Origin of the sequence: Streptomyces sp. 378 (assembly GCF_030124145.1) — a bacterium.
In the GTDB taxonomy this organism is placed as follows: Bacteria; Actinomycetota; Actinomycetes; order Streptomycetales; family Streptomycetaceae; genus Streptomyces.
Window position 1 is genome coordinate 1 of sequence record NZ_JASKMS010000008.1, and the last position, 57,671, is coordinate 57,671.

At 72.3% G+C, this 57,671-nt stretch carries 49 protein-coding genes and 1 pseudogene (1 of these 50 running past the window's edge); 21 read left to right on the plus strand and 29 right to left on the minus strand.

Going from position 1 to position 57,671, the window contains the following annotated elements:
* Positions 1-206: 206 nt before the first annotated feature.
* From QNO09_RS13395 to QNO09_RS13405, 3 genes are all read right to left on the minus strand, one after another.
* Positions 207-1,034 carry a GvpL/GvpF family gas vesicle protein gene (locus QNO09_RS13395; protein WP_283970369.1) on the minus strand — a complete coding sequence of 276 codons (828 nt, stop codon included), beginning with the start codon at positions 1,032-1,034 and terminating at the stop codon, positions 207-209.
* 272 nt (positions 1,035-1,306) lie between these two features.
* Positions 1,307-1,681: a nuclear transport factor 2 family protein gene (locus tag QNO09_RS13400; RefSeq protein WP_283970370.1), complete on the minus strand. Its 375-nt coding sequence runs from the start codon at positions 1,679-1,681 to the stop codon at positions 1,307-1,309.
* Positions 1,674-2,222, minus strand: a complete 549-nt coding sequence (locus QNO09_RS13405; RefSeq protein ID WP_283970371.1) for a DUF1697 domain-containing protein — start codon at positions 2,220-2,222, stop codon at positions 1,674-1,676. Before QNO09_RS13405 ends, QNO09_RS13400 begins: the two co-directional genes overlap by 8 nt.
* Positions 2,223-2,562: 340 nt before the next feature.
* Between QNO09_RS13405 and QNO09_RS13410 the strand changes: the two genes are divergently transcribed.
* A complete protein-coding gene (locus QNO09_RS13410) occupies positions 2,563-4,815 on the plus strand; it encodes an MMPL family transporter (RefSeq protein WP_283970372.1) in 2,253 nt (750 codons plus the stop codon).
* 225 nt (positions 4,816-5,040) lie between these two features.
* On the opposite strand, the gene mgt is transcribed toward QNO09_RS13410, so the two are convergent.
* Positions 5,041-6,252 carry a macrolide-inactivating glycosyltransferase gene (gene mgt / locus QNO09_RS13415; RefSeq protein WP_283970373.1) on the minus strand — a complete coding sequence of 404 codons (1,212 nt, stop codon included), beginning with the start codon at positions 6,250-6,252 and terminating at the stop codon, positions 5,041-5,043.
* A gap of 223 nt (positions 6,253-6,475) precedes the next feature.
* On the opposite strand from mgt, the gene QNO09_RS13420 reads away from it, so the two are divergent.
* Complete coding sequence (locus QNO09_RS13420) at positions 6,476-7,339, plus strand: phosphotransferase enzyme family protein (RefSeq protein ID WP_283970374.1); 864 nt, start codon at positions 6,476-6,478, stop codon at positions 7,337-7,339.
* Between the two features lie 16 nt (positions 7,340-7,355).
* Here the strand turns inward: QNO09_RS13420 and QNO09_RS13425 are convergent, their stop codons facing one another.
* The 4 genes from QNO09_RS13425 to QNO09_RS13440 form a co-directional block, all read right to left on the minus strand.
* Complete coding sequence (locus tag QNO09_RS13425; protein WP_283970375.1) at positions 7,356-8,078, minus strand: 3'-5' exonuclease; 723 nt, start codon at positions 8,076-8,078, stop codon at positions 7,356-7,358.
* 131 nt (positions 8,079-8,209) lie between these two features.
* Positions 8,210-9,481 (minus strand): DUF5919 domain-containing protein, encoded by a 1,272-nt coding sequence (locus QNO09_RS13430; RefSeq protein WP_283970376.1) that lies wholly within the window; start codon positions 9,479-9,481, stop codon positions 8,210-8,212.
* Between the two features lie 72 nt (positions 9,482-9,553).
* On the minus strand, positions 9,554-10,876 hold the full coding sequence (locus QNO09_RS13435; RefSeq protein ID WP_283970377.1) for a copper amine oxidase: 1,323 nt from the start codon (positions 10,874-10,876) through the stop codon (positions 9,554-9,556).
* 58 nt (positions 10,877-10,934) lie between these two features.
* On the minus strand, positions 10,935-11,762 hold the full coding sequence (locus QNO09_RS13440) for a Tat pathway signal sequence domain protein (RefSeq protein ID WP_283970378.1): 828 nt from the start codon (positions 11,760-11,762) through the stop codon (positions 10,935-10,937).
* A 179-nt stretch (positions 11,763-11,941) separates the two neighbouring features.
* Between QNO09_RS13440 and glgX the strand changes: the two genes are divergently transcribed.
* The 3 genes from glgX (at position 11,942) to QNO09_RS13455 (ending at position 18,017) form a co-directional block, all read left to right on the plus strand.
* On the plus strand, positions 11,942-14,074 hold the full coding sequence (gene glgX, locus QNO09_RS13445) for a glycogen debranching protein GlgX (protein WP_283970379.1): 2,133 nt from the start codon (positions 11,942-11,944) through the stop codon (positions 14,072-14,074).
* A 129-nt stretch (positions 14,075-14,203) separates the two neighbouring features.
* Positions 14,204-16,573, plus strand: a complete 2,370-nt coding sequence (gene treY / locus QNO09_RS13450) for a malto-oligosyltrehalose synthase (protein ID WP_283970380.1) — start codon at positions 14,204-14,206, stop codon at positions 16,571-16,573.
* 193 nt (positions 16,574-16,766) lie between these two features.
* Positions 16,767-18,017 (plus strand): M14 family zinc carboxypeptidase, encoded by a 1,251-nt coding sequence (locus QNO09_RS13455; protein ID WP_283970381.1) that lies wholly within the window; start codon positions 16,767-16,769, stop codon positions 18,015-18,017.
* A gap of 63 nt (positions 18,018-18,080) precedes the next feature.
* On the opposite strand, the gene QNO09_RS13460 is transcribed toward QNO09_RS13455, so the two are convergent.
* Together QNO09_RS13460 and QNO09_RS13465 are read right to left on the minus strand one after the other, a co-directional pair.
* Positions 18,081-19,436: a M14 family zinc carboxypeptidase gene (locus QNO09_RS13460; protein WP_283970584.1), complete on the minus strand. Its 1,356-nt coding sequence runs from the start codon at positions 19,434-19,436 to the stop codon at positions 18,081-18,083.
* Between the two features lie 176 nt (positions 19,437-19,612).
* Positions 19,613-20,164, minus strand: a complete 552-nt coding sequence (locus QNO09_RS13465; protein WP_283970382.1) for an FHA domain-containing protein — start codon at positions 20,162-20,164, stop codon at positions 19,613-19,615.
* Between the two features lie 173 nt (positions 20,165-20,337).
* On the opposite strand from QNO09_RS13465, the gene treZ reads away from it, so the two are divergent.
* Positions 20,338-22,083 (plus strand): malto-oligosyltrehalose trehalohydrolase, encoded by a 1,746-nt coding sequence (treZ, locus tag QNO09_RS13470; RefSeq protein ID WP_283970383.1) that lies wholly within the window; start codon positions 20,338-20,340, stop codon positions 22,081-22,083.
* 73 nt (positions 22,084-22,156) lie between these two features.
* Here the strand turns inward: treZ and QNO09_RS13475 are convergent, their stop codons facing one another.
* Positions 22,157-23,155: an aminoglycoside phosphotransferase family protein gene (locus tag QNO09_RS13475; protein WP_283970585.1), complete on the minus strand. Its 999-nt coding sequence runs from the start codon at positions 23,153-23,155 to the stop codon at positions 22,157-22,159.
* 46 nt (positions 23,156-23,201) lie between these two features.
* Complete coding sequence (locus QNO09_RS13480; protein ID WP_283970384.1) at positions 23,202-24,329, minus strand: M24 family metallopeptidase; 1,128 nt, start codon at positions 24,327-24,329, stop codon at positions 23,202-23,204.
* 184 nt (positions 24,330-24,513) lie between these two features.
* On the opposite strand from QNO09_RS13480, the pseudogene QNO09_RS13485 reads away from it, so the two are divergent.
* Positions 24,514-25,268 (plus strand): annotated as a pseudogene (locus tag QNO09_RS13485) (phosphodiesterase).
* A 9-nt stretch (positions 25,269-25,277) separates the two neighbouring features.
* On the opposite strand, the gene QNO09_RS13490 reads toward QNO09_RS13485, so the two are convergent.
* From QNO09_RS13490 to QNO09_RS13510, 5 genes are all read right to left on the minus strand, one after another.
* Complete coding sequence (locus tag QNO09_RS13490) at positions 25,278-25,844, minus strand: PDZ domain-containing protein (protein WP_283970385.1); 567 nt, start codon at positions 25,842-25,844, stop codon at positions 25,278-25,280.
* Positions 25,845-26,384: 540 nt separating this feature from the next.
* Positions 26,385-28,550 (minus strand): germacradienol/geosmin synthase Cyc2, encoded by a 2,166-nt coding sequence (gene cyc2, locus QNO09_RS13495; protein ID WP_283970386.1) that lies wholly within the window; start codon positions 28,548-28,550, stop codon positions 26,385-26,387.
* Positions 28,551-28,727: 177 nt separating this feature from the next.
* Complete coding sequence (locus QNO09_RS13500) at positions 28,728-29,918, minus strand: damage-control phosphatase ARMT1 family protein (RefSeq protein WP_283970387.1); 1,191 nt, start codon at positions 29,916-29,918, stop codon at positions 28,728-28,730.
* Positions 29,919-29,973: 55 nt separating this feature from the next.
* Positions 29,974-30,621, minus strand: coding sequence for a ScbR family autoregulator-binding transcription factor (locus QNO09_RS13505; protein WP_283970388.1), 648 nt, complete (start codon positions 30,619-30,621; stop codon positions 29,974-29,976).
* A 288-nt stretch (positions 30,622-30,909) separates the two neighbouring features.
* Positions 30,910-32,709, minus strand: a complete 1,800-nt coding sequence (locus QNO09_RS13510) for a S8 family peptidase (RefSeq protein ID WP_283970389.1) — start codon at positions 32,707-32,709, stop codon at positions 30,910-30,912.
* Positions 32,710-33,069: 360 nt separating this feature from the next.
* On the opposite strand from QNO09_RS13510, the gene QNO09_RS13515 reads away from it, so the two are divergent.
* Positions 33,070-33,999: a lytic polysaccharide monooxygenase gene (locus QNO09_RS13515; RefSeq protein ID WP_283970390.1), complete on the plus strand. Its 930-nt coding sequence runs from the start codon at positions 33,070-33,072 to the stop codon at positions 33,997-33,999.
* An 18-nt stretch (positions 34,000-34,017) separates the two neighbouring features.
* Here the strand turns inward: QNO09_RS13515 and QNO09_RS13520 are convergent, their stop codons facing one another.
* The gene (locus QNO09_RS13520; RefSeq protein ID WP_283970391.1) at positions 34,018-34,659 is read right to left on the minus strand and encodes a Tat pathway signal sequence domain protein; all 642 of its coding nucleotides are present in this window, start codon (positions 34,657-34,659) and stop codon (positions 34,018-34,020) included.
* Positions 34,660-35,338: 679 nt separating this feature from the next.
* Here QNO09_RS13520 and QNO09_RS13525 point away from each other — a divergent pair.
* The 7 genes from QNO09_RS13525 to QNO09_RS13555 all read left to right on the plus strand — a co-directional run bounded on the left by QNO09_RS13525 (position 35,339) and on the right by QNO09_RS13555 (position 42,033).
* Positions 35,339-36,013: a DUF6230 family protein gene (locus QNO09_RS13525; RefSeq protein ID WP_283970392.1), complete on the plus strand. Its 675-nt coding sequence runs from the start codon at positions 35,339-35,341 to the stop codon at positions 36,011-36,013.
* Complete coding sequence (locus tag QNO09_RS13530) at positions 36,013-36,459, plus strand: DUF6114 domain-containing protein (protein ID WP_283970393.1); 447 nt, start codon at positions 36,013-36,015, stop codon at positions 36,457-36,459. Before QNO09_RS13525 ends, QNO09_RS13530 begins: the two co-directional genes overlap by 1 nt.
* Before the next feature lie 540 nt (positions 36,460-36,999).
* Positions 37,000-38,004 (plus strand): substrate-binding domain-containing protein, encoded by a 1,005-nt coding sequence (locus QNO09_RS13535; protein WP_283970394.1) that lies wholly within the window; start codon positions 37,000-37,002, stop codon positions 38,002-38,004.
* Between the two features lie 185 nt (positions 38,005-38,189).
* Positions 38,190-40,655 carry a sensor histidine kinase gene (locus QNO09_RS13540; protein WP_283970395.1) on the plus strand — a complete coding sequence of 822 codons (2,466 nt, stop codon included), beginning with the start codon at positions 38,190-38,192 and terminating at the stop codon, positions 40,653-40,655.
* A 14-nt stretch (positions 40,656-40,669) separates the two neighbouring features.
* Positions 40,670-41,101, plus strand: a complete 432-nt coding sequence (locus QNO09_RS13545; protein ID WP_283970396.1) for a roadblock/LC7 domain-containing protein — start codon at positions 40,670-40,672, stop codon at positions 41,099-41,101.
* A 1-nt stretch (position 41,102) separates the two neighbouring features.
* Positions 41,103-41,462, plus strand: coding sequence for a DUF742 domain-containing protein (locus QNO09_RS13550; protein ID WP_283970397.1), 360 nt, complete (start codon positions 41,103-41,105; stop codon positions 41,460-41,462).
* On the plus strand, positions 41,449-42,033 hold the full coding sequence (locus QNO09_RS13555) for a GTP-binding protein (protein ID WP_283970398.1): 585 nt from the start codon (positions 41,449-41,451) through the stop codon (positions 42,031-42,033). The genes QNO09_RS13550 and QNO09_RS13555 overlap by 14 nt, the downstream gene beginning before the upstream one ends.
* Before the next feature lie 11 nt (positions 42,034-42,044).
* Here QNO09_RS13555 and QNO09_RS13560 read toward each other — a convergent pair whose 3' ends face one another.
* From QNO09_RS13560 to QNO09_RS13590, 7 genes are all read right to left on the minus strand, one after another.
* Positions 42,045-42,956 (minus strand): hypothetical protein, encoded by a 912-nt coding sequence (locus QNO09_RS13560; protein ID WP_283970399.1) that lies wholly within the window; start codon positions 42,954-42,956, stop codon positions 42,045-42,047.
* Positions 42,957-43,078: 122 nt separating this feature from the next.
* On the minus strand, positions 43,079-44,035 hold the full coding sequence (locus QNO09_RS13565) for an ABC transporter substrate-binding protein (RefSeq protein ID WP_283970400.1): 957 nt from the start codon (positions 44,033-44,035) through the stop codon (positions 43,079-43,081).
* A gap of 75 nt (positions 44,036-44,110) precedes the next feature.
* Positions 44,111-44,776 (minus strand): ABC transporter permease, encoded by a 666-nt coding sequence (locus tag QNO09_RS13570; protein ID WP_283970401.1) that lies wholly within the window; start codon positions 44,774-44,776, stop codon positions 44,111-44,113.
* Positions 44,773-45,474, minus strand: coding sequence for an ABC transporter permease (locus tag QNO09_RS13575; protein ID WP_283970402.1), 702 nt, complete (start codon positions 45,472-45,474; stop codon positions 44,773-44,775). The genes QNO09_RS13570 and QNO09_RS13575 overlap by 4 nt, the downstream gene beginning before the upstream one ends.
* The gene (locus tag QNO09_RS13580; RefSeq protein WP_283970586.1) at positions 45,471-46,595 is read right to left on the minus strand and encodes an ABC transporter ATP-binding protein; all 1,125 of its coding nucleotides are present in this window, start codon (positions 46,593-46,595) and stop codon (positions 45,471-45,473) included. Before QNO09_RS13580 ends, QNO09_RS13575 begins: the two co-directional genes overlap by 4 nt.
* 309 nt (positions 46,596-46,904) lie before the next feature.
* Positions 46,905-48,362 carry a sensor histidine kinase gene (locus QNO09_RS13585; protein ID WP_283970403.1) on the minus strand — a complete coding sequence of 486 codons (1,458 nt, stop codon included), beginning with the start codon at positions 48,360-48,362 and terminating at the stop codon, positions 46,905-46,907.
* The gene (locus tag QNO09_RS13590; protein ID WP_283970404.1) at positions 48,359-49,057 is read right to left on the minus strand and encodes a response regulator transcription factor; all 699 of its coding nucleotides are present in this window, start codon (positions 49,055-49,057) and stop codon (positions 48,359-48,361) included. The genes QNO09_RS13585 and QNO09_RS13590 overlap by 4 nt, the downstream gene beginning before the upstream one ends.
* Before the next feature lie 151 nt (positions 49,058-49,208).
* On the opposite strand from QNO09_RS13590, the gene QNO09_RS13595 reads away from it, so the two are divergent.
* Genes QNO09_RS13595 through QNO09_RS13605 form a run of 3 tightly spaced genes read left to right on the plus strand, consistent with a single transcriptional unit; the run spans position 49,209 to position 51,725 of the window.
* Positions 49,209-50,549 carry a ferredoxin reductase family protein gene (locus QNO09_RS13595; RefSeq protein ID WP_283970405.1) on the plus strand — a complete coding sequence of 447 codons (1,341 nt, stop codon included), beginning with the start codon at positions 49,209-49,211 and terminating at the stop codon, positions 50,547-50,549.
* Positions 50,550-50,562: 13 nt separating this feature from the next.
* Complete coding sequence (locus QNO09_RS13600; RefSeq protein WP_283970406.1) at positions 50,563-50,985, plus strand: FMN-binding protein; 423 nt, start codon at positions 50,563-50,565, stop codon at positions 50,983-50,985.
* Positions 50,986-50,990: 5 nt separating this feature from the next.
* Positions 50,991-51,725: an FAD:protein FMN transferase gene (locus QNO09_RS13605; protein WP_283970407.1), complete on the plus strand. Its 735-nt coding sequence runs from the start codon at positions 50,991-50,993 to the stop codon at positions 51,723-51,725.
* Positions 51,726-51,851: 126 nt separating this feature from the next.
* Here the strand turns inward: QNO09_RS13605 and msrB are convergent, their stop codons facing one another.
* From msrB to QNO09_RS13625, 4 genes are all read right to left on the minus strand, one after another.
* Positions 51,852-52,259, minus strand: coding sequence for a peptide-methionine (R)-S-oxide reductase MsrB (gene msrB, locus QNO09_RS13610; RefSeq protein ID WP_283970408.1), 408 nt, complete (start codon positions 52,257-52,259; stop codon positions 51,852-51,854).
* Positions 52,260-52,273: 14 nt separating this feature from the next.
* Positions 52,274-53,665, minus strand: coding sequence for a UDP-N-acetylmuramate--L-alanine ligase (murC, locus tag QNO09_RS13615; RefSeq protein WP_283970409.1), 1,392 nt, complete (start codon positions 53,663-53,665; stop codon positions 52,274-52,276).
* A gap of 142 nt (positions 53,666-53,807) precedes the next feature.
* A complete protein-coding gene (locus QNO09_RS13620) occupies positions 53,808-54,281 on the minus strand; it encodes a beta/alpha barrel domain-containing protein (protein ID WP_283970410.1) in 474 nt (157 codons plus the stop codon).
* A gap of 252 nt (positions 54,282-54,533) precedes the next feature.
* Positions 54,534-55,337 (minus strand): pyrimidine reductase family protein, encoded by an 804-nt coding sequence (locus QNO09_RS13625; RefSeq protein WP_283970411.1) that lies wholly within the window; start codon positions 55,335-55,337, stop codon positions 54,534-54,536.
* 37 nt (positions 55,338-55,374) lie between these two features.
* Here QNO09_RS13625 and zapE point away from each other — a divergent pair, with 37 nt between their 5' ends.
* From zapE to QNO09_RS13640, 3 genes are all read left to right on the plus strand, one after another.
* On the plus strand, positions 55,375-56,478 hold the full coding sequence (gene zapE, locus QNO09_RS13630) for a cell division protein ZapE (protein ID WP_283970412.1): 1,104 nt from the start codon (positions 55,375-55,377) through the stop codon (positions 56,476-56,478).
* A 197-nt stretch (positions 56,479-56,675) separates the two neighbouring features.
* The gene (locus tag QNO09_RS13635) at positions 56,676-57,104 is read left to right on the plus strand and encodes a hypothetical protein (protein WP_283970413.1); all 429 of its coding nucleotides are present in this window, start codon (positions 56,676-56,678) and stop codon (positions 57,102-57,104) included.
* A gap of 80 nt (positions 57,105-57,184) precedes the next feature.
* Positions 57,185-57,671, plus strand: partial view of a carbonic anhydrase gene (locus QNO09_RS13640; RefSeq protein ID WP_283970414.1) — the 5' portion only. 95 nt of this gene lie beyond the right edge of the window; only the first 487 of its 582 coding nucleotides appear in the window; it begins with the start codon at positions 57,185-57,187; the stop codon falls past the right edge of the window.

Below are 57,671 nucleotides of genomic sequence, written 5' to 3' on the forward strand. Positions count from 1 at the left end.
CTCCCGTTCGAGCGAAGCCGAGAACGGGGGAGCGTGCCGGGCGTCGCGACGCCGCGGAGATCCGTCAGAAGGGGCCTAGGGCGACGGCCCCGTGCCGGGTCTGCGGTCGTGCCCTCGCGCCGGTGTGGCCGCTCGGTGTGCTCGACCGTCTCCGGCACCCCACGGTGTCCGAGGCCGTCACGGCAGGGCCGCGGACGAGGTGAGCGTCACGCCGCCGTCTCCTCGTGCGGCTGAGGCTGGAGGGCGAAGGAGTAGGGGGCCCACGGACCGCTGATCTCCACGCGGAGGCCGGGGACGCCCCGGGCGGCCGCCAGGATGCCCGTGCGGAAGGCGGCGACCCGGCCCTTCGGAACGAGGTAGGCGTCGTTGCCGATGTTGGTGCCCGGGGCCGAGCCCGCCAGGCTACCGCGTTCGGGGGTGTGGGCGACGCGGTCGACGGCGAGGGCGCCGGCCGTTTCGGTGAGGCGGGCGGCGGCCAGGGCGACCGTGCGCCAGGCGTCGTCGTTCCGGCGTTGTCTGCGACGGCGGATCACCTGGTAGGCGCGGCCGACTCCGAGGCCGGTGACCGGGTCCTGCTCGGGCTCGGTGCCGGCTTCGGGCGGGGTGATGTCCGGGGCGGCGTAGATCTTGACGCCGAGTTCGACATGGCCCGTGAGGCGGTCGAGCAGGGAGAGGAAGTAGCCGCGGCGGGTGTCGAGGGCCTGCCGGGCGGTGTCCTCGTCGCGGTAGACGGTGGCCAGGCGCAGGGGAAGCACGGCGGTGCCGGAGGCGACCAGGGCGGCCACCACGGCGTGGTGGGAGCGGACCGTGGATTCCAGCCAGTCCAGGTCGTCGAGGTGGGCCTGGAGGGGGGCTTCGGCGTAGTCGGCCGACGGGACGTGGCCGACGGCGAAGGCGAGTTGGGCGCCGGTGACCGCCGGGGCGACCAGGTGGATCGGCTCTCCGGCGACACCGCTCAGGTGGGCCGTCGCCGCTGCGGCCTCGGGGGTGCGGCGCAGGACCGCGTAGGCGTAGACGAGGTTCGTGTCGCTCATGACTGCGGGCTCCTGTCGGTGGCCGTGCGATTCCTCTCGCGAGACTCCGTTCTCGTGCCGTCCCTGCGTCCGTAGGTACGGAGGTGGCGGCGGAGGTGTTCACCGGAATAGCGACCGGGATGACCTTGCCCCTGGGGCAGGGCCGAGGGGCACGGCAGGAACGAGGACTTCCCTGTGCGCCGGACGCCGTACAGCGATCCGGGGAACTCGACACGGGGCACTGTCCCGCGAGCCGCGTCGGGCCTGCCGGCAGGGGCGCGCGGGGAGCGCCGTCAGGTGGCCCGTTCGCTGAACGGGGTCGCCTGGTGGAACCAGAGCAGCCAGCGGCCCTCCGTGCGCCGCCACAGCGAACTGCGGTGGGCGCGGCTGCCGTCGTACTCCGTGTCGTAGGTGAGATGGACCAGGTCCGGGGCGAGCTGGACGCCTCTCAGCGCGGAGACGGTGACGGGCCGGGCTCCCGGCTCACTGGTCGCGGCCAGGGAGGCGATGATCGCGGCCCGGCTCCAGTGCCGGCCGGAGGCGCCGAACTCGTGGAAGTCGGGGTGCAGCAGCGCCCCGACCCGCTCGGGCGAACGGCGGATCTCCGGGGTGAGCAGGGCCAGTTCGCCCTCCATCGCCGACTCGACGGCCGCGTTGTGCTCAGGCACCGGTCATCTCCACCAGCTTGACGACGGTGTTCCAGTTGCGGGTCGTGGCGATCACGCCCTTGTTGATGCGCGGTTTCGACAGCTGTTCGGCCAGCTTGGAGCGGCCCAGGCCGTTCGGGGCGTACAGGTACAGGGCCCGGTCCGCGAGGCGGAACTCCTCGGGGAGGCAGGCTTCTCGGTCGATCTCCGCGAAGCGGTCGGGGGTGACGGGCGCGGAGAAGTAGGTGACGTGGAGCTGCTTGGCTGCCAGGTCCGCGGCCGGGAACGGGCAGGCGTCGGCGATCGCCCGCAGATAGGCGTGGTCGCGCACGATCAGGTCGACGGCGAAGCCGAAGTGCTTCTCGACGGCCCGCGCGATCTCCGCGGCCAGGGACTCCTCGTCCCCGTGGCCGGAGGAGAACACGGCCTGGCCGCTCTGCAGGTACGTACGGACGTCGTCGAGGCCGAGGTCGGCCAGGAGCGTGCGCAGGTCGGCCATGGGGACCTTCCTGCTGCCGCCCACGTTGATTCCGCGCAGCAGAGCCGCGTATGTCGTCGTCATCCGCTCACGATAGAGCGGCCGTCGTGCCCCGTGGGGGTGGGCACGACGGCCGCGGCGGGCAGCTGCCCGGCCCCGTAAATTACTCACCGGTCTTCGCGGGGCACAACCGTCTGCTCAGGATCCACACACCCGGGGAGCCCGGTATGTCTCCCGATAGGTGTAAGGGACCACCGTCCGTGGGGGTCCTCCCCAGAGGGGAGGGGGTTCGCTCCGTGGGGATGAGGTGCGGCTCCGCCCTTTCACCGGGCAGCACGACGAGACGGCTTGATCCGTCCCATACCTTCGGAACGGAAGGGGGCGGCAGGGGGTCGCCACCGCATCACGAGGGGGCAGGCCCGTCATGGGGAACGGAGACATACGGGTGCGGGGGCTCGCCGCCCGGGCCGGTGGCTGGAGCGCCCGGCACCGATGGGCCGCCGTCGGCATCTGGGTGCTGTTCGTCGTCCTGGCGATGGGGCTCGGTTCGGCGGCGGGCCGGGTCGACGTCAAGGACAGCGACCAGCTGAAGGGCGAGACGCACACCGCCGCGCGGATCATCGAGGACGCCGGGATCGACGAGCCGGCCAGTGAGACGGTCCTGATCCAGGCGAAGCGCAGCGGCCTGAAGGCGACGGACGCCGAGTTCCGGGACGCCGTCGGCGCTGTCGTGCGGGCGGTCGAGGGGACGGGCCGGGTCACCGACGTGACCTCGCCGTACGACACGAAGACGATCTCGAAGGACGGCCGCAGCGCGCTCGTGCAGTTCGACGTGCGGGGCGAGCCGGACACCGCGGGCGAGCGGATCGAGCCGGTGCTGAAGGCCGTCGAGGGCGTCCAGCAGGACCACGCGGCGCTGCGGATCGAGGAGATCGGCGGCGCCAGCATCATGAAGACGTTCGACGACGCGTTCGGCGACGACTTCAAGAAGGCCGAGTACTCCGCGGTGCCGGTTGCCCTCGGCATTCTGCTCATCGCGTTCGGAGCACTGGTCGCGGCGCTGCTGCCGGTGGCGCTCGCGGTCACCGCGATCATGGCGACGATGGGCCTCATGGGCGTCGTGAGCCACGTCATGCCGATGAGCGACACGGCCAACTCCGTGATGCTGCTGGTCGGTCTGGCGGTCGGCGTCGACTACTGCCTGTTCTACCTGCGCCGCGAACGCGAGGAGCGCGAGGCCGGCCGGGACGCGCAGACGGCCCTCAGGATCGCCGCCGCGACCAGTGGCCGGGCGATCGTCGTCTCGGGTGTCACGGTGTGCGTGGCGATGGCGGGCATGCTGTTCACCGGGCTGGCCGAGTTCGAGGCGATGGGGCTGGCCTCGCTGATGGTGGTGGCCGTGGCGATGGTGGGCTCCGTGACGGTGCTGCCCGCGCTGCTGTCGCTGCTGGGCGAGCGCGTCGAGAAGGGCCGCATCCCGTTCCTGCGGCGGCGCAAGCGGGGCGGCGACAGCCAGGACAGCCGGTTCTGGACGGCCGTACTGCGGCGCGTCCTCGCCAAGCCGGTGATCGCCGTCGTCGTGGCGGCCGGTGCGCTGCTGGCCATCACGGCTCCCGCGCTCGGTATGAAGACGCAACAGTTCACCCTGGACCAGGAGTTCGGCGACTCGCTGCCCATCGTGCAGACGTACAACCGGCTCAACGACGCCTTCCCGGGCGGCTCCGAGCCGGCCGAGGTGATCGTCAAGGCGGACGACATCAACGCGCCCGAGGTGAAGTCCGCACTCGCCGACTTTCGCGAGCGGGCGATCAGTTCGGGCGCCTCGCGCGGCCCGGTGGAGATCAAGCTGCACGACGCGCAGAACGTCGCGTTCGTCTACGTCCCGCTGGTCGGCGGCTCGGACCAGGACAAGGCGGGCGCGAGCCTGGACAAGCTGCGCGACGAGGTGCGTCCGGCCACGCTCGGCAAGGTCGACGGCCTCGAGGCGCCCATCACCGGGCAGGTGGCCGGTTCCAAGGACTTCAACGACCAGCTGGCGGGCGCCGTCGTCCCGGTGTTCGCGTTCGTGGTGCTCTTCGCCTTCGCGCTGATGCTGCTGTCGTTCCGCTCGCTGACCATCGCGGTCACGTCGATCGTGCTGAACCTGCTGTCGGTGGGCGCCGCGTACGGCATCCTCGTCGCCGTCTTCCAGCACGGCTGGGGCGCGTCCCTGGTGGGCGCGGAGGGTGTCGGCGCCATCATCACCTGGTTGCCGCTGTTCCTCTTCGTGATCCTGTTCGGGCTGTCGATGGACTATCACGTGTTCGTGGTCTCCCGGATCCGTGAGGCGCGGCTGCGGGGCCTGCCGACGACGGACGCGATCCGGCACGGTGTGGTCACCACGGCCGGGGTGGTCACCAGTGCCGCGGTCATCATGGTCGCCGTGTTCGCGATCTTCGGGACGCTGTCCATGCAGTCCATGAAGCAGATGGGCGTCGGCCTCGCCGCCGCGGTGCTCATCGACGCGACGATCATCCGGGGCGTGCTGCTGCCGGCGGTGATGGCGCTGCTCGGCGAGCGCAACTGGTACCTGCCGAAGTGGCTGCACCGGCTGCCGGACCTCACGCACGACGAGGCACCGCAGGCGATCGCCCGACCGGCGGCGCGGGACGACGAGGGCGAGCCCGTCAAGGTCTGACCGAAACCGCCGCACGAAGGGCCCGTCGGTCTCCGGGGGAACCGACGGGCCCTTCCGCATCTGCCGCCGAGCAGCTGTTCGGGAGCCCCGAACCGGCTTCGGTCCCGCGGTGGACGGTCACCACCGGCAGACTCCTGAGCCTGAACTCCGAGTAGGGCCGAGACCCCGGGCCCTGATCGGTGACACCGCCTTCGCCTACGAGACGATGGAGCACGTCACCGGACGTCAATGCCTGGTCTGCCATGAGGCGTCCAGTGCGGCCTCGATGAGGTCGGCCGCGCGCCCGGTGCCGCCCTCCCGGGCCGTCTGCGCCTGGAGTTCCTTCAGCCGGCGTGCCACCTCGGGATCACCGGCCAGGGCGAGGGCCGCCTCGCGCAGGGTCTCGCCGGTCGCCTCCTCCGTAGGGAGGTACCGGGCCACGCCGAGACCCCGGAGCATCTCCGCGTTGGCGAACTGGTCCACTGCCTGGGGGACGGCGATCATCGGCGTGGCGGTGGCCAGGCCCTCCTGGCTGCCGCCGGCGCCGGCGTGCGTGACGAACAGGTCGGCCTGCTTCAGGATCGCCAACTGCGGCACCCAGGAGTGCACCTCGACGTTGGCCGGGACGTCCGCGAACCCGGCCGGGTCCACGTGCTTGCCGACGGAGAGCACCAGATGCCAGCCGGGCAGGTCGCCGAACGCCTTGACGCACTCCCGGTAGAAGCCGGGCTGTTTGGTGAAGGCGGAACCCAGGGACACGAGCACGACCTTCTCGGCGCCGGCGGGCCGCTGCCAGTCGCCGTCGGCCGCGCGGTCGCCCTGGCAGGCGCCGACGAAGGAGTACACGCGCTCGTCGACCCGGTCCGCGTTCGGCTGGAGCGCCTTCGGCAGCAGGACGATCGAGCGGTCGGGCCGGCCCGCGAAGTCGTCCGGGTGCAGGGTGATCCCGTTCTCCTCCAGCCAGGCGTGGAACCGGGCGTAGTAGGCGCGGCCCCGTTCCGTCTTCTTCGGCTCCTCCCACAAGGGCCGGGCGACCTCCTCCTCGTACCCCTCCCAGGCGACCATCGCCGGCGAGAGGGAGATCGCGGGGAGGCCCCAGCGGTGGGCGAGGACCCGGGCCGGGTAGGAGGCGATGTCGTGCAGGACGAGGTCGGGCTCGTCACCCGCGTAGGCCTCGGTCAGCTGCGGGAGGGCCTGGATCGCGTCGGTGAGGAACGGCTCCACGTTGTCCAGCAGCGTGCTCCCCCACGCCTCCGGGTCGTCGTCGGGCGAGGGCAGGGTCGTGTTCCAGGGCTTCACCTCCGCACCGGTGGCCGCGACCTTGCCGGCGAAGACCGGTGGGATGGCGTAGGTCACCCGGTGGCCGCGCGCCACGAGCTCGCGGATCACCTCCAGGCTCGGATTCACGTGGCCGTGGGCGGCGATGGAGAACATGGCGATGTGGACGCGAGGGGTCATGCCCAGACCGTACGCGAGACGATACGTCTCGTGCAATCAATATGCGCCGCAGCACCGGTAGCGCGCCGGCACCAGGTGCCGTCCTCCTCCAGTCGTCTCCGCAGCACACCGTCGCGGGTGCCGCCCCAGAAGCAGCCGGCCGCCGCCCGACCTGTGCCGATGCGACACTGACCGGTGAACGGCCGGGACCCGACGGCCGAAGCGCGGACGACGGAGGCGGACGATGGACGAGGCTCGGGCGCGGGACGTACTGGCGGCGGCAGGGGTGCTGCCCGGTGCGACCCGGAAGGCACGGCTGCTCGCCCTGGGCGAGAACGCGGTGTTCGCCGCCGGTGACCTGGTCGTCAAGGTGGGCCGGGACGCCGAACTCCTGGACCGGGCGCGCCGTGAACTCGACATCGCGGTGTGGCTCGCCGGGGCGGGTGTGCCGGCGGTGCGGGCGGCCGAGCCCGAGGCGCTGCTGGTGGACGGGCATCCGGTGACCCTGTGGCACCGGCTGCCGGATGCCGTGCGGCCCGCCGAGCCGCGGGACCTGGCCGCACTCCTTCGGGTCGTGCACGCCACCGCGCTGCCTCCGTTCGAGCTGCCGGGCCGCGATCTGCTGGGCGGTGTGGAGCGCTGGCTGCGGCTCGCGGGGGACGCGATCGACCCCGCGGACGCGGCGTATCTGCGCGAGCGGCGGGACGGGTTCGCCGCGCGGGCGGCCGCGCTCACCCCGCGTCTGCCGCCGGGGCCGATTCACGGGGACGCGCTGCCGCGCAATGTGCATGTCGGCCCCGACGGGCCCGTGCTGGTGGACCTGGAGACGGTGTCCGCGGATCTGCGCGAGCACGATCTCGTGGTGATGGTGCTGTCCCACGACCGGTACGGGCTCGGGGACGAGGCCTACGCGTCGTTCGCGCAGACCTACGGCTGGGACGTACGCGTATGGGAGGGCTGCGGTGTGCTGCGCGGGGCCCGGGAGACGGCCAGTTGTGCGTGGGTCGCCCAGCACGCGCCGAGCAACCCGAAGGCGCTGGCCGAGTTCGAGCGGCGAGTGAGGTCCTTGCGGGAGGAGGACGAGACGGTGCGGTGGTATCCGTTCTGACGGCCGGCGAACTCTGTCAGACCGGTTCGTCCGCCAACTCCCGCACGGGCCATGTCCCGTCGACCAGCGCCGTCGCGTCGCCCTTGCCACGCAGGAAGCTCTGGAAGTCCGCCGCCCACCGCGCGTACCACTCGATCTGGCGGTGGTGCAGGGCCGCCGGGCCGAGGGTGGCGATCTTGGGGTGGCGGTCGGCTATCGCGCCGGCCAGGCGGGCGGCCGCCAGAGCGTCGGCCGTGGCGTCGTGGGCGGCGTCGAGGACGACTCCGTATTCGGCGCAGACGGCTTCGAGGTTGCGCTTGCCGCGGCGGTAGCGGTCGACCCAGCGGTCGATGGCGTACGGGTCGATGACCGGGGCCGGGTCCATCCCGCCCAGGCGGTCGCGCAGGGACAGCAGGCCGTGGCGCCGCAACTCCGCGGAGAGCAGGGTGAGGTCGAAGGTCGCGTTGTAGGCGACGACCGGCACACCCGTCTTCCAGTAGGAGGTGAGGACGTCGGCCAGGGCGTCCGCCACCTGGTCGGCCGGTCTGCCCTCGGCCGCCGCGCGTTCGTTGCTGATGCCGTGCACCGCCACCGCGTCCTCGGGGATCGGAACTCCCGGGTCCGCGAGCCACTCCCGGCGCCCCATCGGCTCTCCGCCCCTGACCTCGATCACGGCCCCCGTGACGATGCGCGCCTCGCGCGGATCCGTGCCCGTCGTCTCCAGGTCGAAGCCGACCAGCAGCTCCCGGTGCCAGCTCATGGGCGGTCCCCCTTCTTGTGGTGCGTTCCCCCAGTGGCCTCCACCTTCGCACGCACCACTGACAATCAGAGGGCCGCGTTCCGCTCACGCCCGCCGACGGACCGGGCACCACCGCGCAAGGGGGGCACAGTTCACGACACCGGCCGCGAATCCGCCCACATCACCTCGAACTCCTCGCGATAGGTGGGGAAGAGGCCGCTTTCGTAGATCTCGCCCGACTTGACCACCTTGCCGCTGTTGCGCAGCACGAACACCGGTGCCTCCATGCCCCGCGTCCGGCGCAGGTAGTTCTGCACGACCGCGATGCCGTCCGCGCCGTCGCCGTCGACCAGGTACGCGGTGAAGCGGGGCGTCTCGTCGAAGACCTGGATCTCGAAGGCGCCCGGGTCGCGCAGCCGGGCGCGCACCCGGCGCATGTGCAGGATGTTCATCTCGACGGCCCGGCTGAGCTCACCGCGTTTGATGCCGAGTTCGCGCTCGCGCCGCTTCACCGCGCTGGAGGCCGGGTTGAGGAACAGCAGCCTGACCCGGCAGCCGGACTCGGCCAGCCGCACCAGGCGCCGGCCGGAGAAGTTCTGCACGAGCAGGTTGAGGCCGATGCCGATGGCGTCGAGACGGCGAGCGCCGCCGAAGATGTCCTCGGCCGGGAACTGCCGCATCAGCCGCACCCGGTCCGAGTGCACGGCGACCACGTCGGCGTACCGGTCGCCGACCAGGTCCTCGACCGCGTCGATGGGCAGCCGGCGCGCGGACGGCACGTCCCCACCGGCGACGAGCATCTCCAGCAGCCGGGCAGAGGCCCGCTCCGCCTGGCTCAGCACGGCCTCGGACAGGGCCCGGTTGCGGGAGACGACGTTGCGGGTGACCTCCAACTCGTCCAGAGCGAGCTCGACGTCCCTGCGGTCGTCGAAGTACGGCTCGAAGCAGGGCCAGTGCTGCACCATCAGCTCGCGAAGCTGCGGCAGGGTGAGGAAGGACAGCACGTTGTCGTCGGCCGGGTCGAGCAGGTAGCCCTTGCGGCGGCTGACCTCGCGCACGGCCACCGCGCGCTGCACCCACTCCTGGCCGGCCGGTCCGGCGGCGGCCACCACCCAGTCCTCGCCGTGCACCGGTTCGTAGACCGGCCGCAGGACGGCGGCGACCACCGCGCGCAGCCGCTGTTCGACGAGGTTCAGCCAGATGTAGGCCCGGCCGGCCCGCTGGGCGCGGGTGCGCACCTCGCGCCAGGCGTCGGCGTCCCAGTCCAGTTCCGGGCCGATCGAGCCCGTCGCGTCCATCGGCCGCGCCAGAGACACGGCACCGGTCGGGACGTCTGCGGAGTGCCCCTCGTGACCCTCGTCACCAGGGGGCAGCTCCAGCCCTCCCGAGCCCACCCGCGCACCGCCTTCCGCTCCCCCGGGCACCGCCCTTGTCAACGATCAAGGAAGGGTACTCCGGGAGCGGTCGGCGGTGCAGCCGGATGGGCAGGGTGGTTCTCAACCGCGCGGCCGCCATTGGCCGTTCTGCCAGGCGAGCTCGGCCGGAGTGAGCGGATTCATGGCGGTGACGTCGCGCGGGGCGATGGAGAAGCCCTGCCAGTGGACGGGCATGGGCTGCTGGTCCTCGTCCCGGGCTATGTGGTGGAAGCCGATGTTCATCCAGACCACCGGGTGGGTCAGGGTCTGTCCGTTCACCCACTTGTCGACGGACTTTCCGGCTCCGGCCCCGCAGTTGCCGGGGTTGTGGCTGGCGAACAGTTCGCACTTGTTGTACTGCGTGATGTACAGGTCACGCTTGGTGTAGCTGCGGCCCGGGTACTTGGTCGTGGCCCCGGGGACGATCTCGTAGGAGCGCGCGTGTCCGTCCTTGTTCTTGCCGGTCGCGCTGACCATGCGCCACCAGCGGTAGTTCTTGCTGTCTCCGGCCAGTTCCTTGGTCACCTTGGTGCGGGTCGTCCTGGTGGTGGGGGCACCCTGGCCCCGGGTCGGCGCGGCGACGGCGGAGTCGTACTGCTCGACGCGGTTCTTGGTGGAACCGTCCAGGGCGAAGTCGAGCCGCCAGAAGACGTTGTGGCTGTGGCTGGTGGCCTTGGCTCTCGCGCCCTTGCCGATGGGCCAGCCGCGGCCGTCACCGGCGTCGTAGTCGTCCCAGGACAGGCTGCCGGTGGCGCCGACGTTCATGGTGATCGTGCCGTCGTCCTGGAAGCGCCACTCGGTCATGTACTCGTACCAGCCGACCTGGTTCACCGTGTAGACGAGGAGGTCCTTGCCCTGGGCCTGGTAGACCTTGTTCGCGGTGTCGCCCTGCATGCGGTAGGCGTGGCCGCGGGAGCGGGTGGTGGTGCACAGGCCCTTGACGTTCGGGTCGTCGGTCCAGGAGTCGGGGACCTTGACGGTCTTGATGGCCCCGCCGGGGCACTCGCCCGGTGCCAGGTTCATCAGGCCCTGGGCGAAGCCGAAGCCGGTGAGGTCGTCGTACTCGACCGAGCCGTCGTCGTAGGGGACGTGGATCTGGCCCAGGCGGGCGCTGTTGAGGACTCTGATCGGTTTGGGCTCGCCCTTGGGCTGGTACGAGATCTTCTCCAGGACGAGGCCGGCCTTGCCGTCGTAGCGCCAGCACATCCGCCAGGTCGTGCCGGAGGACAGCTTCTGCTCGATGCGGTAGGCGGCGCTGCAGTCGGCGGCCGGTGCCGCCGCGGGGGCGGCCTTCGGCTGGGCGGTGGCCGGTCCGGCGCCGGCCGTGGCGCCGGCAGCCAGCACGGCCACGGTCAGGCCCACGGCCGCCCGGGTGCGGACCTTGGTGTTGCTGTTCACACGCATGACGAGATGACTCCCTGACGAGGAGGAGCGAGGTGGACGGGTGAGCGAAGAGGGTGCGTCAGCCGAGCCGGGCGACCTTGCGGGCGCTCAGGTCGATCACCAGCGACCTGGCGTCGACCCACGGCCCGTTCTTGATCTTCGGGAACAGCCGGACACAGCGGTGCTCCCCGCACCGGTCGAGCGCGGCGGGCTGGGCGCCCGGCGCGGCCCGGTAGACGGCGCCGCTGAGCTGGAGCTGGTCCGGGGAGGTGAGCGCCTTGCCGGTGGCGTCCTGGTAGTCGGCCCTGAGGTCCGCCCCCAGCGGGTCGGCGATCAGGAGTGCGGCCGCCTCGGCCTTCTCGGCGCGACTGAACGGCGGCTGGACGCCGTGCTGGGTGCCTGTGCTCACCACCTTGCCGGTGCCGAGGTCGACGGTCCGGGTGACGAGGGTGTCGTCCCGGTAGTCGTAGAACGTCACGTCGGCACGCCGGGGCGCGTCCGGCTTGCCCACCTCGTCGGCCTCGGGTTCGGCGAGGTCGACGCCGAGGCGCTGCGGGCCGCGGTCGCCGTCGACGCTCTCACTGCTCTGGAACAGTTGCCGGCTGAGAGCGATCTTCTCGACCCGCTTCAGCTCGTCGTCGGTCAGCGGATCACGGCCCTCGCCCCGCTGCCCTTCGTCCGGCGCCTCCTCCACGACCCCCGGCGCCACGGCCCGGCTCCCGCCCGCCGGACCGCCGTCCGCCGGACCGCCGGTCTCCCGCGGGACGGACTGCCCCGCACGGGTCCCCGTGTCGTCCGCCCCCGCCGTGCCCGGCAGGGTGATCCCGATCATCACGGCGGTCCCGGCCACCGCGATGGCCGTACCCGCCACCACCTTGCCCAGGTGGCGGTGCACTATGTTGCGCACGTCTTCCCCCTACTCCCCCAAGCCCCGGGAGTATGTGATTGCCCCAATGGTTTGGCATACCGCGTATGCACTGGTCACTCGGTAAGAGGGAGATAAGTCATAGGAGGTTCCCTCACTTTCGGGGAGACTCGGGACCAAGGCGTCCCCACCGGCGCCGCACACCTGAAAGAGTCGTATTCATGCAGGTCTGGCCTGGCGAGGCGTATCCACTCGGTGCCACGTACGACGGCGCCGGTACCAATTTCGCGGTCTTCACGGAGGCCGCGGACCGAGTAGAGCTGTGTCTGCTGCACGACGACGGCTCGGAGACGGCGATCGAGCTCCGGGAGAGCGACGCGTTCGTGCGGCACGCGTATGTGCCGGGCATCATGCCGGGACAGCGGTACGGGTTCCGGGTGCACGGCCCGTACGCACCGGAGCGCGGACTGCGCTGCAACTCCGCGAAACTGCTGCTCGACCCGTACGCGCGTGCGATCAGCGGTTCGATCCAATGGGGCGAGGAGGTCTACGGCTACCACTTCGACGATCCCGACCGGCGCAACGATCTCGACTCGGCGCCGCACACGATGACGTCGGTCGTGGTCAACCCCTACTTCGACTGGGGCGACGACCGGCGCCCGCGCACCGAGTACCACCACACGGTGATCTACGAGGCCCACGTCAAGGGCCTCACCATGCGCCACCCCGGCCTCCCGGAGGAGCTGCGCGGCACCTACGCGGCCCTCGCGCACCCGGCGATCATCGAGCACCTCACCGAGCTCGGGGTCACCGCCCTGGAGCTGATGCCCGTACACCAGTTCGTGAACGACCACCGGCTGGTCGACATGGGCCTGAACAACTACTGGGGCTACAACACCATCGGCTTCTTCGCGCCGCACAACGCCTACGCGTCCTGGGGCGACCGGGGGCAGCAGGTGCTGGAGTTCAAGTCGGCGGTCAAGGCGCTGCACGAGGCCGGGATCGAGGTGATCCTCGACGTGGTCTACAACCACACCGCCGAGGGCAACCACCTGGGCCCGACCCTGTCCTTCAAGGGCCTGGACAACTCGCGCTACTACCGGCTGACGGAGGACCCGCGCTACTACATGGACACGACCGGGACGGGGAACTCCCTGCTCATGCGGTCCCCGCACGTGCTCCAGCTGATCATGGACTCGCTGCGGTACTGGGTGACGGACATGCACGTGGACGGGTTCCGCTTCGACCTGGCGGCGACGCTGGCCCGGCAGTTCCACGAGGTGGACCGGCTGTCGTCGTTCTTCGACCTGGTGCAGCAGGACCCGGTGGTCTCCCAGGTGAAGCTGATCGCCGAGCCGTGGGACGTGGGCGAGGGCGGCTACCAGGTGGGGAACTTCCCGCCGCTGTGGACCGAGTGGAACGGCAAGTACCGGGACACCGTGCGCGACCTGTGGCGGGGCGAGCAGCGCACGCTCGCGGAGTTCGCCTCCCGGCTGACCGGCTCGTCCGACCTGTACCAGGACGACGGGCGCCGCCCACTGGCCTCGATCAACTTCGTGACCTGCCACGACGGCTTCCCGCTGCACGACCTGGTGGCCTACAACGACAAGCACAACGACGCCAACGGCGAGGGCAACCGGGACGGCGAGAGCCACAACCGGTCCTGGAACTGCGGAGTCGAGGGCGAGACCGACGATCCGGACGTGCTGCGGCTGCGCGCCCGGCAGATGCGCAACTTCATCGCGACGCTGATGCTGTCCCAGGGCGTGCCCATGATCAGCCACGGCGACGAGTTCGCCCGCACCCAGCACGGCAACAACAACGCCTACTGCCAGGACAACGAGCTGTCCTGGGTCGAGTGGCCGGAAGAGGGGGAGGACGCCGAGGGCGGGCTGAGCCGGGAGCTGCTGGCCTTCACGCGGGCGATGGTGTGGCTGCGCCGGGACCACCCGGTCTTCCGCCGCAGGCGCTTCTTCCACGGACGGCCCGTGGAGGGCACGCACGACGACCTGTCCGACATCGCCTGGTTCACTCCCGACGGCCGGGAGATGACCCAGCGCGACTGGGACTCGGCGCAGGCCTCGGCGCTGACGGTGTTCCTCAACGGCAACGCGATCTCCGAGCCGGGCGCGCGCGGGGAGCGCATCACCGACGACTCCTTCCTGCTGATGTTCAACGCCTCGCCGAAGCCGTTGGAGTTCGTGGTTCCGGTCAATCACGGGCGGCAGTGGGAGGTCGTGGTCGACACGGCCCGCGCGAGCGGGCTCCCCTCCGACACCGGCCCGAAGGTGCAGGCCGGGGACCGGCTGACCCTGACGGACCGGAGCATGACGGTGCTCCAGCGGCCCGTGTGACCGCCCGGCGGCCCCCCGGGGCCGTGCCGCCGCCGCGTCGTCCGGAAAGAGCCACTCGTCCGGGCGACGCGCGGCGCACCTGGCGCGAGCGATGACACGAACGGCGGCGTGGCGGGTACGTACGTTTCCATGACACCTGAGCGACCTGACCCCTTGGTGCCCACGGCCACGTACCGGCTGCAGCTGCAGCCCGACTTCCCGTTCGGAGCAGCCGCGGCCGCCGTGCCGTACCTGGCCTCGCTCGGCGTCTCGCACCTGCACCTGTCCCCCGTCCTGGAGGCGGTGCCGGGCTCGACGCACGGCTACGACGTCGTCGACCACGCGCGCGTGCGTGAGGAGCTGGGCGGCGAGGAGGGGCTGCGGGCACTGGCACGCACCGCACGCGAGCACGGCCTCGGCCTGGTGGTGGACATCGTCCCCAACCACATGGCCATGTCCCCGCGTCACAACCGCGCCCTGTGGGAGGTGCTGCGCGAGGGCCCGAAGTCGCCGTACGCGCGCTGGTTCGACATCGACTGGGAGGCGCAGGACGGCCAGGTGCTGCTGCCGGTCCTCGGCGGGCCGCTGGGCGAGGTGCTCGACGAGCTGCGCGTCGACGGTGACGTCCTGCGCTACTACGACCACGTCCTGCCGCTGCGCGAGGGCACCGAGGACCTGCCGCTGCCGCAGCTGCTGGACGCCCAGTGGTACCGCCCGGTGTGGTGGCGGCTGGCCCGGACCGAACTCAACTACCGGCGCTTCTTCAGCATCTCGGAGCTCATCGGGGTCCGGGTGGAGGACCCCGAGGTGTTCGAGGCCACCCACGGCACGATCCTCCGGCTGCTCCACGACGGTGTGATCGACGGGCTGCGCGTCGACCACCCCGACGGGCTCGCCGACCCCGACGACTACCTCACGCGGCTGCACGAGGCGACCGGGGGCCGCTGGACGGTCGTGGAGAAGATCCTGGCCGACGGCGAGCACCTGCCGGCGTCCTGGCCCGTCGCCGGGACCACCGGCTACGACGCCCTGCGGCACGTGGACGGGGTCTTCACGGACCCGGCCGGGTTCGGGGACCTCCTGGGGCGGTACCGGCGCTACGCGGCCCCGCAGACGGACCGGGGCGGGCAGTGGGAGGCGACGGTGCGGCGGGCGGCGTACAAGGTCCTCACGCACGAGCTGGCCACCGAGACCGACCGGCTGACGCGGGTGGCGACCCGGCTCTGCGCGACCTCACCGGAACCGGCCCTGCGCGACCGCGCGCCCTGGGCGCTGCGCACGGCACTCCAGGAGCTCCTCGTACGGATGGAGGTCTACCGGTCCTACGAGTCCGTCGACGCGGCGACCGTGGTCACCGAGGCGGCGGCGGCCGAGGCCCGGCAGGCCTTCGCGGTGCCCGAGGAGGCCGGTGCCGTGGACGTCGTCCGGGACCTCGTGCTGGGGCGGTACGGCGACGGGCCCGCGCAGCTGGAGTTCCGGACGCGGTTCGCGCAGACCTCGTCGGCGCTGCGGGCCAAGTCGGTGGAGGACACGGCGTTCTACCGGTACGTGCCGCTGCTGTCGGCGACCGAGGTGGGCGGGAATCCGGGCGCTCCCGCGCTGTCGCCGGAGGAGTTCCACGCGTACTGCGCCCGTCTGCAGCGCGACTGGCCGGTGTCCGGCACCGTGGCCTCGACGCACGACACCAAGCGCAGTGCCGACGTCCGGGCGGCGCTGCACGTGCTCACCGAGTGCCCGGAGCGCTGGGCGGACGTGCTCGCGGAGGTGACCCGGGCCGGGGAGGGCGCGCCCGACGCGCAACTGGCGTGGGCGGCCTGGCAGACGGTGTTCGGACTGGGCCCGGCGTCTGGGGCGCTGGAGCGGGTGCGGGGGGCGCTGCTGAAGCATGTGCGGGAAGCCGGCCTGTACACGAGCTGGACCGAGCGGCAGCCGCCGTACGAGGAGGCGGTGGAGCGGTTCGTGGCGGCCGGGCCGTGCGGGGCGCCGGGTGAGCGGGTCGCCGCCTTCCGGGAGTCACTGGCGCCGCACATCCGGTCCAACGTGCTGGGCACGGCCCTGGTGCAGCTGACGATGCCCGGCGTCCCGGACGTCTACCAGGGCACGGAGGTCGAGTACCGGGCGCTGGTCGACCCGGACAACCGGCGGGCGGTGGACTTCCCGCCCGAGGAGTCCGGCGGCGCGTCCGCGCAGAAGGCGGCGGTGACGCGGGCGGCGCTGGGACTGCGGGCCCGGCGGCCCGGCGCCTTCGGCGACACGGCGACGTACACGGCTCTGCCGGCCGAGGGACCGGCGGCGGCCCACTGCCTGGCCTTCGTCCGCTCCGGAGAGGTGCTGACGGCCGTGACGCGCCTGTCCCTGCGGCTCGCGGAGGCGGGCGGCTGGCGGGACACAGGGCTGCCGCTGCCGCCGGGCCGCTGGGCGGACGTGCTGGAGCCCGGGCGGGAGTTCACGGGGCACGCGCGCGTGGAGGAACTGTTCGCGGGGGTGCCGGTGGCGCTGCTGGAAAGGGTGGGTGACTGAGTTCAGGGGACGGGGGGCAGTGCTCGGAGCAGTCCTCGTCGGCGGCTCCTCGCCCCGGCGGGCGGGGGCTGCACCAGCAGTGGCCGGCGGCCAGTGCTTCCGGGCGCCCCCGGGAGCCTCCCCGGTCGCGCCCTTGACACCGCACCATGGCCGTGGGGTACTGCGATGGCGAACTCGGGCGGATGTGACGGGGGTGAGTGTCCTGCCGGAGCTGCGCTACCCGACGGTGACCGAACAGGTCTCTGCTGCCCGGGCGTTGACCGCTCAGCGCCCCGGAGTGTGCACCCTGCGGCAGGTGGGTGCCTCACGCGCCGGCAGACCTCTGCACCTGCTGTCCGTAGGCCGCGCCCCTCGCGCGGTACTGGTGGTGGCCGGCGCCCATGCCAACGAGCCGACCGGCTCCTGCACCCTGCTCGCGCTCGCCCGGCGGGTCCTGGAGCAGCGGGAGCTGCGCGACGGCATCGCGTGGCACTTCCTGTTGTGCGCGGACCCCGACGGGGCGAGCCTGCATGTGACGCCGGCGCCGCGCAGCCTCTTCGACTACCACCTCGGCTTCTTCCGCCCCGCGGGCCCGGAGCAGCCCGAGTGGGCGCCGTCGTTGCTGCCGCCGGACCGACTGCCGCCCGAGACCCGGGCCCTGACGGGCGTCATCGACGAGCTGCGCCCCTACCTCCAGGTGACGCTGCACGGCACGGACCTGGGCGGCAGCTGGGTGCAGTTGACGAAGGACGTCCCGGGGCTCGCCGAGCCGTTCGCGAAGTCGGCGGCCGAGCTGCACATCCCGGTGGAGACCGGTGCGTCGGACGCCGCGGGCTGGCCCGCGTCCGGGCCGGGCGTGCACGTCATGCCCGCGCCGGAGATCGGGCCGGCGTACCCGAGCCTGCCGGACGACGCGCGGCACAGCACCTGGTACCACACCCACCGGTACGGCGGGCTGACCGCGGTGGTCGAGGTGCCGATGTGGGCGAGCGACCTGGTCGACGACCCGGCTCCGCATCCTGCTCCGGCGGCGGCGATCGGGCGGCTGGCGCGCCGGCTGCAGAGCGACGCGCGGGAGGTGACGCGGGTGCTCGACGGGGCGCTGCCCCGGCTGGCGGACCTGGACGGGCCGTTGCTGCGGGCCGCCCGGTGGGGGTTGGAGCTGGTGCCGGGTCTGGCCGCGGACCTGGTCCACACTCCGCCCGCCGATCTCACCCGCGCGTACGTCGGCAGTGTGGACGCCTTCGCGCGCCGCGTGCCGCTGCGGGCGGCGGCCATGCTGCTGCGGGTGCTGCGCGGGACCGACGACGAGGCGGCGAAGCAGTTGGAGGGGCTCGTCTCGACGTGGAGCGACGCATTCGCGGAACGTTTCCGCGCCCGCTGGGTGCCCCTGGAGCACCAGGTGGAGCACCAGTCCCGCACGGTCGTCGCGGCGGCGCTGCACGCCCGCGAGAGGGCTTCGTAGCGTCGCGGGTCCGCGCGGCGGGGTGCTCCGGACACCGCGGGGCGCCCCGGCCGTTCCGCGTTCTCAGTCCCGCTGCACCGGCACGGTCTCGCCCGAGCCCGAGCCCGAGCCCGAGCCCGAGCCCGAGCACGCGGGCGCGTGCCGTCCGGCCAGCTCGAACGCGGCGAGCACCACGCGCATCTGGTACTCGGCCTGGCGGGCCACCGGGATCCAGCGCGCCCGGCAGCCGTCGCGGTAGTCGGCGCACCACGCGTCGATCAGCCGGTCCAGCTCCGGCAGCGCCCCGGCCGGGTCGCTGCCGGCGGCCCGTACGAGCTGGTGCAACAGTCCCGCCGTGCGCAGGGCGAGCCGCCGCCCCGAGATGCGCAGGGCGACGAGGTGGGCGGTGCTCAGCGCGGGGAGGGGGTGGGCCGGGCTGTCACCGGTGTCGGGGTCCCAGGCGTCGGCGAGGCCGGGGCAGACCAGGAGGTAGTCGTCGACCGGGGCGAGCAGGCGGGCCGCGTCGGGCACGTCGGCGAGGTGCGGTCCGATCCGGGTCAGCAGGTGCCGAAGGAGGCCCGTGTCGTGGCGCAGGATGCGGCTGACGGCCCGCAGCACGGCGTCCCGGTCCGCGGGCGGGGAGTCGTCCGCCACGGCCGTCACGCCCCACATGGGCGCCTCGACGACCGCGGTGACGGTGCCGTGCCGGTAGGGGTGGAACCACGTGGACTCGACGGCGGCCTCCGTGATGGCCGCGGCCAGGTCGGCCCGGCGCGGCGGCGGGATGCGGTAGACGGCGGGCCCGAGGCCGGGCCAGTACAGGGCGTCGTAGGCACCCAGTTCGCGGGGGATGCCGAGCCGGGCGGCGATGTGGGCGAGACGCCGGTCGAAGCCCGGGAGGTCGTGGGTGAGCTCGACGAAGCCGCCGCCGATGTCCACGCCGTGCAGGGAGCACTGGAGGAACGGGCGCAGTTCGTCCTGGAGGCCGAGCAGGGCCCGGGTCTCCGGCAGGGCGGCACCGGCCGCGCCGTCGGGCAGCCACTCGGGCTGCTCGAAGAAGCCGGGCCGGAAGAAATTCCGGACGTACCGGCCGAGCGTGTAGGGGCCGGCCAGCCAGCCCTCGTTGCGGCGCGAACCGTCCGGGTCGAGGCACAGCAGCAGGTTCCAGGTGGCGTCGGCCCTCTCGGTGAGCCGCGGGTCGGCCAAGGTCCGCTCGGCCAGGCGCAGCACGGTGGCGCCGCCCACCGGTTCGTTGGCGTGAGGGCCGGCGACGACCAGGGCCTGGCGGCTGCCGTGGCCGACGGAGAGCAGCCATAGGGGGGTGCCCGCGCGGGACGTGCCGACCCGGCGCAACCGGGCGTCACGGGGGTGGCGGGCGACGAGGGCGGTGGCCCGGGCGCCCAGTTCGTCGACGGTCGGATAGCGCGGGAGGGGCGGCAGGGCACACCTCCCCCATGCGGTGCCGTCGGTTCACCAGGTGTAGATGGCGTACGCACAGTCAGTCACGACTTCAGGGGTACGTCAACACCGTGAACGGCAAAGGCGTTTCGGCCACGCTTCCGCGACCGGCACGCGGTCATGCCCAGGCCAGCGCTGGGGCGAGGCTCTGTTTCCGGTCAGCCGGCCGACAACCGGAACGTGATCCGGCCGAAGCCCACCTGATCCCCCTCGCGCACGACGGCCGCGCCGACGACACGCCGTCCGTTCACCGTCGTGCCGTTGGTGGAACCGAGATCGCGCAGGACCCACAGGCCCCCCTGGTGACGGAGTTCCGCGTGCACGCGGGAGACCGTCTCGTGGTTGAGGCGCAGTCCGCTGGCGGGGTCGCGGCCTATGCGCAGCGGATGGCCGTGCGAGGGATGCGGCAGCAGCAGCTTGGGCAGCCGCTCGGACTGCCACGCCCTGCGCATGCGTACGGTGAAGCCCGAGACCGCCTCGACGGTGCCGAACACCAGGCGCGAGAACCGGCTCTCGGTGCGCAGGTCGGCGGTGAGCACGGCGAGTTCGTCCGGGCGGCGGGCGGCGAGCGCCAGCTCCATGCGCCGGACGAACGTGTCATGGGACAGGCGGCCCATGGCGACGCCGTCACGGAGTACCTTCAGCGCCCGGTCGCGCTCCGCGTCGGAGAGCCGCGCGGGGAACGTGTTGAACTCGAAGGACGACGTCACCCTGGTGATTGTCGGGCAGCGCGGCCGGGCTGTCCAGAAAGCGGGAAACCCGGTGCCACGCGCGCGTAACCGGCGAGACCCGCCGCAAAAGGGTGGATGCACCGGCGGATTGATCTCGTTTGACGCACCATGGACGGGCTACATCACGGTGAGCAGACGAAGGGGAACCGTCCGTGCAGTTCGAGGTGTGGGCACCACAGGCCGGCCGTGTGACGCTCCGGTGCGACGACGTCACACGCGCGTTGGAACGCGATCCGGAACGGGCGGGGTGGTGGAAGGGCGAGGCCGAGGCGCGCGACGGGTCCCGGTACGGCTTCGCGCTGGACGACGGTCGCGTGCTGCCCGATCCGCGCTCGCGCCGGCAGCCGGACGGCCCGGACGGGCTGAGCGCCGTCGTCGATCACGAGCGGTACGCGTGGCGCGCGCGGTGGCGGGGGCGGCCGCTGCCCGGCGCGGTGCTGTACGAGCTGCACGTGGGGACGTACACGCGCGAGGGCACCCTGGACGCGGCCGCCGAGCGGCTCGGCCATCTCGCCGAACTGGGCGTCACCCACGTGGAACTGATGCCACTGTGCCCCTTCCCGGGCACGCACGGCTGGGGCTACGAGGGCGTCTCGCTGTGGGCGGTGCACGAGCCGTACGGCGGTCCCGAGGCGCTGAAACGCTTCGTCGACCGGGCCCACGCGCTCGGCCTGGGGGTGGTGCTCGACGTGGTGCACAACCACTTCGGGCCCTCCGGCAACTACCTGCCCGTCTTCGGGCCGTACCTCACGGACACCCACCACACCCCCTGGGGCGCGGCGGTCAACCTGGACGCGCCCGGCTCGGACGAGGTGCGCGCCTTCCTGATCGGCAGCGCGCTGGCGTGGCTGCGGGACTACCGGCTCGACGGACTGCGCCTGGACGCGGTGCACGCGCTGGTGGACACGCGCGCCCATCACTTCCTCGAGGAGCTCTCCACCGCCGTCGACGCGCTGGCCGAGGAGGTGGACCGGCCGCTGTTCCTGGTCGCCGAGTCGGACCTGAACGACCCCCGGCTCATCACCTCCCGCGCGCAGGGCGGTCTCGGGCTGCACGCGCAGTGGAACGACGACTTCCACCACGCCCTGCACACCACGCTGACCGGCGAGTCGCAGGGCTACTACGCCGACTTCGCGCGTGCCCCGCTGGCGGGGATCGCCAGGACCCTCACCGGCGGCTACTTCCACGACGGGTCCTATTCGAGCTTCCGCCGGCGGCACCACGGGCGCCCGCTGGACCGCACGCGGGTGGCCGGGCACCGGCTGCTCGGCTACAGCCAGACCCATGACCAGGTCGGCAACCGCGCCCAGGGCGACCGGCTTTCGGCCCTTCTCTCGCCCGGGCTGCTGGCGTGCGCGGCCACGCTGGTCCTGACGGCGCCGTTCACGCCGATGCTCTTCATGGGCGAGGAGTGGGCCGCGGGCACGCCCTGGCAGTTCTTCACCGACCACACCGACCCGGAGCTGGCGGACGCCGTACGGCGGGGCAGGCGGCGGGAGTTCGCCGAGCACGGCTGGAAGGAGGAGGACGTTCCCGACCCGCAGGACCCGGCGACCCGGGACCGCTCCTGCCTCGACTGGTCCGAGCCGGAACGCGAGCCGCACGCGCGCGTGCTGGCCTGGTACCGGCGGCTGCTCGCCCTGCGCCACGAGCAGCCCGACCTGACCGACCCCGACCTCGCGGACACCAAGGCGGCCTACGACGAGGAGCGCCGCTGGCTCGCCTTCCGGCGCGGAGACGTGCTGGTGGCGGTGAACCTGGCCCCCGGGGCGGCCGAGCTGCCGCTCGGGGTACCCCACGCGAGCGTGCTGGCCGCGTGGGAGCCGGTGGACCCGCCCGGGGCGGACGGGGTGGTGCGGCTGTCCGGGGAGTCGGGCGTGGTGCTGCTGCGGGAGTGAGCGCCCGGCGGGTCGGCGCGGGTTCGCGTCGCGCCCCTCGATGACAGCCGTGCGGGACGGGGTGCCCGGCCCGCTACAGGGCGTCGTCCGCGTCCCCCAGGTCCGTCACCCGCTCCAGCAGGATCGGCTCCCATGCGCGGCGCAGCCGGGTCCCCGGGAGGGCGGTGTCCTTGCCGGTGAGGGCCTCGGCGAGATGGACGACGGTGTCGCAGCGGGCGAGCCACAGGCCGCGCAGGCAGGGGCGGGCGCCGTAACCGGCGAGGGTGGCGGCGCGGACGGCGGCGGGTGAGCCGACGGCGAGCGCGAGGCCCGCGATGTCCTCCGCGGGGTCGCCGACGACCGCGCCGGCCCAGCCGAGCACGCCGCGCACCCGGCCGTCGGCGCTGACCACGAGGTGGCCGCCGGTCAGGGAGTGGTGGGTGAGGACCGCCGTCCCGGGCTGGGCGGCGAGCTGGGCGGCGGCGGGCGGGGTGAGCTGGTTCAGGCGTGCGGCGTCGAACTCGTCGGCTGCGGCGAGGCGTTCGGCGGCGCGCACGGCGGCCCGGCGCAGGGCCTCCAGGGAGCGCGGCGCGGCGCGCGGCACGCCGAGCGTCTCGGCCTGCCGCACCGGTACCTCGCGCAGGCCCGTGAGGAGCGCGGCGAGGTCGGCCTCTCCGACGGCGGACACGTCGTGCTCCTCCCCCGAGCCGCCGGGCACCTTGGTGTCCAGCGTGTAGGCCAGCCCGGGCTCCCACTCGCCGTGCGCGACGCTGGCCGGCACCGCCATCGGGACGTGCGGGCGGACGAGGTCGCGCAGGCGCAGCTCACGTCGCTGGCGCAGGGAGGCCTCGCGGTCGGGGGCCAGGCGCAGCACGTGGCGGGTGCCGACCCACCAGGTGACGGGATCGGTGCCCGGCGTGGCGGGGCGGACGTCGGGGCCGGGGCCACTCCCGCCCGGGCGGGAGTCCTTGCCGCCCCGGGCGTCCTTGCCGTCCTGGGCGTCCCGGGCGTCCTTGCCCTCCTTGCCGTCCTGGAGGAGGGAGAGGACGAGCCGGCGGACGGTGTCCGCGGTGGGTGTGGGTGCCTGGGTCATGATCGTGCCGTTGCCGTTCGGGAGGCGGGCTGGGGACATCGGGGCCTCACTCCACTATGACCAGCTCGCGCGTGGTGGTGTTCAGGCGTCGGCCGCCGTCCTCGGTGACGGTGACGATGTCCTCGATGCGGACCCCGAACCGGCCTGGCAGATAGACGCCGGGTTCCACGGAGAAGCACATGCCGGGCACGAGGGGCCGCTCCTCGCCCTCGATCATGTAGGGCGGCTCGTGCGTGGTGACGCCGATGCCGTGTCCGGTGCGGTGGATGAAGTACTCGCCGTAGCCGGCGTCGGTGATGACCGCGCGGGCGGCGCGGTCGACGTCCTGGCAGGCGGCACCGGGCCGCACCGCGCGGAAGCCGGCCTCCTGGGCCTCGCGCACGAGGGCGTGCACGCGGCGTTCCTCGTCGGCGGGTTCGCCGACGTGGACCGTGCGGGAGGTGTCGGAGCCGTAGCCGTCCCGCAGGCCGCCGAAGTCGAGGACGACCATGTCGCCGCGGGCGATGACCCGGTCGCCCGCCTCATGGTGCGGGTTGGCGCCGTTCGGGCCGGAGGCGACGATGGTGAAGTCGACCTGCTCGTGGCCGTGCCGGCGCAGCAGCCGGTCGAGGTCCGCGGCCACCTCGGATTCCCGGCGGCCGGCGAAGGGCAGGTTCCGGATTTCCTCGAACGTCGCGTCGGCGGCGGCGCCGGCAGCCGCCATGAGGTCCAGTTCGGCCGCGTCCTTGACGGCGCGCAGCATCGGCAGGGCCTCGGTGAGCGAGGCGTAGGAGCTGCCGGGCAGGGCCTGCTGGAGGGCCAGCAGGTGCAGGGCCCAGGCGTTGTCGCTGATGCCGAACCGGCCCTTGGAGTCCACGAGTGCGGCGGTGGCGGCGTAGGGGTCCTTGCCGTCGGTCCAGTCGCGCAGGGTCAGGGCGGCCGCCCCGGCCGCCCGGCGCGCGTCCGGGGCCTCCAGGGCGGGGACGACGAGGACGGGGTCCTGCCCGGCGGCGAGGACCAGCAGGGTGAGCCGTTCGGTGACCGCCGGGGGCGTGTAGCCGGTCAGCCACACCAGGTCCGGTCCCGGGGTCACCAGCAGGCCCGCGAGGCCTGCCTCGGCGGCCGTGCGCGCGGCCCGCTCCATGCGGGCCCGGTAGTCGCCGGCGGTGAACGACGCGGCCGTGCTTCCGGTCATCCGGGCCTCCCAGGACGGACGAAGGGGCTACGGGCAGCATCCTGCCCGCCCGGAGGGGGCGGCGCGAGCCGTCCGCGGGTATTCGGCCCGGGCACCCTGCCTAACGCCAGAGCGCTGCTGGAGCATTAGCTCTAATGCTTAGATACTTGTCTTCCATTAGTTATCGACAAGGGGGCGTACGACGGTGCTGGTACTCGCGCACATCAGTGATCTGCATCTGGACGGGAGCGCGCGGGCGACAGAGCGCGCCGAGCGGGTGCGCGACCGCCTGTGGGAGCCACCGGGACACGTGGACGTGTTGCTGGTGACGGGGGACATCGCGGACCACGGCACGGAGCCGGAGTACGAGGAGGCGGCCCGCATCCTGGGGCTGCACACCGGCGACGCCCCGTTCCCGGTACTGACCTGCCCCGGCAACCACGACAGCCGTACCGCCTACCGCAAGGCGCTGCTGGGCCGGCCCGGGGCCGGGGGGCCGGTCGACAGCGTGCACGTCTTCGGCGACGGCGCGGTGCTCATGTGCGACTCCAGCGTGCCGGGCCGCGACGACGGGGAACTGGACGAGGAGACGTACGACTGGATCGAGACGACCCTCGACGGACTCGACGACGGCCTTCCGGCCCTGCTCGCGTTCCACCACCCGCCGGTGCCCCTGAACCACCCCCTGCCCGACGCCCACCCCTTGCGGCACGCGGACCGGCTGACCGTCCTGCTGGCCCGCCGCCCCCAGGTCGCCGGGCTGATCACCGGCCACGCCCACACCCCCGCCGCCACCATGTTCGCCGGGCGGCCGCTCGCCGTCGGGCCCGGGGTGACGTGGACGCTGCGGCTGCCCTGGGAGGGCGAGCAGGTCGCGGACCGGGACGCGCCGCCGGGTACGCGTTCCATGTCCTGGACGACTCGGGGCGGCTCACGAGCCACTTCCGGGTCGTGACCTGAGGGCGCGCCTCACGCGGCGACCGCCGGTACGAGCGTCAGCTGCTCGTAACCGCCGCCGCGATGGCGGACCGTCAGCCTGACCTCGGAACCAGGGTGGGCGCGGGCGACGGCCCGGACCAGATCGGCGGCGGTGTCGATCCGGGTCCTGCCGAAGGCGAGCAGGACGTCGCCACGCACCAGACCGGCGGCCTGGGCCGGGCCGGGGACGTGCAGCCCCACGACCACGGCACCCGGCTTGCGGGCGTCCATGACCTGCACGCCGAGGGTCGCGGTGACGGGCTCGGCGGGAGCGGCGGAGGGCGAGGGGCCGGGGCCGGGGAGCGACGGCGTGCGCCAGGCCCGCGGGTCGAAGCGCCCGTCCTGGCCGGCCACGGTGACGCCCATCGCCCCGAGGCCGATCCCCGACAGCACCAGGACCGCGCCGGCGAACCCCGCCAGCAGGACGTTGAGGAGCCGCCGGCCACGTCGCCGGGCGGCGTGCGGGCGGGGCCGTGACGGGCCGGGCCCCGTCGCCGGCGCGGCCGACCCGGGTTCCTGACCCGGCATCGGCTTGGGTCTCAGCGCTGTCTGTTCCATGGCTCACCTCCGGATGGTGCCGATCGCCTCCGGCGGATCCCGGAGCGATCACGGCAGGTGCTCTACCCGGCACATCGGCGGCCGACGAGTCACGAACGAGTGAGACTGAACGGGGCCCGGCGCGGTCACGGAGAAGCGCGGAACGCGGACACGGCTCGCATCGCACCCGGTCGCCGGATGCGGTACGAGCCGCGGAAGGGGAGGGCCAACCCGGCAGCCCGAGCGCCACCCCCGCCTCAACGCAAGACGGGCACCGGCACGGCCCCGCAGGAACGGGAAAGCCAACCCGGCACCCCGAGCGCCACCCCCGCCTCAACGCAAGACGGGCACCGGCACGGCCCCGCAGGAACGGGAAAGCCAACCCGGCACCCCGAGCGCCACCCCCGCCTCAACGCAAGACGGGCACCGGCACGGCCCCGCAGGAACGGGAAAGCCAACCCGGCACCCCGAGCGCCACCCCCGCCTCAACGCAAGACGGGCACCGGCACGGCCCCGCAGGAACGGGAAAGCCAACCCGGCACCCCGAGCGCCACCCCCGCCTCAACGCAAGACGGGCACCGGCACGGCCGGGGGGCGGTCCGGGAGGAAGCCGTGGGCGCGGCGGGACAGCCACGCGTCCTTGTAACGGTCCACCTCACGGTGCCAGTTGAGGATGCCGGACATCCAGTTCCGCAGGTCCGCCACATACGTTCCCATCGCCGCGCGTGCCTCCCGCGTGAGCTGGAAGTCGTCGTACAGGATGGGCAGTTCGTGCTCGACGACGTGCTCGAACTGGCGCATGCGCCGGCTCATCAGGTCGTGCACGATGCCGAGCCCGGTCGGGTAGTCGCAGCCGAAGAAGGACTGCACGACGAGGATCGCGTTGTGGATCTCCCCTTCGAACTCGATCTCCTTCTGGTACGAGAAGACGTCGTTCAGGAGGCACGCGAAGTCCATCGCGGCGTTCTCCAGGGAGCGGACCGGGCCGCTGCGGTAGACCTCGGGCGGGACGGCCGGGCCGTGTCCCATCCGGCACAGGCTGAGGGTGAGGTCGGAGCCGAAGGTCGCCCGGCGCATCTCCAGGTAGTCGACCGGGTCGGGCACGCGGTTCTGGAGCTGGTTGGACAGCTCCCACACCCAGCTCTCGGTCATGACGTTGATGGCGTCCTTGAGGGTGCGCCGTGTCTCGGGCGTCATCTCGGCGGTGGTGCGCGCCCACAGGTCGGCCAGGCCGCGCTCCATGGCGTTGACCGGGATCGGCGGCTCCTCCTGGGCGATCGGCATGCAGTCGGACAGGCGGGCCGTGGTCAGGCGGGCGGCGGCGAGGTCGCGGCGGTGGCCGTAGACCAGGGGGTAGTAGTCGTCGCCGTAGGTGCCCCAGGCGAGCCATTGCGCGCTGAGGTCGAGGGCCTCGGGCGTGGCGTCCGGGTCCAGGCCGGCCGAGCAGAGCGGGAGGTCGTAGGCCCGCAGCTTGTCCTCGTCCCAGACGCCCTCGGCGAGGATGCCCATGCGTTCCACCCAGGCGCGCAGGCTGCGGCGGGAGTGGTCCAGGTGCGGGCTGAGCTCCAGCGGGAACGGCATGCGGATGTCGGGGATCCGCGACGGCCCGACCTTCTGGTACGGCACGTGCGTGTAGGAGCGCAGACGGTCGGCTCCCGCCGTCGCGAGCAGGGCGCGGACGTCGGCGGCGGAGGTGCCGATGCCGGTGCATCCCGGCCATGGGCCGCCGCCGCGCACCGCGTTCTCGTTCATGTAGCGGCTGGAGCGCAGATGCCATTCGTGGCCGCCGGACTGCCAGTCCTGCAATCCCTTCGTGTACGCCGCCACGGCCGCGACCTCGTCCGGTCCGAGCCCCTTCTCCAAGGCCACCGCGGGCACTTCGGTGAACGCCGTGTGCTCGAACTGGTGGAGGCGGGAGGTGAGGATGTCGTTGACGGTGTCGGCGGCCTGCTGCGTGGTGCAGCCGAAGAAGGTCTCCAGGACGAGCACGCCGTTGCTGTTCTCGCCCTCGTCCTCGACCTCACGCTGGTAGGAGAAGAGGTCGTTGCGCAGGTGCACGGCGTCGGCGAACGTCTCCATCAGCACGCGCAGCGGCCTGGTCGCGGCCACCGCGGCGGGCACTTCGGCGGTCGCGTACTCCACGAGACCCGCCGACCAGGGGGCGCCACCGACCTTGCGGCGCATCTCGATGTACTCGACGGGGTTGGCGATCCGCCCCTCGTTGATGTTGGACAGCTCCCACATGGACTCGTTCAGCAGGTGCTCGGTGGCCACGGCGAAGCGGCGGCGCCAGTCCTCGGACATCGTCGGTACCGTGCGCGCCCACAGGTCGGCGAGGCCCGCCTCGACCGGGTTCCGCGGTTCCGGGACGGGGGCCGACAGGTCCAGCGGCATGAACAGGGGCAGCCGGTCCAGGTGGGCCTTGCCGGCGGTGCGGTCCTGGCTGCGCTTGTACATCTCCAGGAAGTGGTCGTCGAAGAAGAAGACCCACACGTACCAGTCGGTGATGAGGGAGAGGGCGGGGGCGTCGCAGTCGGGGTGGGTGTAGGCGCAGAGCAGGCCGTAGTCGTGCGCGTCGAGGTCGGCCCGCTTCCAGACGCCGGATCCCTCCAGCATGCCCATCTCGCGCGCCCACTCGGTCGAATGGGCACGGGCCTCGTCGACATGCGGGTTCAGCCGCGCGGGGTGCGGCAGGTAGAAGTGCGGGAGTTCGAACGGCTGCGTCATGGCCGGGCCCTACCCGGCGCCCCGCGGCGGCATCCGCCGGGCCGGACATGATCACACCATCGCGTGAATCGGAGGCGAATGCGGGCTCTCCACGCGGCCGTTGTGGCGTTCGCCCCTCAAGGCCCTGCGGGCCGAAGGTGCCACCGCCCCCTTACCCGGCCTCCCGTACCCGGATCTCTACCGGGCGTCCCGTACCTGGATCAGCGCGTGCGTGCCACTGGTGCGCCAGCGGTGGTCCTCCGCCGCGACGAGGGCGGCCACGGTGTCCGCGCCGAGGCCGGTGATCACATCGGACTTCAGGGTGCGCAGGGCGGCGACCGGGCCGGGGAAGTAGCCGGTGACGTCCGCGAAGGAGGTGGTCGGGGCCCAGCGCCGGTCGCCCACCAGACGGCGGTAGTTGAGGTCGCCCTTGACGATCGTCAGCGTGGCCGACGCGAACTCCGCGCGCAGATCGCCGGGCATCTCCTGGTACGGCAGCGGGGCACAGGAGAAGGGATGGGCGCGCAGGGCGAGACGGTCGTCGGCCAGGGCGGACCACAGCCGCCGCCCGTACGCGGCGGCCGCTCCCCCGGCGCCGGTCAGCCGGCGCAGGGCGTCGACGACGTCGGCGGTGGTGGCGTCGGAGACGTAGTAGGGGTACGGCTTGACGTGCAGGACCGCCCGTCCGATGCGGCCGCTGTCCAGGAGATGGGCGATGAGGAGGAGATCGGGGACGAGTTCGCGGCCCGCGTTGTCGGCGACCAGGCACAGGGTGCCGTCCCTCGGGCCCGGGGTGTCGAGCAGTGACCAGAGCCGGTCGCTGTCGTCGGCCACCAGGCCGGGAGCGGCGTCCGCGTCCCGCGCGCCCTCGGCGGAGAGGCGGAAGCCGAGGTCGGCGCGGTTGCCCCAGAGGGAGCCGTGCAGCAGGGCCTGTGCCTGTTCGGCGGCGGGCCGGCCGGTGAGGTCGTCGAGTGCGGCGAGTTCCTCGTCGGTCTCGGCGGAGTCGAGCTCGGCGCGCTTGAAGGGGCGGAAGGGGTCGATGCCCTGCCAGGGGCCCGGGCCGAAGTAGCCGACGGCCTGGAGCAGTCGGCGGTAGAACCAGCTCTCGGACCACAGCCACGGTACGTCGAACCAGGACCGGCCGGTGTACGCGCGAAGTCCCCAGCTCTCCCAGTGATCCCGGTCGGGCGCGTCGGCGGGGAGGGGTTCGATCGTGCCCTCGGTGCAGTTGGCGAGGAGTTCGTCGAGGGCGCGGTGCTGGGCCGGCTCGTACGGGAAGGCCTCGCGGACCTGCTTGATGATCGCGGGGTGCCGCTCGGCCAGCACACTGTGGGGGAAGGAGCCCGGCTGATTGCCGAGGAGCACGGGGGCGGAGGGGATGTCGGGCATGGGCCTCACCGTAACGCGCGTGCGCGGGTACCGGACGAGCCGCCCGGCGCTCCGGTCACACCGGTGCGATCTCCCGCTCCAGACGCGCGGCCAGGCTCAGATAGCGGGCGCGGCGGGTCACCGGGACCAGGCCACGGATGAGTATGTTCCACATCTCGGCCGTCCGACGGGGTTGGCGCGCCACCGGTTCGCGGGAGCGGCCCACGACACGGGTGCCGACGAAGAAGCAGACCAGCGAGTGGGCCACGACGTCGATGTCGATGTCCGGGTGCACGTCGGACTCCTTGACCGCGCCGACGAGCCGGGCCGTGACGATGTCCAGCCACTCCGTGAACGGGTGGCTCAGGGGCGGCCGCGGCCGGATCCCGCCCGTGGCGAGCCGCAGACCGGCCCGCAGCACCGGGTCCTCGACGGACATGCGGGTGATGCCGAACGTGAGGCGCATCAGCGCCTCCAGGGAGGTGTGGCCGCGATGGTCGGTCTCCGTCGCCAGCCGGCGAGCGGTGTGCGACTGGAGTTCGAGGATCGCGTGGGCGAGATCCTCCTTGGCCGCGAAGTGGAAGTACAGGGCGCCCTTGGTGACGTGGGCGTGTTCCACGATGTCGCTGAGACTGGTCGATTCGTAGCCGCGACGGTCGAACAGGTCGGCGGCGGCCGTGATGATCGTCGAGCGGGTCTGCTCGGCTCGCAACTGCCTCGCCATCGACTGAACTCTCCCGGGACGGAAATGAACGGGTCATGCCGTTTGTTTTTACCCCCCGTACACGATAACTCACCCTGAGACGGCCCTCATCACACAAGTATGCCGGAGTGCGGGTGCACATCCGGCAAAACAAACGCGACCGGTGAAAAGAAACAGCGGGTTCGGTATCTAACGGTGGGATGTGGGGCCGAACGCAAAGGCGGGCCGGCCGGTGCCCCATCCGCACCGGCCGGCCCGCCCGCTGTGTGGCCTGCCTTGTTCAGCGTTCCCCGAAGAGGATCAGAGTGCTCAGAAGGTCAGCTTCCAGCTGTTGAGCGTCCCCGTGTCCTGCGCCGCGGTGTCCTGGACGCGCAGCTTCCAGGTGCCGTTGGCCACTTCGGCGGAGGCGTTCACCGTGTAGGTCGTGTTGACGTTGTCGGCGGAGTCCGACCCGGCGGACTTCAGGCGGTACGCCGAACCGTCCGGCGCGACCAGGTCGATGAGGAGGTCACCGCGGTAGGTGTGGGTGATGTCCACGCCGACCTGGAGAGCCGAGGGGGCGTTGCCGCTGCGGCCGGTGACGCTGATCGACGACTCGATCGCCGCGCCGTCGTCCGGGATGGCGACGGCGGTGGTGCTGGAGAAGGTCGTGCCGGTGGAGGTACCGCCCTTGACGGCCTGGACCGTCTTGGCGGCGTCCGCGAGGCCCGCGCCGCAGCCGCCGGAGCAGGTGCCGGGCAGGGGACGGGCGTTGGCCTTGACGGCCGACTCGATCTGCGCCGGGGTGAGGGCGGAGTTGGCCGACTTCATCAGGGCGGCGAGGCCCGCGATGTGCGGGGCGGCCATGCTGGTGCCCTGGTAGTGCTTGTAGCTCTCGCTCGACGGCGTCTTGGTGCCCGAGTTCAGCGTGGACAGGATGCCGTTGGCCGTGGAGGTCCGGGTCTCACCGCCGGGGGCGGCGATGTCGACGGCCGAGCCGTAGTTGGAGTAGGAGGCCCGGCCGCCCGCGCGGTTGGTCGCGGCGACGGTGATGACGTTGTTGCAGTTCGCCGGGGAGGAGTTGGCGGCGTTCTGGTTCTCGTTGCCGGCCGCGACGACGACCGAGGTGCCTCGGTTCACGGCGCCGTTGATGGCGCTCTGCGTGGCGGTGGAGCAGGCCCCGCCGCCGCCGAGGCTCATGTTGATGACCTTGGCGACGTTGGTGTTGGCGGGCACGCCGGAGACGCTGCCGCCGGACGCCCAGGTGATGGCGTCGATGATGTCGGAGTCGTAGCCGCCGCACTTGCCGAGGACACGGACCGGGGAGATCTTCGCGCCGTAGGCGATACCGGCGACACCCTTGCCGTTGTTGGTGGCGGCGGCGATGGTGCCGGCCACGTGGGTGCCGTGCCAGGAGGAGGTGGACGCCGGGATGCCCGCACCGCACTCGTTGGCGTTGTACCAGTCGCCCGGGTCGGCCGGGTTGCTGTCACGGCCGTTGCCGTCGACGCCGACGGCGGGGTCGGAGATGAAGTCGTAACCGCCGACGATGTTCGCGGCCAGGTCGGAGTGGGCGACGTAGCCGGTGTCGATCACGGCGACGGTGACGCCGCTGCCGGTGGTGGTGTCCCAGGCGCCGGGGACGTTCATGCCCGCGGTGGACTCGAACAGGTCCCACTGCTTGCTGTACTCGGCGTCGTTCGGGGTGACGGCCGTCGGCTTGTTCAGGCGGTCCGGAACGACGTAGGCGACCTGCGGGTCGGCCTGGTACGCGGCGACGACGTCGGCGACGGACGCCCGGGTGGTGTCGGCGCCCAGGTCGACGAGGGCGGCGCCGGTGCCGAGGCGGCGCTGGAAGTCGACGTCCTCGCCCGTCTTCTCGGCCTTGGCCGCGGCGTCGGCGGCGGCGGCCTTGTTGGACGTGGCCTCGCCGGCGCCGGACTTGTAGCCGACGATGAGGCGCTCGGCCGTGGTGCCGGGGGCGGCCTCGGTCTGTGCGGCCGGGACGGCGGCCGGGGCGGGGACGGACTCGCGGGCGACGGCGACCGAGGCGGGGGCTGCGGTCAGCAGGGCCGTGGAGACGACGGCGACGGATATCAGCTTCCGTCGGAGCTCTGGGGAGATACGCACGGCGTTGCCTTTCGTGGCCGGACTCCGGGCTGGGCGGAGCGGCGGTGGAGTCGCTTCGTCCTCGAAGCGGAGGGGGGTGGTTCGAAAAGCGAAGAGCGACGCGATGGCCGGCCAGGCGCGAGACAGCCGCTGACCCGTTCGGGGTTACCTGTGGGTCAGCTGTGCTCGAACGATAGGCAAAGGGAAGGTCATCGGGATACGGGGGAAACCCTCGATCCGGTCGCCACGCGACCCTCTATGGCGGGCAGTTGAGCGCTCAATGGACCCTTTTCGAGCAGGTCGTGGCGTGATGAACGCACCGGGCCGGTTTCCCGTACTGCATACCGAACGTCACCGCCCCGGCCGAGGAGACGCAGACGGATGTCTCGTAGACCCGCACACCGCACCGCCCTCACGGCCGCTCTCGTGACACCGCTGCTGCTGCCGTTGTGGACGGCGGGGACGGCCCGGGCGCACGGCGCGCCGACGGACCCGGTCAGCCGGGTGGTGGCCTGTTCCCCGGAGGGCGGTGACCGCGCCGGCTCGGCGGCGTGCCGTGCGGCCGTCGCCGCGAACGGGGCGCCCTTCACGGCGTGGGACAACCTGCGGGTGGCGAACGTGAACGGCCGGGACCGCGACGTCGTCCCCGACGGGAAGCTGTGCAGCGGTGGGCTGCCCGCCTACCGGGGACTCGATCTCGCCCGCGCCGACTGGCCGTCGACGCGGGTGACACCCGGCGCGACGCTCACGATGCGGTACGTCTCGACGATCCCGCACGCGGGCACGTTCCGGATGTATCTGACGAAGCCCGGCTACGACCCGTCCGGGCCGCTGTCCTGGTCCGATCTCCCCGGGAAGCCGTTCGCGGAGGCGACGGACCCGGCCCTGACGGACGGCGCGTACCGCTTCGAGGCGACACTGCCGTCCGACCGGGCCGGGCGGCACGTGCTGTACACGGTCTGGCAGAACAGCAGCACGCCGGACACCTATTACTCGTGCTCGGACGTGGAGTTCCCGGAGACGAAGAAGAAGGAGCCGCAGCCGACGGAGGAGAGGGAGAAGAAGCGGAAGAAGCCGCGGGAGGCGCAGGAGCCGCAGCCCGAGCGGAAGGGGGAGGCGGTGAGAAAGGAGCCGGCGGCCGGCCCTGCCGCGCACACCCCCACCTCGCGCCCCCGGGGCGACCGGACGCCCCTGGCCGGTACCTCCGGCCAGGCCTCCGGCCCGTCCGCGCCCATGCTGGCGGGCGGCGCCGCGGCGGTGCTGTTGCTCACCGGCGGCGCCGCCCTGGCCGTACGGCTACGGCGACGCTGAACCAATAGACCCCGCGGTTCAGTTGACGTGGACGGCGACGCCGCCCGCGGTCACCGGGGCGTACTTGGCGGTGAAGAACGCGTTGGCGAAGCACAGCGACGAGCCGGACACCTTGGTGAAGTGCTGGTTGCTGAAGGAGATGCTGTTGTCGGCGTTGTTCGCCGTGCCGGTCAGCCCGGGGGCCTGGTAGACGCAGGTGATGGAGCCGAGCAGCGTGCGCAGCTTGACGGTGGACTGGACGGTGGAGCCCGCGGCCGGGGTCACGGAGACGTTGCCGTCGGAGGAGACGCTGGTGGTGTAGGGCAGGTTGTCGACGGTGATGCCGCTGACGCCGAGGACTCCGACGACGTTGGTGCTACAGCCGCTGGTGTCGAAGCTGTGCTGGGTCAGGGACTCGGTGGCGGTGCCGGGGGCGGCCGGGTTGTCGGTGACGGTGGCGGAGAACGCCGACTTGGTGCAGGAGATGCCGCTGGTGCCGGTCGCGCTGGAGTAGAAGGTGGCGGCGGTGCCGCTCGCCAGGGACGCGTCGAGGACGTCTCCGACCGCGACGGCCGCGCCGTCGGTGGTGGTCAGGACGGGGGTGTCGGCCGCGGAGGCGGGGGCGGCGAGGCCCAGGGCGGCGACGGTGGCGGTGAGGGCGAGGAGGGTGCGTGTACGCATGCGGGTGTACCTCTTTCATAGCGGGGGTGTGGGGTGGGGGTGCGCCGGGCGTCCGCCGTTGCCGGCTCGTCACGCCTTCTCCGTACGTGACGGGCCGGCAACGGCAGGCCGGTCACCGGCCGCAGGCCCACACGGGAAGGGACCTGCGGCCGGGCCGGGCGGGGGGTGGCTGGTGGCACGGCTCCACGGAAGCGGCCGTGCCGTGGCGGGGGGACTCGGGCGAGGGAAAGCCCGTGCGGACGCACCGGGTGACGAGCTGTCCGTGCGGACGCACCGGGTGACGAGCTGCCCGTACGGGGACGAGCGGGTCCGGGGCACGCGGACGGTGCCGCGCGGCGGATCCGGCGCCACGGATCCGGCGCCACGGATCCGGTGGGACGAGGAGAGTTGTAGACCTGCGTCTCCGTCAACGTCAAGGCCCCGCAACGGAGTTGTGAGCCGGCTGAGCCTTTCACGGCATCGGTGACTCACCTGCGGCGCAGAATCGACACTCTTTGTTCACACTTCCCTTGACCCTTGATGTAACCGCCGGTAACTTCCTCGATGGCTACTGCGGCGTAACCAGAAAGCCCTTGCAACCGCCGGGAGTTGCGGGGGATGTGCGTACGCCGTCGATGTCCGCGCCAGGGCAATGGGCCACCGACGTCCCGATCCGCACCCACCCGCACCTGGAGCAGACATGACCTCCTCCGCCGAACACACCCCCGAGAGAGCCGACGGCGCCGCCGCCCCGGACACCGGCAGCGACGCTCCCGCGCGACGCGGGCGGGTCCGGGCACGCCGGGCCGCGGTGATGGCGGTGCCGGCCACCCTGGTCGCCGCCGGCCTCGCGGTCCTCACCGCCGAAGGGGCGCTGGGCGTCCAGTTCGCCATCTCCGGCATGCCGTTCACGGTCACCGCGACCGAGCTGAACGGCACCGGCTTCGCGCAGTTCGGCGGCCTGGACGAGATGGCCGAGGGCAGCCCCAACGCGGGTGACACCGGCGGTCAGGTGCTGGTCGTCACGTCCGTGATCAAGAACGCGTCCCTCACCAAGCTGTGCCAGAGCGTGGACCTGGGCGGCACGAACCTGGTCATCAGGGCGGGTGAAGGGGCGCAGAAGGTCACCGCCAGCGATCTGACGACCGACTCCACCGAGCTGACCGGTGACGCGGCGTTCAACAACATCGAGATCGGCAACGACGCCAGCACGCTCGACAAGGCCGGGCCGAAGGGCCGCGGACCCAAGGGCGTGTTCAGCCAGCAGTCCGACACGGTGCACATCGCCAACCTGCGGCAGACCAACTACGCCACGACGGCCGGCGTCTTCAAACTGCCCGGACTGAAGCTGGGCTTCAGCGGATCGGGTTGCTGATGCCGCGCGGTCCGCGCGAGGGGTTCCGGCCCGCCTTCGGGCAGTGGCGGGCCGGCCGGCCGTTCTGGGGCGGGCTGCTGCTCGCCCTGGGCGGCGCGGAGGTCCTGCTCACCCTGAAGGCGTCGCTGGACGTCATCCTGCACGTCGGCATGCAGGGCCTGGCCGGCTACCTGCTCCCGGCCGTGATGCTGCTGTGTGGCGTGCTGATCCTCGTCAACCCCGCTCAGCGCCTGTTCTACTCGGTCGTCGGGGTGCTGGTCTCCCTGGGCACCTGGCTGACCTCCAACCTGGGCGGCTTCTTCGTCGGCCTGCTCCTGGGCGTGGCCGGCAGCTGCCTCGCCTTCGGCTGGCTCCCGGACCAGGAACCCCGCGTCAGCCGCAGGCAGCGCCGGAAGGAGGCCCGGGCGGCGAAGACCGCGGCCCCGGCGCCGGTGGGGCAGCCCTGAGTCCTGTGGTGAAGCGGCTCCCGGCACGCGGGGCCCGCCGCGCTACCGGCCCTGTCCGGCGGTCACCGGCGTGGCGGCCCGGGGCTGCTCCCGGGGCCACGCCGCAACCGCCCTCCCTCTTCAGGACCCTGGCCTCGCTCTGGAGGATCCGCATGGTGCGGCCCGGCGATCGGGCCGGGTCCGGCAGCGTGTTCTCGCCGTAGACGGCCGGCCTGTGCGGGCGCCCCGAGCCGGAGCCGGTCGCGGTGGCGGTGATCGCGAGCGGAGGCCCGGCGCCGCCCCAGTCCACGGGGCGGCCGAACCGCACGGACGGTACGGAAAGCCGAGGTGAGAGCTACCCCCGGCGCCGTTGTTCGACCCGTCGGACAGATCATCACGATGCGGCACCATCAACTCACTGCATGTGCGCGCTCACTTGACGACCGGTGGTCACACACGGTTGGCTCCGGGCCAGCGAGAGTCATCCGGCCGTGCACACCCTGCGGCCTTTCTGCACTCTCACCCTGCTCTTGCTCGGCCGCACAGCGAGGTCCGCCCCTCATGAACACTCCTCCCCCGCCGCACACCTCCGTGAGACGCACGCGACTCGCGGCCCTGGCGTCCGCCCTGTGCCTGCTGGTGTCCGGCTGCTCCCCCTTCGGCGCGGCCGACGACGGGCCGGACACGGCGGACGGGCCGGGCGGCGGGATGAAGGTCACCCTGGTGACGCACGGCGGCGAGGGCGACGCCTTCTGGGATCTGGTGCGCAGGGGCGCCGAGGTGGCGGCGGCCAAGGACGGTGTCGACCTGACGTACGTCAGCGACGCCGACCCGGCCGCCCAGGCCGACCTGATGCGGGAGGCGGTCCGCGACAAGGCCGACGGCATCGCGGTGACCCTGGCCAAGCCGGCGGCGATGCGCGGCCCGGTCGCCCAGGCCAAGGCGGCCGGCATCCCCGTCGTGGGGCTCAACTCCGGTATCGACGCCTGGCGCCCGGCCGGGCTCCTGCAGTACTTCGGTCAGGACGAGTCCGTCGCGGGCCGGGCCGTCGGCGACAAGCTGGACGGCCTCAAGGCCGAACACGCCCTGTGCGTGGTGCACGAGCGGGGCAACGTGGCGCTGGAGGCCCGCTGCGCCGGTGTGCGCAAGACGTTCCGCGGCGCCACCGACAACCTGTACGTGGACGGCAGTGACATGAACGCGGTGACCGCCGCGATCGCGGCCCGGCTGCGGCAGGACTCGAGCATCGACGAAGTCGTCACGCTGGGCGCCCAGTACGGGCTCAGCGCCGTCAAGGCGGTGCGGCAGGCCGGCAGCAAGGCCCAGGTCGCCACCTTCGACCTCGACAAGGACCTGGTCAAGGCGGTCCAGAGCGGCCAGGTGCAGTTCGCCGTGGACCAGCAGCCGTATCTGCAGGGTTATCTCGCGGTGGACGCCCTGTGGCTGTACCGGACCAACGGCAACGTCAGCGGCGGCGGGACGGCGCCGGTGCTCACCGGTCCCGCCTTCGTGACCAGGTCGAACGTGTCCGTCGTGGCGCGGTTCGCAGCCGCCGGGACCCGGTGACCGGAACTTCCTGTGACGGTGTCGCCAAAGATTCGGTCAGGCCCGGCCCGTACGTCCACTTGTACGGATAACATCCTGCGCATCCCATGTGCCATGCCCGGGAAGGCACCACACCTGCGCCCGTCCCCCACACCCCCCGACCCCTCCCCGTTCCCCACCCGCCGCTGATCGCCCCTAGGACGACGATGTCTCGACGGACAGGTACCCGGCGCCGTCTCGGTTCCATACGCCTCTCCCTGGTGCTCCTGGCCCTCGTGCCCGGCGTCACCCTCGCCGCCATGTGGGGCGTGACGACGATCCAGATGTTCTCGGAGGGCCTCCGGCTGCGCGACCAGACGGACCTCAGCCGGTCGACCGGCGCCATGGGCACCGACGCGACGCTCGCGCTGCAGCGGGAGCGCAGTCTGTCGGCCGCGTGGCTGGCCTCGCCGAAGGGCTCCCGGACCGCCCTCGACGCGCAGCGCGAGGAGACCGACAAGGCGGTCGCCAAGCTGGTCGGGCAGGCGGACGCGATCGAGAAGGCGCCCTCCCGCATATCCGACCGGCTGTACTCGGTGCTGGGCTCGGTGGGCAGCCTGGAGTACTACCGGGACCAGGTGGACGACCCGACCGACATCACCGCGCAGCAGGCGCTGGACCAGTACTCCTCGATCATCGACGACCAGATCCACGCCTTCCAGGAGCTGTCCCAGGTCGACGACGGCGACCTCACCTCGCAGGCCGGCCCGCTGATCGGTCTCGAGCACGCGGCGGAGCTGGTCTCCCAGGAGGACGCGCAGCTGACCCTGGCCTGGCCGTCCGGGCATCTGGACGACGAGGCGTGGACGCGGTTCACGGAGTTGGTGAACACACGGCGCTGGCTGGTCCAGGACCAGGTCGTGCCGCAGCTGACGGGCGAGGCGAAGACACAGACGGAGCGCATCCTGGCCGGTCCGCAGTGGCAGACGCTGCAGTCCGTCGAGGACCAGGTGCTGGCGGCCCGCCACTCCGGCGCCTCCGCCGACCGGATCGCCCTGCCGGACGCGCGGCAGCGGTGGAACACCGCCATGGACAAGCTGTCCGAGGAGTACGCGGGCCTCATCCAGCAGCAGACGGCGGGGCTGCTGGAGCGCAGTGCCGAGAAGGCGGACGCCCTGCTGCTCAAGGCGGCGCTGCTGAGTGCCGGCGGGCTGCTCGCGCTGCTGGTGTGCGTGGGCATGTCCTGGCGGATCACCCGTTCGCTGTCCCGGCGGCTGCGCGGCCTGCGCCGGGCCGCCGTCAGCCTCGCACAGGAGCGGCTGCCCGACGTGGTGGCGCGGCTGGAGCGGGGTGAGACGGTCGATCCGGAGTCGGCGACGACCGAGCTCGACTACGGTCACGACGAACTCGGCCAGGTCGCCCGCGCGTTCAACACCGCGCAGCGCACGGCCGTGCACACCGCCGTCGAACTCGCCGACACCCGGCGCGGCTTCCAGAAGATCATCCTGGGTATCGCGCGGCAGAGCCAGAACCTGGTCAACCTCCAGCTGAGCAAACTCGACACGCTGGAGCGTGAGCACACCGACCCCGACATCCTCAAGGGTCTGTACGAACTCGACTCCACCGCCAGCCAGTTGCGCCGCTACGAGGAGAACCTCGTCATCATCAGCGGCGAACGGCCCGGCCGCAGCTGGACCGAGCCGGTCGCGCTGATGGACATCCTGCGCAGCGCGGTCGGGGAGGTCGCCGAGTACCAGCGGGTGGACGTGCTCACCGAGGAGGAGGTGTACGTCGCGCCGCCCGCGGTGGCGGACGTCATCCATCTGCTGGCCGAGCTCATCGACAACGCGACCGCGTACTCCCCCGCCCCGAGCCCCGTCACGGTGCGGGCCGGGATGGTGGCCAGGGGCCTGGCCGTCGAGGTGGAGGACCGCGGCCTCGGCATGTCGGAGGAGGACTACGCGTCCTTCAACGAACAGCTCGCCGTACCCCCGAAGTTCGACGTGGTGGCGCTCGCCGACGACCTGCGCCTCGGCATGTTCGTGATCGCCCAGCTGGCCCACCGGCACGGCATCGCCGTCACCCTGCGCATGTCGCCGTACGGCGGGACCACGGCGATCGTGCTGATACCGCACGAGATCGTGGTGCGGGAGATCGCGGACGGCGGGGCGCAGCGGGCAGGGACCGCCTCGGACGGAGCCGGGGTCGACGGCCTCGCGGTCCCGGCCGGCGGTGCGAAGAACGGTGGCACCCCTGAGGGCACACCGGTGGCGGAAGGACGGGGTGCGATGGACGCCGAGCCGAGTCAGGCGCCGCAGCGCTCCGACACTCCCGGGGCCGCCGGGGCCGCCTGTGAGCCCCGTCCCCTCGTCACGGCCCGCACCGCCTCCACCGCCCCGTCCGCCACGCGCGAGGTCGTCCCCCGCCGGGACGGTCTCGCCCCGCTCCCCCGCAGGGTGCCGCAGACCAGCCTGGTGGAGGAGCTGCGCGAGGAGGCGGCGCCCGCCGGTGACGACGGTTCCCTCGACGACTTCACCGCGGAGGCCGCCGCGTCCTCCCTGGCCGGTTTCCAGCGCGGCACGCTCCGGGCCCGTGACGACGACGCCGAGCCGCCGTACGACGTGGAAGCGGCCGCGGCACCCGGGCAGGCCGCCGCCGGTCCCGTCCCCCCGACTCCGCCCGCCGACCGCTGACGAAGGACACCGCAATGACACGCCCCATCCCCGCCACGCACACCCAGCTCGACCAGCTGCTGACCGGACTCGTGGAGCGGGTCGCCGACGTGAACCAGGCGGTGGTGCTCTCCGAGGACGGCCTGGTGGTCAGCAAGTCCACCGGATTCCTGCGCGACGACGCCGAGCGGCTCGCGGCGACCGCGTCCGGGCTGATGAGCCTCAGCAAGGGCGTCAGCATGGACTTCCGGGGCGGTCCGGTGCGCCAGGCGCTCATCGAGATGGCCAACGGCTATCTGATCCTGACCTCCGCCGGTCCCGGCGCACATCTGGTCGTGCTGACCGGGCCCGGCGCGGACGTCGGAGTGGTGGCCTACCAGATGAACATGCTGGTGAAGAAGATCGGCGAGCACCTGAGCGCCGCACCGCGGGGCGTGGCCGGCCCCGTCGTCGACCCCGGCGTGTGAGGTGGGCGGAGGTGATGCGGCGGGCCGGCTCGTCAGGCCGTTCGCTCTGACCGGTGGCCGGACCCGGCCCAGCCGCGCCGACTTCACGCTCATCTCGACGGTCACGGCGGTCGATCCGCAGCCCGCCTCGGCCGCACGGTGCCAGCCCGAGCACACCCGGATCCTGCGGCTGTGCGCCGAGCCGCTCGCCGTGGCGGAGTTGGCCGCCCGGCTCGACCTGCCGGTGAGCGTGGTCGTCATCCTGCTCTGCGATCTGCTGGAGGCGGGCCGGATCACCGTCCGCCCACCGCGCCTCGTTTCCCGCACCACTCCGGACCTGGACCTGCTGCAGAAAGTGAGGGACGGCCTTGGCCGGCTCTGACCTTGCCACTGACGCGTCTTCGGCACCCGACACGGTCAAGATCCTCATCGCCGGGGGCTTCGGCGTGGGCAAGACCACCATGGTCGGGTCGGTCAGCGAGATCGTCCCGCTGCGCACCGAGGAACCCCTGACCGTAGCCGGTCTGGACGTCGACGATCTCGACGGCATCGAGGAGAAGCGGGCCACCACCGTGGCCCTGGACTTCGGCCGGATCACCATCAGCCGGGAGCTGGTGCTGTACCTGTTCGGCACCCCCGGGCAGCAGCGGTTCTGGTTCATGTGGAACGACCTGGCGCTCGGCGCGCTGGGGGCGGTGGTCCTGGTCGACGTCCGCAGACCGGAGTCCAGTTTCGCCGCGATCGACTTCTTCGAGCGCCGGGGCATCCCGTTCGTCGTCGGGGTCAACGGCTTCCACGGCGAGCACCCGTATCCGCCCGAGGACATCCGGGAGGCGCTCGCGGTGCCCGATCACGTGCGGGTGCTGTTGTGCGACGCCCGGGACCGGGAGTCGTGCCGTGACGTACTGATCGCCCTGATCGACCAGTTGATCGCGTCGGCGGTGCAGGCCTGAGGCGGAACGGTTCAGCTCCGGCCGGGAGCGGCGCCCGGCCACTCGGTGTACGGCACCGGGCGGCCCGTGAACGCGTCCAGGACGATGCGGTCGCCGACCGGCCGGTCCAGCTTCACCGTCACCCTCTCGCCGAGCAGTTCGGTGGTGCAGGGACCGTCCTCGGCGCCCGTCACGGCGGCGGACAGCACCACGCTGCCCTCGGTCTCGTGAGCCGACACGACGGGGCCGTCGTCGCAGGAGCCGTGCTGCGCCACGACGGTGACGGACCGGCCGTCCCGCGCCACCGTCGTCAGGCCGCCGAGCGGTGCGAGCACATCGGTGGGCACGTCCGGCCGGAGCGGCCCGATGGGCGGCTCCGGCGGTGCGGAGGGGCTCACCGCGGCGCTCTTCAGCGGACCGGCGTAGCCCTCCAGGGTGAACAGCCAGGCCGGGACGGTCGTCGGCCCGCGGGCGGTGAGCACCGTCATGCTCCCCAACTCGGCCCGGGTGACCGTCAGCCGGGGGCCGGGGCCGCTGTTGCGGTCCAGGGTCCGGTAGACCCGGTCGGCCGCCATGAGGGGCCTGGTGAGCGAGCCCCCGTCCTGCCACGTCACCCGGCCGCTCTTGTCCCGGGCGGGGGGAAGCGGGGCCCGCAGGTCGAAGTTGCCGGTCACGTACGCGCGCCGGTCGTCGCCGCGCAGGCCCTCCGCGGGCGGTTGGACGACCGCCTCCACGGGGTGGTAGCCCTCGTGCCACCGGGCGGCCGCCCGGGAGCCGTCCCAGGCGTCGGCGACCCGGCGGGCGCGGTCGTCGTCCCGCGCCGGCGGGGTCGGCCGGCCGCCGTCGGCCTCCGCCTGGCCGCAGCCGGCGGCGGCACCGGCTCCGGTGACGGACAGGGCGAGGACGAGCAGAAGACGGGCGGTTCGTGTCCTGTCGGTACGCATGGCTCTCCCAGGGAGTCGCGGTGCCGGGGTGGTTCCCTCCCTGTGACGCCCGACCACCGGCCCGCGTTCGGTCCCCTGTGGATGTGGCCCGGCCCGTCATCCCCTCGTGACGGGCGGCCGGCTCAGGCCAGGCCGGCCGACTTCAGCCACGCCTTCGCCACGTCCAGCGGGTCCTTCTTCTGGAGCTGCACCTGCGCGTCGAGTTCCAGGAGCGTCTTCGTGTCCAGCTCGGCGGAGACCGCGTCGAGCGCGTCGACACCCTTCTGGGAGAGGCCGCTCTTGTTGACCAGCGGGGTCACGTTCGCGAACCCGAAGAGGTTCTCCGGGTCCTTCAGGACGACGAACTTCTCCTTCACGATGGTCGGGTCCGTGGTGAAGATGTCCGCGGCCTGGACGGTGTTCTGGGCCAGCGCCGCCTGGGTCAGCGGGCCGCCCGCGTCGAGCGCCTTGAAGGACTTGAACTCCAGGCCGTACACGGACTTCAGGCCCTTCAGCCCCTGCTGCCGGGTCTGGAACTCGGGCGAACCGCCGATCACCAGGTCCGGTGCCGCCTCCTTGAGGTCCGCGAGGGTGGACGAGGACGTGAGCTTGTACTTCTTCGCGGTCTCGGCGTTGACGGTGACCGAGTCCTTGTCCTCGGCGGGCGACGACTGAAGGATCGTCAGCTTCTTGTCGAGCTTGGCCTTGACGGCCGCGTTCACCGCCTCGGTGGACTTCTGCTCGGCCTCGGGGTCGAGGTAGGCCAGCAGCGAGCCGTTGTACTCCGGCAGCACGGTGACGGAGCCGTTCTTCATCAGGCCGTAGGACGTCTCACGGCTGCCGATGTTGTGCTTGTAGGTGACCTCCAGGCCCTTGGCCTTGAGTGCCTCGCCGTAGATGTCGGCGAGCAGGGTGCTCTCGGCGAAGTTGTTGGAGCCGACGACGACGGTGCCGGCCTTCGCCTTCTCGCCCGCCAGGGGGTTGTCCGAGGAGTCGCCGGACGAACAGCCCGCGAGCAGCGCCGCCGCGGCGGTGAGCGCGACGGCCGCCGCGCCGGTGTGCCTCGTCCTGGACCTGCTGCTCTTCGCGGTAGAAGTCATTCAACGATCCAATCCAGCCGCTTGATGATCAGTCAAGAGCGTCTTGGTCACGGTTTACCGGGCCGAGGCCGGGTCTCAGCGTCTGCGCACCCCCGGCGACACGGCCACCCGGCCCGCGACCCAGAACAGCGCCAGCGTGACGAGCGCCAGGACGGCGACCAGGGTGGCGCCGCCGACGACCTTCTCGTAGTCGCGCTGGTAGAGCCCGTCGACGATGTAGCGGCCGAGGCCGCCCAGGCTGACGTACGCGGCGATGGTGGCCGTCGAGACGATCTGGATGGCGGCCGAGCGCAGACCGCTGAGGATCAGCGGCAGCGCGACCGGCAGTTCGACCTGGAAGAGGATCCGCGACTCGTGCATGCCCATGCCGCGGGCGGCGTCCACCGGGGACGGGTCGACGGTGCGGACGGCCTCGTAGGTGGTCACCAGGATCGGCGGCACGGCGAGCACGACCAGGGGGATCATCACGGGCAGCAGGCCGAAGCCCATCAGGACGACGATCAGCACCAGCAGGCCGAAACTGGGCAGCGCGCGGGCGGCGGTGGCGATGAACGCGAGGGCGTTGCCGCCCCGCCCGGTGTGCCCGGTCAGCAGGCCGACGGGCAGGCCGATCGCGGCGGCGAGGACCAGAGCCAGGGCCGAGTACCGGACGTGTTCGAGCAGGCGTTGCGGGATGCCGTCGTAGCCGTGCCAGTGGGCGCTGTCGCTGAAGAAGGCGTGGACGAAGTTCAGTACGTTCACCGGGTCACGTCCTGGGGGGCGGGCAGCGGCTGCCGCGCTGTCTTGGAGCGCCTGCGGGTACCGCTGGGCATCCAGGGGGTCAGCGCGACGCGCAGCAGCACCAGCAGGGCGTCGCACAGGATGGCCAGGACGGCCGTGGTGATCACGGAGTTCACGGCCAGTTCGGGACGGTCGTACTTCTGCGCGGCGGCGAGCAGGTTGCCGAGGGCGCCCTGGTTGCCGATGAGGGTGCCGACGCTGACCAGGGAGATGCTGGAGACGGTGGCGACCCGCAGCCCGGCGATGATGGCGGGCACCGCGATGGGCAACTGCACCTGGAGGAAACGGCGTACGGGTCCGAACCCCATGGCGGTGGCCGCGGCCAGGGTCTCCTGGGGCACGGACCGCACCCCGTCGACGATGGCCGGGACGAGCACCACGAGGCTGTACACGGCCAGCGGGATCATCACGGTCAGCTCGGTCTGCCCGGTGTAGTCGATGAGGACCACGAAGAAGGCCAGCGACGGGACGGCGTACAGGATGGTGGTGGCGCCGAGCACGGGCGGGTACAGCCAGCGGAACCGGACGCAGAGCTGGGCGAGCGGCAGCGCGAGCAGCAGCCCGGCGAGCACCGGCAGCAGGGCCTCGCGCAGATGCAGTCCGATCAGTCCGGCGTAGCTGTGCTGGAGGTCGCTCGGGATGTCGAAGAAGCCGTTCACGACGCGACCTTGGCCTCGTCGGCCCGGCCGGCGGCGTGGGCGCCGCGGATCGCCTCACCGATGGTCGCTTGCGAGACCACGCCGGTCACCCGCCCGGTGTCGTCCACGGCGACGGCCCACCCGGCCGGGGAGAGCACGGCGCAGTCCAGGGCGACCCGCAGGGAGTCGGTGCCGGGGACGAACGGCCGTCCGTGCGGCAGGAGCCGGCCGGGGTCGAGGTCGCCGGCGGTCAGGTCGTGCGGCTCGGCCCAGCCGAGGGGCCTTCCCTGGGCGTCGGTGACGAGCAGCCAGGGGGCGTCGGGGGCGGCGATCTGCTCGGCGGTGGCGTCCACCGGGATCACCGGGCCGGTGGTCAGGGGGAGTTCGACGGAGGGGAAGAACGACAGCCGCCGGATGCCGCGGTCGGCCCCGAGGAAGTCCTCGACGAAGGCGTCGGCGGGGTTGGACAGCAGCTCGGCGGGGGGTGCGTACTGGGCGAGGTGACCGCCTTCGCGCAGCACGGCGACCATGGTGCCGAGTTTGATCGCCTCGTCGATGTCGTGGGTGACGAAGACGATGGTCTTGCCCAACTCGTCCTGGATGCGCAGCAGTTCGTCCTGGAGTCCCTTGCGTACGACCGGGTCGACCGCCGAGAACGGCTCGTCCATGAGCAGCACGGGCGGGTCGGCGGCGAGCGCCCGGGCCACGCCGACGCGCTGCTGCTGGCCGCCGGACAGCTGGTACGGGTACCGCTTGGCGAGCGCGGCGTCGAGGCCCACGCGCTCCATCAGCTCGGCCGCCCGCGCGCGTGCCTTCTGCTTGCCCCAGCCGAGCACGCGGGGCACGGTGGCGATGTTGTCGATGATCGTGCGGTGCTGGAAGAGACCGGCGTTCTGGATGACGTAACCCATCGACCGGCGCAGGCCGGTGACGGGCCGGCGCTGGATGTCCTCGCCGTCGAGGAGGATCGTTCCCTCGCTCGGTTCGACCATCCGGTTGATCATCCGCAGGGTGGTGGTCTTGCCGCAGCCCGAGGGTCCGACGAGGACGGTGATCGAGCGGTCGGGTATCTCGAGGGAGAGCCGGTCGACAGCCACCGTCCCGTCCGGATAGCGCTTGGTGACTGAATCGATCCGTATCAAGGCGCCGGAGCCCTTCGGGTTGGCGGAAGCACTGGCCATGGTCGTACGGGCTGTTTCCGGACGAGTCTAGTGCCGCGGCGGGCGACGTTTGCCCGTCAGGCAGCGGCGTCCGGTGCGTGTTCTGGGGGTCCCCCCTGCTCGAAGAGCTTGGGGGAGTGCCGGGTGCAAGCCCTCGTACTGGGTGTACTTGGGCTTGTGCCCGGTGCGGCAGTGGGGGCCCCTCCCGTTCGAGCGAAGCCGAGAACGGGGGAGCGTGCCGGGCGTCGCGACGGGGCGAACGTTGCCTGCCGCGGCATTGGAGGGCGCCTTTCACCGGTCCGCGGGGCGTGCGCCCTCCACGGGCAGACGCACGGTGAACACCGTCGCTCCCGGTGCGCTGTCGACTTCGATGCGGCCGCCGTGGGCGCGGACCAGGGACTGGGCGACCGCCAGGCCGAGGCCGCTGCCGCCGCGGTCGCGGCTGCGGGCCTTGTCGACGCGGTAGAACCGGTCGAAGACGCGGGCCAGGTCGTCGGGCGGGATGCCCGGTCCGGTGTCGGCGACCCGCACCTCGGCCGCGCCGGGCGCGAGGGCCACCTCCACCGACACCTTCGTGCCGGCCGGGGTGTGCACGGCGGCGTTGGTCAGGAGGTTGTCGACGACCTGCCGGATGCGCAGCGGGTCCATCGGCAGCCGCACCGGGCCCGAGCCCACGACGACGGTCAGCGGATGGCCGGGGCGGCCCACTCGGAAGGCGTCCGCGGCCTGGCCCACCAGCTCCACCAGATCGGCGTCCCGCAGACACAGCGGCGTCTCCACCTCCGCCGCGTCCAGCCGGGCGAGCAGCAGCAGGTCGTCCAGGAGGACGCCCATGCGGGCGGCCTCGGCGCGCAGCCGGGCCAGGTGCCGGTCGCGTTCCTCGGGGGCGTTGGCGGCGGCGTACTGGAAGAGGTCGGCGTAACCGCGCACCGACATCAGCGGGGTGCGCAGTTCGTGCGAGGCGTCCGCGACGAAGCGGCGCAGCCGCTGCTCGGCCTCCGCGCGCACGGCGAGGGAGTCGTCGATGTGCTCCAGCATCGTGTTGAAGGCCGTGCGCAGTTCGTCCACCTCGGGCCCGCCGTCCCGGCCGTCGGCGCGCAGCGGCAGCCGCGCCGCCGACTCGGTCAGGTCGTGCGAGGCGATGCCGTGCGCGGTGGAGGCCATGTCGCTGAGCGGCTTCAGGCCGCGGCGCAGCATGCGGCGGCCGAAGACGACCAGCGCGAGCAGTGCGAGCGCGAAGGTGACGACCTGGATGGTGATCAGCTGACCGACGGTGTCCTCGATGTCCTCCAGGGGCGCGGCACTGACCAGGACCACACCGGGCTCGACCTCGCAGGCACGCAGCCGGTAGGAGCCGGCGCCCTTGAGGTGCTCGGTGCGCAGGAGTTCGGTGTGCGCGGCGGTCTGCGCCCGGGCCAGGGAGGTGAAGTCGTCGACGTCCTCCGGCAGATCGGCGGGGTCCTCGGGCCTGCGGAGCTCGGGCACGCCGTCCGACACGTCGTACACGGCGTAGAACCAGCTGTAGTACTTCTTGCCGGAGATGGTGCCGTAGTCCGCGATGCTCTTGGACTGGGCGATCTGGGCCTGCGCCAGCTGCGTGTCGAGCTGAGCGGAGAGATAGTCCCGCATGTACGTGGTCAGGGCCGTGCCGACGACGGCGAACACCACCAGGGACAGGGCGCCGAGGCCGAGGGCCAGCCGGGTGCCCAGCCGCATCCCGCGGTAGGCCCCTCGCAGCCGGGCGATCACCCGGCGGCCTGGCGCAGCACGTACCCGAATCCGCGCACGGTGTGGATGAGCGGCGCGCCGCCGTCGTCGGTCTCGTCCAGCTTGCGGCGCAGCCGGCTGACGACCAGCTCGACGACGTTGGAGCGGCCGCCGAAGCCGTACTCCCACACGTGGTCGAGGATCTGCGCCTTGGTGAGCACGGTGGGCGACTTGCGCATGAGGTAGCGCAGCACCTCGTACTCGGTCGGGGTCAGCGACAGTTGGCTGTCGCCACGCCGCACCTCACGGGTGTCCTCGTCCATCGTCAGGTCGCCGACCTGGAGCACGGACCGCTGGAAGCCGGGTCCGGCGCTGCGCCGCAGCACGGTCCGCAGCCGGGCCATCAGCTCTTCCACGGCGAACGGCTTGACCAGGTAGTCGTCGCCGCCCCGGGTGAGGCCGGCCACCCGGTCGGCGACGCCGTCGCGCGCGGTGAGGAACACCACCGGCACCATCGTTCCGGAGGCGCGCAGCCGGTCCAGGACACCGAAGCCGTCCACGCCGGGCAGCATCAGGTCGAGCACCACGATGTCCGGGTGGAACTCGGCGGCCCGCACCAGCGCGTCCTCGCCGGTGTACGCGGTGACCGCCTCCCAGCCCTCGTAGCGGGCGACGGTCGCGACGAGGTCGGCGATGGGCGGGTCGTCGTCGACGACGAGAAGTCGTACTTTTTCCACGGCCTCATAGTGCTGCACGCGTCCCGGGCCGCCATAGCCGCCCGCCCTCCCGTGGCGCGATCGATAAAAACTTGAAAGTTGAGCGACAGCTTCCCGACAGCTCCCCGGCGCCAGACTCGAATCCCAGGATCCGATCAAGGAGCTGCCGACCGTGACGACCCTCCAGCAACCTCCCGAGGCGACCCGCCCGGGCGTGCGGCCCAAAGTGGTGGGCCGCACCGGCCTGTACGCGGTGCTGCTGACGAACGCCGTCGTGGTGGCCGTCTTCTTCGCGCAGGCCGGTTTCGCCTCGAACGCGCTGATCGTGCTGGGCCGGCTGGCCGGGCTGTACGCGGCGCTGCTGATGGCGTTCCAGCTGCTGCTGGTGGCACGGCTGCCGTGGTTCGACCGGCGGATCGGCATGGACCGGCTGACGTCCTGGCACCGCTGGACGGGCTTCTCGGTGCTGTGGCTGCTGCTGGCGCACGCCGTGTTCATCGTGTTCGGCTATGCGCGGGCCTCGTCGCTGGACCCGGTGAACCAGCTGGTGGACCTCGCCGAGACGGTCGAGGGCGTGCTCCGGGCGATCGTCGCCCTGGCGGTCCTCATCGTGGTCGGCGCGGTCTCGGCCCGTTACGCCCGGCGTCGGCTGGCCTACGAGACCTGGCACTTCATCCACCTGTACACCTACGTGGCGGTGGTCCTGGCGTTCACCCACCAGGTCGCGGCCGGGACCACGTTCACCTCGTCACCGGCGGCGACGGCGTACTGGTACGGCGTGTGGGGCGTGGCCCTGGCCTCGGTGTTCGCCGGCCGGCTGGTGCTGCCGCTGTGGCGCAACCTGCGGCACCGGCTGCGGGTGACGGCGGTCGTCCCCGAGAACGACCAGGTGGTGTCGGTCTACGTCACCGGCCGCGACCTGGACCGGCTGCCCGCCCGGGCCGGGCAGTTCTTCCTGTGGCGGTTCCTGACGAAGGACCGCTGGTGGCAGGCGAACCCGTTCTCGCTGTCCGCCGCCCCCGACGGCCGTACGCTCCGCCTGACCGTCAAGCGGGCCGGTGACGGCAGCGCGGCCCTGCGACACCTCAAGGTCGGCACGCGCGTGTTCGCGGAGGGTCCCTACGGCGCCTTCACCGCCCTGCACCGCACCCGCCCGGACGCCGTGCTCATCGCCGGTGGCGTCGGTGTCACGCCGATCCGGGCCCTGCTGGAGGAACTGCACGGCCACGCGGTCGTGATCTACCGGGTCGCCACGGACCGGGACGCCGTCCTCCACGACGAACTGCGCGACCTCGCGCTCGCCAAGGGCGCCGAGCTGCACCTGGTCACGGGCCCGTCCGTGCCGGACCGGCTGGCGCCGCGGGAGCTGGCCCGGCTGGTGCCGGACATCGCCGGGCGGGACGTCTACCTGTGCGGTCCGCCGCCGATGATGAACGCGGTGCTCGGCAGCCTGCGCGAGCTGGGCGTGCCGTCGTCGCAGACCCACTTCGAACGCTTCAGCCTGGCCGGATGACGAGGAGACTGTCGTGAAGCGAGCCCTGCCCGTCCTCGTCCTGAGCGTCGCCGGCCTGGTCCCGGTCTGGCGCTACGCCCCGTCGCACGACACCGGGTCGTCGTCGGCCGCCGCACAGGCCGCGGCGCCGGCGTCGACGCCCTCGGTCTCGTCGTCCGCGGGGCCCGGCGGCACCACGACCACGGTCGCGTCGGGGCCCACCGTCGACACCGAGAAGGGACCGGTGCAGGTCCAGGTCACCTTCGAGGGCGACGAGATCACCTCGGTGCGGATGCTGCGGCAGCCGGACCATCCGCAGACCACGGCCGCCGTGCCGAAGCTGATCGCCGAGACCCTGGGGGCGCAGAGCGCCGACATCGACACGGTGTCCGGCGCCACGATCACCAGCGACGGCTACAAGGAGTCGCTCCAGGCCGCCATCGACGCGAGGGGCTGAGGGGCGTGCGCCGCGTCGAGCACGTGATGGGGTTCCCGGTGTCGGTGCGGATCGACGACGAGGACGTCCCCGAGGCAGCGGTGGACGGTTTGTTCGCCTGGCTGCGCGAGGTCGACGCGCGGTTCAGCCCGTTCCGCGAGGACAGCGAGGTGTCCCGGCTGGACCGGGGGGAGGTGCGCGAACCCGGCCCCGAGCTCCGCGCGGTCCTGGACCTGTGCGAGGAGTACCGGATCGCGACCGGGGGCGCCTTCGACGTCCGTCTGCCCGGCCGCGGCCTCGACCCCTGCGCCGTGGTGAAGGGCTGGTCGGTGCAGAAGGGAGCGGAGCTGCTGCGGGCGTCCGGGGCGCGGCGCTTCTGCCTCAACGCGGGCGGCGACGTGATCGCCTCCGGCGGCCCCTGGCGCGTCGGCGTACGGCACCCCGAGCACGCCGACCGGCTGTGCGCGGTGCTGGACGTCACGGACCGGGCGGTGGCGACCTCCGCCCGCTACGAACGCGGCGACCACATCCTCGACGGGCGCACCGGCCGCCCCGCGACCGGCCTGCTCAGCATGACCGTCGTGGCCCCGACCCTGACGGAGGCCGACACCGTCGCCACGGCCGCGTTCGCGCTGGGCGCGGAGGGCGTCGCCTGGGCGGCGGCCCGCGAGAACTGCGAGGTGTTCGCGGTGGACGCGGGGAGGCGGGTCCTGCGGAGCGCGGGGTTCCCGCGGGCGGCGGCCGATGGGATCGCGGCGTGAGCCGGCGGTCGGCTGCCGGGCAGATCTTTGCACGGCACCCCTCACCCGGAAGGAGTGCCGCGTCCGCTGAGCGGCGCCTCAGTCCTCCTCGGGGGCCAGGCGGTGCCGCGTCCGCTGAGCGGCGCCTCAGTCCTCCTCGGGGGCCAGGCGCAGCGCGATCGAGTTGATGCAGTACCGCTGGTCCGTGGGCGTGGGATACCCCTCGCCCGTGAACACGTGCCCGAGGTGCGAGCCGCACCGGGCGCACCGCACCTCGGTGCGCATCATGCCGTGCGAACGGTCCTCGATCAGCTCGACCGCGTCGGTGTCCTTCGGGTCGAAGAACGACGGCCAGCCGCAGTGGGACTCGAATTTCGTGTCCGAGGTGAACAGGTCCGCGCCACAGGCGCGACAGGAGTAGACGCCCCGGGTCTTGGTGTCGGTGTACTCACCGGTGAAGGCGGGTTCGGTGGCCGCCTGCCGCAGGACCGCGTACTCCCCCGGGGACAGCTCCGCGCGCCACTGCTCGTCCGGCTTCTCCACGTCGTACGGCATGAGCCTTCAGCCCCTCAGTTCGACAGACGGTCCAGGATCAGCGGGCCGAGGTCGGTGACATCGCCCGCTCCCATGGTGAGAACGAGATCCCCGGGCTTCGCCATTCCCGAGACGACCGACGCCACGTCCGCCTTGTCGTGCACGGGGGTCACGTCCGCGCCCGCGGCCCGGGCCGCCTCGATGATCAGCTCGCTCGTCACGCCCGGGATCGGGTCCTCACGGGCCGGATAGATGTCCAGCACGACCGAGGCGTCCGCGAGGGCGAGGGCCCGGCCCATCTCCTTGCCGAGCTCCTGCGTGCGGGAGAAGAGGTGCGGCTGGAAGACGACCAGGATCCGGGCGTCCCCGGCCGCCGCGCGCATGGCCTCCAGGTCGGCGGTCATCTCGGTGGGGTGGTGCGCGTAGGAGTCGATGACCTGCACGCCCGCGGCCTCGCCCTTCAGCTGGAGCCGCCGTTTCACGCCCGTGTACGCGGCGATCGCCGGGGCCAGCTCGGCCACCGGGACACCGAGCGCCACGCCCGCCGCCAGCGCGGCGACCGCGTTGTGCGCGTAGTGCCGGCCGGGCACGGAGACCGTGAAGGTCAGCTCCTCACCCTCCAGCACCACGGTGACCTCGCTCTTCAGCCCTTGCGGCACGACGGAGCGGACGCGCACGTCGGCGTCCTCGGACTCGCCGTACGTCACCACGGTCACGTCGCGGGCCCGGACGCGGCGCGTGAGCTCCCGGGCGCCCTCGTGGTCGGCGGCGATCACCAGCGTGCCACCCTCGGCGATCCGGTCCACGAACGTCTCGAACGACTCGTAGATCTCGTCCATGGACGCGTAGTTGGCGTGGTGGTCGAGCTCGACGTTGAGGACGATCGCGACCTCGGGCGCGTACTTGTGGAAGCTGCGGTCCGATTCGTCCGCCTCGGCGACGAAGATCTCGCCCTCGCCGTGCAGCGCGTTGGAGCCGGGCGCGTCCAGGTCGCCGCCGATCGCGTACGAGGGCTTCAGACCCAGTTCGCTCAGCGACACCGCCAGCATCGACGTGGTGGTCGTCTTGCCGTGGGTCCCGGCGACGGCGATCGGCCGCAGCCCGTCCATCAGCGCGGCGAGCGCGTCGGAGCGGTGCACGACGGGGATGCCCAGCTCGGCCGCGCGGGCCAGCTCGGGGTTGTCCTGCCGGATCGCCGACGACACGACCACACAGCTGGCGTCATCGGCGAGGTGCTCGGCGGCATGCCCGATGTGCACGGTCGCGCCCAGCGCCCGCAGCGCCTCGGCCGTGGCCGACTCCTTGGCGTCGCTGCCCGCCACGGCGGCCCCGCGCTGCGCCAGGATCTTCGCGATGCCCGACATTCCGGCCCCACCGATCCCGATGAAGTGCGGTCGGTCCATGGCGGGAGGAAGGCCGGCTGCCATGCGTGTGTCTCCAAGTTCGGGTGACGAGGGTGAGCGGGGCCAAGCCTATTGCGTGCGCGGGGCGGCCATGCCCATCAGGGGCGCGGGGAGCCGCGCGAGCAGCCATGAGCGGCCCGCGCCCGACGGACCTCACCGCCCGGCGTCACGCCTTGCTGTGCGAGAACAGCTTCAGCACCGGCACCCCCACCTTGTGCCGGGCCCGGGAGGCCCAGTCGCGGTGGAAGAACTCCTCCACGTAGTGGGGATCGGTCAGCACGATGACCTCGTCCGCCCCGGCCTCCTCCACCAGGGACTTCAGCGCGTCCAGCGGGTGATCCTCGATCAGCCGCCCCTCCGCCGCACTGCCCGAGGCGCGCAGCGCGGCGAGTGACACCTCCAGGGCCCGCTGCCCCACGGTCAGCGCCTCCTCGCCCTCCGGGGTCTCCCCCTCGCGGACGGCCTCGTCGAGCTCGCCGAGCGCCACGTCGTCGATGGCCCGCAGCAGGCGGTCCGCCTGCTCTCCGCGCGGCTGCAGCAGCACGTGGAAGGAGACCGGCTCCTCGCCGTGCAAGGTGGTGACGAACTCCACGTCGGCGGACGTCAGCGCCTTCTCGATCATCAATACGCTGGTGAACACCAGGCGCCCCTTCTGCTCCGGGGGCCCGTGGCCCCGCTCCTCCGCGGGCCGCGCAGGGCCCTGCGGAAACCATCCTGCCCCGTGTTCGCACGGGCATTGCCGGACCCAGTGTGCCCTCCGCAGACCAAACGGAATGGCACATTCCGCTGATGAGCGGACCGATGGCGACCCCGGCCCCGCTTCCGGACGGATCAGCCGGTGTGACTGTCCGACCGTCGACATCTTGTACCCCGCGACCGGCGGTTCAGTGCGTCAGGCACGCCCGTAGCGCGTGAACAGGAAACCGTCCTCCTCCAGGATCGACACCAGTTCGAAGCGGTGCGGGACCGTGACCGCCGGCCCTCCGGCGATGCGCTGCGCGTCGCCTGCCGTGAGCATCGGGGCGACGGTCAGGCACAGCTCGTCGAGCACACCGGCCGCGACCAGCTGGCCCAGCAGCCGCGGGCCGCCCTCGGTCAGCAACCGGGTGTGCCCGAGGTCGGCGAGGGCCCGGACGGCGCGGGCGGGATCGACGCCGATGCCGTCCCCCGCGGTCACCACCCTGGCGCCCGTCTTCTCCGCGGTGGCGACCCGGTCCGGGGCGGCCGCGGCGCCGGTGAGGATCAGGGTGGGCACCAGGGGCGAGGTGAACAGCGGAAGCGAGAAGTCCAGGTCGAGGCCGGCGGTGACCACCGCGATCGCGGGGGCGGGCCGCTGTCCGGCCGCCTCCCGCATCGCCGCGAAGTCCTCCCGCGCGCGGGCCGGCCGGTAGCCCTCCTTGCGCACCGTTTCGGCGCCGACGACCACGACGTCCGCGAGCGCCCGCAGGGTGCCGAAGATCCGCATGTCGGTGGCGCTGGAGATGGGCTGCGAACGGCCGTCGTGCTGGGCGGCCCCGTCCAGCGTGGACACCATGTTGGCGCGAAGCCACGGCACCGGACCTGCGGGCCCCGGCTCGGGATAGGCGTACGCGGCGGCCAGTTCGTCCAGGCTCCACTCCCGTCCGGCGTCCCCACCGGACCCGCCACCCGGGGCCGGAGCTGCTGTTTCATCGGTCACAGGGAACAGACGTCGCATGCCGTGCAGTGTTCCACGCCCCGTAGCATGGTGAACCGTGTCCTCTTCCCCCGTCCCCTCCGGAACCGGCCCCCTGACCGACCCGGCCTCGCTGTCCCTGTGCGCCCGTGAGCCGCGGGTGCCCGCGGACCGGCTGGTCGCCGAGATGGTGCCGCCGCCGCGGTTCGACTCCGTCCGCTTCAGTACGTACCTCCCCGACCCGAACCAGCCCAGCCAGACGGAGGCCGTCCGGGCCCTGGAGGCTTTCGCGGCGGGCCTCGGCTCCGAGGCGGCCACGGGCTCCGGCAAGCGGCGGCTGTTCGGTTTCGGCAAGGCGGCGAAGAAGGCCCCCGCCGGCCCGCGCGGCGTCTATCTCGACGGCGGTTACGGCGTCGGCAAGACCCACCTGCTCGCGTCCCTGTGGCACGCCACCCCGGCCGAGCCCGCGCTCAAGGCCTTCGGCACGTTCGTGGAGCTGACGAACCTGGTCGGCGCCCTCGGGTTCCAGCAGACGGTCCGGACGCTGTCCGGTCACCGCCTGCTGTGCATCGACGAGTTCGAGCTCGACGACCCGGGCGACACCGTCCTGGTCTCCACGCTCCTCGGCAGGCTCGTCGACGAGGGCGTGGCGCTGGCCGCCACCTCCAACACGCTGCCCGGCAAGCTCGGCGAGGGCAGGTTCGCCGCGGCCGACTTCCTGCGTGAGATCCAGGGACTGTCGGCCCACTTCCGCGCCCTGCGCATCGACGGCGAGGACTACCGCCACCGCGGCCTGCCCGAGGCGCCGCCGCCGTACTCCGACGAACAGGTGACGAAGGCGGCGCACACCACCGAGGGCGCTTCCCTCGACGCGTTCTCGCCCCTTCTGGAGCATCTCGCCCGGGTCCACCCCAGCCGGTACGGCGCTCTGACGGACGGGCTCAAGGCCGTGTGCCTCACCGGGGTGCGGCCGGTTCCCGACCAGTCGACGGCCCTCAGGCTCGTCGTCCTCGCGGACCGGCTCTACGACCGCGAGGTGCCCGTGCTGGCCTCGGGTCTGCCCTTCGACCGGTTGTTCAGCGACGAGATGCTGAACGGCGGCTACCGCAAGAAGTACTTCAGGGCCATATCCCGGCTCACCGCCCTCGCCCGTGACGCGGGCAAGCTGGTCGACTTCCGGTAACCAAGCCCCTTTACAGCGCCGACCGGGCGGTGGACAGGGCCTGTTCAAGCCATCCCATCTACGGTTTTCAGGCTCTCTTCAGCTGGAAACGTTAAGTTAACCCTGCAAACGATGTTGCAGGGTTAACGTGTTTCTTGACCAGTCATTGACCAAGTGTTGGTCAGCGCTGGACGTGTCAATCCGCTGAAGGGGGGCGCATGTTCCGAGGTACGACGGTGCGGACCGTGGTTTCGATCCTCGCCGCCGCCCTGCTCGCCCTCCAGTTCTTCGCACCGACCGTGTCCTTCGCATCCGCGCATACGCACAGTCAGGTCGAGGCCCACGTCCAGCCCGGTACGAAGCCCTCCGGAAAGTCCTCGCGCCCCGGACACAAGCATCCCGGGAAGGCTCTGCGCGACGAGACGGCGACCTGCCGCGCCGGACACCACGGGGACCCGACCGGTCCCCTGCGCACCCGCGACCGGTCCCACGCCGCAGACTCGGCGCCCACGGCCCCCGAGCGGCCGCTGCAGAGGCACATCCGGCCGGCGGCACCCGAAGCGGCCGGACCCGGCGCCGCGCACCACCGCACATCGAGATCCTCGACGTCGCACACCCCGGCGGCACTTCAGGTCTTTCGCTGCTGAGCAGCAGAGCAGTTCCCCCCCACCCTCTGTCATGCCCGTCCGACGCGCCCCCACTGCGCGCCAGGAGGATCACCACACTCATGCAACCCCTCATCGACAACGCCCGCACCTTCGGACAGCGCCCTGAGGAGTTCGCCCACCTCGCCGAGGGCCAGTCCCCCGACGTCCTGTTCATCACCTGCTCCGACTCCAGGGTCGTACCGGCCCTGATCACGGGCGCCCGTCCCGGCGAGCTCTTCGAGCTGCGCACCGCGGGCAACGTCGTTCCCCCGCACTCCTTCGAGCACCCCACATCGGAGGCGGCCACGATCGAGTACGCCGTGGAGGTCCTCGGCGTCAAGGAGATCGTGGTCTGCGGCCACTCGCACTGCGGCGCCGTGGGCGCGGTCGTACGCGGCGACGACCTCGCCGCCGTACCGGCGGTGCGCGACTGGCTGGCGCGCGCCGCCGACGCGCCCGAGTGCTCCGACCCGGCCGACCCGGCCGTCGCGGAGGCCGTACAGAACCACGCCCTCGCCCAGGTGCTGCGCCTGCGGTCCTACCCCTGCGTCGAGCGCCGGCTGGCCG

Excerpts from the sequence above, each read along its gene's own strand:
- QNO09_RS13545 (WP_283970396.1), top strand. The coding sequence starts at position 40,670 with ATGACACGCCCCATCCCCGCCACGCACACCCAGCTCGACCAGCTGCTG.
- msrB (WP_283970408.1), bottom strand. The coding sequence starts at position 52,259 with ATGCCGTACGACGTGGAGAAGCCGGACGAGCAGTGGCGCGCGGAGCTG.
- QNO09_RS13530 (WP_283970393.1), top strand. The coding sequence starts at position 36,013 with ATGCCGCGCGGTCCGCGCGAGGGGTTCCGGCCCGCCTTCGGGCAGTGG.
- QNO09_RS13635 (WP_283970413.1), top strand. The coding sequence starts at position 56,676 with ATGTTCCGAGGTACGACGGTGCGGACCGTGGTTTCGATCCTCGCCGCC.
- QNO09_RS13500 (WP_283970387.1), bottom strand. The coding sequence starts at position 29,918 with ATGCCCGACATCCCCTCCGCCCCCGTGCTCCTCGGCAATCAGCCGGGC.
- QNO09_RS13405 (WP_283970371.1), bottom strand. The coding sequence starts at position 2,222 with ATGACGACGACATACGCGGCTCTGCTGCGCGGAATCAACGTGGGCGGC.
- QNO09_RS13560 (WP_283970399.1), bottom strand. The coding sequence starts at position 42,956 with ATGCGTACCGACAGGACACGAACCGCCCGTCTTCTGCTCGTCCTCGCC.
- QNO09_RS13480 (WP_283970384.1), bottom strand. The coding sequence starts at position 24,329 with ATGACCGGAAGCACGGCCGCGTCGTTCACCGCCGGCGACTACCGGGCC.
- QNO09_RS13410 (WP_283970372.1), top strand. The coding sequence starts at position 2,563 with ATGGGGAACGGAGACATACGGGTGCGGGGGCTCGCCGCCCGGGCCGGT.
- QNO09_RS13490 (WP_283970385.1), bottom strand. The coding sequence starts at position 25,844 with ATGGAACAGACAGCGCTGAGACCCAAGCCGATGCCGGGTCAGGAACCC.
- QNO09_RS13565 (WP_283970400.1), bottom strand. The coding sequence starts at position 44,035 with ATGACTTCTACCGCGAAGAGCAGCAGGTCCAGGACGAGGCACACCGGC.
- glgX (WP_283970379.1), top strand. The coding sequence starts at position 11,942 with ATGCAGGTCTGGCCTGGCGAGGCGTATCCACTCGGTGCCACGTACGAC.
- QNO09_RS13515 (WP_283970390.1), top strand. The coding sequence starts at position 33,070 with ATGTCTCGTAGACCCGCACACCGCACCGCCCTCACGGCCGCTCTCGTG.
- QNO09_RS13540 (WP_283970395.1), top strand. The coding sequence starts at position 38,190 with ATGTCTCGACGGACAGGTACCCGGCGCCGTCTCGGTTCCATACGCCTC.
- QNO09_RS13425 (WP_283970375.1), bottom strand. The coding sequence starts at position 8,078 with ATGAGCTGGCACCGGGAGCTGCTGGTCGGCTTCGACCTGGAGACGACG.
- QNO09_RS13625 (WP_283970411.1), bottom strand. The coding sequence starts at position 55,337 with ATGCGACGTCTGTTCCCTGTGACCGATGAAACAGCAGCTCCGGCCCCG.
- QNO09_RS13395 (WP_283970369.1), bottom strand. The coding sequence starts at position 1,034 with ATGAGCGACACGAACCTCGTCTACGCCTACGCGGTCCTGCGCCGCACC.
- QNO09_RS13420 (WP_283970374.1), top strand. The coding sequence starts at position 6,476 with ATGGACGAGGCTCGGGCGCGGGACGTACTGGCGGCGGCAGGGGTGCTG.
- QNO09_RS13475 (WP_283970585.1), bottom strand. The coding sequence starts at position 23,155 with ATGACCCAGGCACCCACACCCACCGCGGACACCGTCCGCCGGCTCGTC.
- QNO09_RS13525 (WP_283970392.1), top strand. The coding sequence starts at position 35,339 with ATGACCTCCTCCGCCGAACACACCCCCGAGAGAGCCGACGGCGCCGCC.
- treY (WP_283970380.1), top strand. The coding sequence starts at position 14,204 with ATGACACCTGAGCGACCTGACCCCTTGGTGCCCACGGCCACGTACCGG.
- QNO09_RS13435 (WP_283970377.1), bottom strand. The coding sequence starts at position 10,876 with ATGCGTGTGAACAGCAACACCAAGGTCCGCACCCGGGCGGCCGTGGGC.
- cyc2 (WP_283970386.1), bottom strand. The coding sequence starts at position 28,550 with ATGACGCAGCCGTTCGAACTCCCGCACTTCTACCTGCCGCACCCCGCG.
- mgt (WP_283970373.1), bottom strand. The coding sequence starts at position 6,252 with ATGACCCCTCGCGTCCACATCGCCATGTTCTCCATCGCCGCCCACGGC.
- QNO09_RS13505 (WP_283970388.1), bottom strand. The coding sequence starts at position 30,621 with ATGGCGAGGCAGTTGCGAGCCGAGCAGACCCGCTCGACGATCATCACG.
- QNO09_RS13535 (WP_283970394.1), top strand. The coding sequence starts at position 37,000 with ATGAACACTCCTCCCCCGCCGCACACCTCCGTGAGACGCACGCGACTC.
- QNO09_RS13520 (WP_283970391.1), bottom strand. The coding sequence starts at position 34,659 with ATGCGTACACGCACCCTCCTCGCCCTCACCGCCACCGTCGCCGCCCTG.
- murC (WP_283970409.1), bottom strand. The coding sequence starts at position 53,665 with ATGGCAGCCGGCCTTCCTCCCGCCATGGACCGACCGCACTTCATCGGG.